The organism is Kitasatospora sp. NPDC001119 (genome assembly GCF_053598475.1).
The window spans coordinates 57,672-115,342 of record NZ_JBSFKI010000015.1; the positions used below are offsets into that span (position 1 = coordinate 57,672).

Consider the following 57,671-nt stretch of genomic DNA (forward strand, 5'->3'; position numbering starts at 1 on the left):
ACCAGGAAGTGCGGGTCGCCCGGCCCCATCGCCAGGCCGACCGGCGCCAGGTCGCGCTCGCCGACGCCGATCGGCACCTCGTCCGCGGCGAAGCCGGCCGTCCCCGCGGGGTCGAGGTCCTCGAGCAGCACCCGGTCGGGCAGCATCAGCACCGGCGGGGCGCCGGCGCCCGGCCAGGAGGCGGCGATCTTGCCGAGCGCGTCCTCCTGGGCCTCGGCCAGGCCGTCGGTGCCCTCGCGGCCGTCCAGCCGGGGCAGCACGGCCTGGTACAGCACGCCGGGCGACACGATGCCGCGGCCCTGGATGTTGGGGACCTGCCGGCTCGCCTGGCGGCTGACCTCCGACTCGGTGGGCTCGTTCAGCCGCAGCTCCAGGCGCCCGGAGAAGCTGTCGCGCAGGTTCGGCCGGATGTCGGCCCAGCGGTTGGCGGTGACGATCACGTGCACGCCCACGCCCAGGCCGCGGGAGGCGATGTCCAGCACCGAGGCCTCGGCGCCCTCCAGCTCGGTGCGGATCGCGCCCCAGTTGTCCAGCAGCAGGAAGACGTCGGCGGCCCGGGTCCCGGCCGGCAGCCGGTCGGCCTTGCGCAGCGCCCGGAAGGCCGCCACCGAGTCGACGCCCAGCTCCCCGAAGAGCTGCTCGCGGGCGGCGACCAGGAGGCCGAGCTCGGCCAGCACCCGGCGGGCCCGCTGCTCGTCGCGGCGCCCGGCCACGGCGCCCACGTGCGGGGCGGCCTCCAGCGGGCCGAGGCTGCCGCCGCCGTAGTCCAGTCCGTAGAACTGCACCTCGTCGGGGGTGTGGGTGAGCATCGCGGACAGCACCGTGGTGCGCAGCAGGGTGCTCTTGCCGGTCTGCGGCGCGCCCACCAGGGCGAGGTTGCCGTGGACGCGTTCGAAGTCGAACTGGAGCGGCAACTGCTGCTGCTGGAGCGGCAGGTCGAGCACGCCGACGGGGAAGGCGAGCCGACCGGTGCCGGGCCACAGGCCGGCCTGGCGGCCGCGCCCCGGCTGCTCGGAGACCGGGCCGATCAGGCTGTCCAGCGGGATCGCGGCGGGCAGCGGGGCGAGCCAGACCTGGTGCACGGACTGGCCGAACCGGCAGACCTGGTCGACCGCCACCTCCATCTCGGTGGGGCCGGCGGGCAGGGCCGGCGGCTGGGACTCGGCGGGCTCCTCGGGCTCCTCCTGCGGCGCGGTGCGCAGTTCGAAGGGCACGACCGGGAGGCCGGCCGCGGCGCCGTCCTCGCCCGCGCCGGGCTCCTGGTACGGGCCGGAGATGTGGGCGACCCGGAAGCGCTGGTAGACCGACTCGTCCACCTTGAGGTAGGCGGAGCCGGGGATCGGGGGCAGCTGGTAGGCGTCGGGGGTGCCGATCACCGCGCGGCTCTCGGCGGCGCTGAAGGTGCGCAGGCAGACGCGGTACGACAGGTGCGACTCCAGGCCGCGCAGCCGGCCCTCCTCCAGCCGCTGGGTGGCCAGCAGCAGGTGCATGCCCAGGCTGCGGCCGACCCGGCCGATCTGGACGAACAGGTCGATGAAGTCGGAGCGCTGGGAGAGCAGTTCGCCGAACTCGTCGACCACGATCAGCAGGTAGGGCAGCGGTTCCAGCGGCTTGCCGTCCACGTCGCACTGCCCGGCCGCCTGGCGCAGCTGGTACTCGCGCAGCGAGTCGACGTTCCCGGCCGCGCGCAGCAGCCGCTGCCGGCGCTGCTGTTCGCCCTGGAGGGCGGCGCGGACCCGGTCCACCAGGGAGAGGTCGTCGGCGAGGTTGGTGATCAGGCCGGCCACGTGCGGCAGTCCGGTGACGCCGGCGAAGGTGGCGCCGCCCTTGAAGTCGACCAGCACCAGGCTGAGCAGCTCCGGGGAGTGGGTCATCGCCAGCCCGGTGACCATGGTGCGCAGCAGTTCGCTCTTGCCGGAGCCGGTGGCCCCGACGATCAGGCCGTGCGGGCCCATGCCGCCCTGGGCGGACTCCTTGAGGTCGAGCAGCACCGGGTCGCCCTCGCCGGACAGGCCGATCGGCAGGCGCAGCAGCCGCTCGTCGCCGGCCGGGATCCAGCTGACGGACGGGTCGAAGGCGGCCACGTCGGGGGTGCCGAGCATTTCGGGCAGGGTGATGGTGCGGGCCAGCAGCTGCTCGGGCTCCTCGGACAGGCTCAGCGGGGCCAGCGCCCGCGCGGTGAGCTCGCAGAGCTCCGGGGCGGGGGCGTCCGCGACGGCCCCCTCGACCCGGCTGTACAGCTCGGTGTTGCGGCCCTCCAGGACCAGCGAGCCGTCCTCGCCCACCCGGGCGCGCACCTCGGTGCGGGTGGGCTCGTCGCGCTCGGCGCCGACCAGGCAGATCACGGTGATGCCCAGGTCGGGCCCGGCCGATTCGAGCAGGGAGGTGGCCACCGGGCTGCGGGCCCAGGCGGCGGCCGGGTCGTACGGGTCGAGCAGGACGACGAGCCGTCGCATCACCGGGGTGGGGGCGCCCGCCAGGACGGGTCGGCGGGTGGTCCGCTCGGCCTGGGCGCGGGTGATCGCGCCCTCCAGGGCGTCGGCGAGCGCCTCGAACTCGGCGGCGACCAGCGGGACCACACCGGCCGGGCTCGGGGCGCCGGCCTCGTGGGTGTGCGGGAGCCACTTGGCCCACTCCCAGTCGGGGTCGCCGCCGGTGCAGACCACGACGGTGACGTCGTCGGGGGCGTGCAGCACCGCGAGCTGGCAGAGCAGCGAGCGGGCCAGCGCCCTGGTCCGGTCGGCGGGGCCGAGCAGGCTGAGCACGCCGGTCCTGACCAGGTCGACCAGGGCGGGCTGGCGGCCGACCGTACCGGCCTGGTCGACCACCCGCTGCGCGGCGGCGTGGGTCTGCTCGTCGTACTCCGCGAGCGGGTCGTTGCGGGTGCCGAGCTGGATCGGGGTGGCCAGCGGGCCCTGCCCCTGGCCCAGGCGCAGCTGCAGGAAGTCCTTGTCGGTGGCGCGCCGTTCCCAGACCCGGCGGCGGCGCTCGGCGAGCGCCCAGAGCCGCTCCGGCGAGGGGTGCAGCCAGCCGGCCGCCAGCCGCTGGCTGTCGGCGACCTGGCGGGCCGTCTTCTTGACGTCGGTCAGGTAGCGCAGGTAGCGCTCGCGCTGGCGGTCCTTGGTCTGCCGGGTCGCGCTGCGCATCTGGTGGCGGACGGCGAGGGTGGCGGCGATCGAGATCAGCACGAAGCCCACGCCCAGCGCGATCAGCAGCGGGTTGCGGTACATCACCATGTAGGCGGCCATGCTGATGCTGCTCATCAGCGGCAGCAGCAGGGAGAGCCAGGTGCTGGCCGAGGAGTTGGCGCCCTGCGGGGTCTGCGGCGGGGCGGGCAGCACCACGCGCTGGTCGGGCAGGGCCGGCGGCAGGGCGCGGGTGGGCCGGTGGAAGGGGATCCTGCTCACCTGGTTGTGCCTCTCGGTGCTCGACTGCGGCGGTGGTGCGGCGGGCCCTGGCGCGGGGGCGCGCCGGGGCCGGGGCGGGGGTCGGGCGGGGTCAGAAGATCTCGGCGACCACGGTGTTGCTCTTGTCGTTGACGAGGTCCTTCGGCGGCGGGTTGTAGGCGTTCGGGTCGCCGGTGCCCGTCGAGGGGGCGCCGATGGCGGCGGTGAGCGGCGCGAAGAGCTTGGTGACGATGAAGTCCTCGGCGTGGTCGTAGTTGGCGGCCGCGCTGCCCACGGCGATCATCAGCCGCTGGAAGACCCCGTCCGCGCCGTCGGGCTTGGCCTTGGTCTTGGTCCCGACCAGTTCCGCCATGCAGGCGTTCCACTGGTCGAAGATCGCTTTGGCCTGGTCCGCGGTCTGTCCCGCCCAGCCCAGCTTGAGGTCGGCGAGGGTCTGCTCGATCGTGACCAGGCTGTCCAGGATGTTGTTCAGGGAGGTCTCGACGGTGGTCTTGGCGGCCGCCATCTCGTGCAGCGGGATGGTGAGCTTGACCGTGTCGTAGTCGGGCGTGACCGGAGCGGGGGTGCCGGGGTTGGGTTCGACGCTCATCAGGCGCGCACGTTGTTGTAGTTGGCCAGTTCCATGTCGTGGTACATCCGGTAGGCCGACCGCATCCGCCTGGTCATCTCGTCGAGCAGGTTCTGCAGGTCGACCATGTCGTCCTTGTAGACCTTGGTGATGGCGGCGAAGGAGGTGCCGGCCGGGCCGATCCAGCCGGTCTCCAGGGGTGCCAGGGCCGTCGCGATCGCGTCGATCTCCCCCTTGATGTTCTCGCTCTCGGCGCCCAGCGTGCCGGACGCTTCGAGCAGTTGCTGCAGGTCGACCTTGAATTCCTGCAAGGTGTAGGCCACGGCAGGCGCTCCCCGGGGGCTCGTCGTTCGGCCGGTCCGCACCGGTCCGGCCCGGCCCGATCCGCGTACGGCTGGTCCACGTACGCACGTCGGCCCTGCGGAGTCTAGGCAGCGGCCGGACGGGCGGGACAGACCCGCTTTCTGTCCCCCCGGCGTCCCCGAACGGGGACCTCCCGCCCCGGGCGGGCGGTGGGCGAGGATGGCCCTGTTCACTGCCCGCTCCCTGCTCCGGAGGTCCGCGTGGTCGCCCCGATCAACTCCCCGATCTACGTCCCGTCGCCCGAGGACGGCGGCGGCGGAGACCCCAAGCCGGGCGGGGGCGCGGCCGACCCGACCCTGAAGATGCTGTGGGAGAACGGCTACGTCCCGGGCTTCAACGAGGGCTTCACGAACCCCGCCAACGCCCCGTCCGGGACCGGCCCGTCCGGGACCGCCCCCGCGCCGCCCAGCCACGCGTCCTTCTCGGTGGACCTGTCGACGGTCTACTCCGTCATCGTCAGCGGGGCGTCCACCACCTCCGGGGTGGTGGACGCCTACAACGCCCTGAAGGCCAAGGTGGACGCCGTGGTCGCCAGCGGCACCTTCTGGGGCCAGGAGTTCGCCCCCGTCGGGACCTGGTACGACAACTCGGGGATGGCCGGCGGGATGGGCCCGATCGCGCGGACGGGGCCCATCCCGGACAAGGGCGTCCAGAAGGCCGCCCAGAAGTTCGCGCCGATCATCAACCCCGAGCTGCAGACGGCGCTGCGCCAGGTGGCCGACGCCGTCGAGATCTACGGCGTCTACCTGGCCCGGCTGGACCTGGCGGGCCAGGCCTACGCGTCCGCCGACCACGGGTCGATCCTCCCGGAGGTCGCGCCGAGGCCGACGGCCTGACCGGTCGCCGGCGCCGTGCCCCGGGGCGGGGAGCCCCGGGGCGCCGTGCGTCGGACCGCCGTGCCCCGGACCGCCGTACGTCAGACCGCCGCGCTCAACTCCGGCAGGTCCTCCGGCAGGACGGTGGTCAGGTCCTCGGCCGTCGGGGCGTCGAGGTCGGCGATCCGCTGGGCGTGCCGCTCCGTGATCCACTGGAAGACCTGGCGGGCGGTGCGGCCGTTGCCGAAGCCCTCGTCGCGCGGCAGCTCCGTGAAGTACCCGGCCAGCGCGGCCAGGGTCGGCTCCGGCAGGTCGTAGCGGTGCTGCTCGGCCTGGTGGGCGACGATGTCGACCAGCTCCGGGCCGAGGTAGTCGTCGAAGGTCAGCGTACGGGTGAACCGGGAGGCCAGGCCCGGGTTGGCGTCGATGAAGCGCTGCATGTCCCCGGGGTAGCCGGCCACGATCACCACGACCTCGTCGCGGTGGTCCTCCATCAGCTTGACCAGCGTCGAGATGGCCTCCTGGCCGAAGTCGCCGCCCTGGCCGTGCGGCACCAGCGCGTAGGCCTCGTCGATGAAGAGCACCCCGCCCAGCGCCCGGCGGAACACCGCCGTGGTCTTGGGCGCGGTGTGCCCGACGTACTCGCCGACCAGGTCGCCGCGGTCCGCCTCGACCAGGTGGCCGCTGGAGAGCATGCCCAGCGCGTGCAGGATCCGCCCGTACAGCCGGGCCACGGTGGTCTTGCCGGTGCCCGGGTTGCCCGCGAAGACCACGTGGCGGCTGGTGGGCGGCGGCGGCAGGCCCATCTCCTTGCGGCGCCGGACCAGCTGCATCAGCTTGACCATGGTCTCGACGTCGCGCTTGACCCGCTCCAGGCCGACCAACCGGTGCAACTCCGCGAGCAGGGCCGCCAGTTCGGCCTCGGCGCGGTCCCGCTCCTCCGTCCCGTCCGCCTCGCCGTCGCCCGCCGGCGCGCCGGCCCCCGCCGTCGCCCCGGCCGTCGCTCCGGCCGTCGTTCCCGGCAGCGACCAGGGCCGGGCGATCCCGGCCGGGGTGCCCGGGGCGACCGGCTCGCCGACGGCCGGCAGGGTGGCCTGCTCGACCCGCTCCGTCCGGCAGTCCTCCAGCACGGCGGCGGCCCGCTCGGCCAGCGCGACGTCCTCGGCGGTGTCGTGGACGAGGCAGCGGCGCAGCACCGGATCGGCGCCCGCGCCGACGTACAGGGCCGGGTAGCCGGTCTCGGACAGCGCGCAGTCCTCCAGCAGGCCGTGCGCGCCCTCGTCCAGGTACAGGCCGTTCTTGGCGGTGCGCGCGATCGTGCTCGCCCGCACCCGCGGGTCGGCGCCCGCCCGCACCACGATGCCGCTGCCCGCCGTGTCGGTGATCTCGCAGCCGTCCAGCACGGGGGTGCTCCGCTCGGCGGCGAGCAGGCCGGAGCCGCCGGTGTCGTGGATCCTGGTGCGGTTCAGCAGCACGCCGGTGCGCTCGCCGACCTCCACGCCCGCGCCCGCCGTGGCGGCGATCTCGCAGTCCTCCAGCAGCGGGCGGTGGCGGGTGTCCAGGCGTACGCCGACGCCGGTGGCCCGTACGGTGCAGCCGCGCAGCACCGCGTCGGCCCGCTCCTCCACCGAGACCCCGGCCATCCGGGCCTGCTCGACGGTGGTGCCCTCGGCGCTCAGCAGGGAGTTGCCGGTGACCCTGATGCCGTGCTCCGGCGTGCCGTGCAGGCGGCAGTCGGCCAGGTCGGCGGAGCCGCCCTCGCCCAGGTGCAGGCAACTGAAGCCCGCGTCCGCCACCTCGCTGCCGCTCAGCGCCAGTTCGGCCTCGCCCGCCACGTACACGCCGTTGCCGGTGGCGCGCAGGAAGCCGCCGCCCTCAACCCGCGCCGAGGCGCTCTGGCCCAGGGCCAGCCCGGTGTCGCCGGTGTCGGTGGTGACGGTGTCGTACAGGCGCAGGCGGCTGCGGTCCACGGCCACGATCCCGGCCCCGCCGGTCCGCGCGACCCGGCAGTCCCGCAGCAGCACCCGGGCGTCCTCGTCGGCGAGGACGCCCACGGTGGCGGCGCCCGTGATCTCGCAGTCCGTCAGCACGGTGCCGCCCTCGGCCAGCCCGGCCGACCCGGCCGCGAGCGGCTCGGGGGTGTCGGCCGAGACGTGCAGGCCCGCCGCGTGGTTGCCGTGCAGACGGCAGGCGCGCAGCACCGGGGCCGCCGCGTCGGCCACCCGGACGGCCGCGCCACCGCTGCCGGTCACCTCGCAGCCCTCGAACGAGCCGCCGCCGGTGCCGCCGACGTACAGGCCCTGGGCGCTGCTCGGGCCGATCCTGGTGCTCCGCACCTCGGGGACGGCGCCCTCGGCGACCAGCAGCCCGACGCCCTCGGTGTCGGCCACCGCGCAGCCCTCGACCACGGCCCGGCTGTCCCCACCCAGGCGCAGGCCGACGCCGACCGCCCCGCGGACGGCGCAGTCGCGCAGCACCGGCGCGGCCCGCCCGGCCACCTCGACCCGGCCGCCGACCACCTCGCAGTGCTCCAGCACGGGTGCGCCGCCGCCGATCAGCACGGCCGGCTCCCGCGGGTCGGCGCCGCGCAGCAGCAGCCCCCGCACGGTGGGGCTGCCGCCGGCCACGGTGAGCGCGGGCCCGCGCGCCGGGGCGATCGTGACCGTCCCCGGCCCCTCGGCCGCCTCCAGGCTGACCCCGCGCTCCAGCAGCACGCTCTCCGCGTACTCGCCCGGCATCACCGAGACGACCCCGCCGTCGGCGGCCGTGCGCACCGCCGCGCCGATGCTGCGCTGGACGCCCCAGCCCCGCTGGGCGACCTTGACCCACGTCTTGCTCATGCGCGCACCCCTTCGGGGCCTGGTACCGCACCCACAGGGCTCAATTGCAGGTCGCCCGCATCTGGGCGACCGCCAGGTGGGCGTTGGTCTTCGTCTTCCCGTGCCAGTCCAGGCCCCGGCTGTCCAGCTTGATCATCAGCACCCCGGTCGTGGTCCTGAAGGTGCCGACGTCCTTCCACTCGCCGAGGTGGCCCCGCTGGTCGACGTCGAAGGCGTTCAGCATCCCGGAGGAGAGGCTGGACGACCCGTAGGCCTCGAAGTGCGCCGGCTCCCCGCCGACGTGCGTGATGTCACCGTCCTTGGGCGTGTACACCTGGACCTGGCAGGTGGCCGTGCGCAGGCCCGCCGCGCCCGGGGAGAAGGTCCACAGGGCGTAGTTGCTCCGGTCGTCCTCCTTCGCGTCGCCCGACATCGGCATCGCGTCGAACTGGCCCTTGCAGCCGTCCTGCGCCCAGCCGGCGCTGCCCACGCTGACCCAGCCGGCGCTGCCGTTGGAGTACCGGCCGGCCTCGGAGAAGCCCTGGAGGCTGTTGGACGGGCAGCCGTAGCCGGCCACCGCCGTGTAGGCGGCGGACTTGGCCGCCGCCAGGTTGGGCGCCGGGACCGCCGGGGCCGGGGCCGCGGGGGCGGGAGCGGCCGGGGCGGGAGCCGCCGGCGCCGGGGCCGCCTGGTTGTTCCGGGGCGCGAGCGGCGCGCCGCCGGCCGGGGCGGGCGCGTTGTCGCCCGAGGGCGCGGGCGCGTTGTCGCCGGGCGCGGGGGCCGGCCGGCCCTGCGGGTTGCCGCCCGAACCGCCGGCACCGGTGTCGGTGTTCGCCAGGGGCGGGGCCGCGTTGCCCGGGGTGCCGGGCGCCGGCTGGCCGGAGCCGGTCGAGGCGCTCGGCGAGGGGGTGGCCGTCACCGGGTGCTCGGCCGCTGCCTTCGCCGGCCCGTGCTGACCGCTCTTGGCCAGCATGCCGACGCCGACCGCGCCCGCACCGACGACGAGCACGGTGAGGCCCACCGCCCAGGCACGCGGCACCACCTTCGAAGGGCCGCCGTCCCCGCCCCGGACCTCCTTGACGAAGGCCGCCACCATGTTCCGCCGGTCCGTACCGTCCTGCTCGGCCTCAGCCATGATCAACCTCCACGGGCGCGGGCGGGCGCGCGGCCCCCCGACCGAATACGACATGTTCCGGTGCGGGCGCCCGGACGAACAGCCCGTGCCGCTCCGCACACTGATGGTTCGACGGAGCGTGCGCGAGCGGGCGCCGTCGCCGTCTCGCAACCGATCCGAACATCTCAGGCCCCGGCTGCGTAGAACGGAGTGACGGCACGTGACGCAGACCTCCCGACGCGGCTCAGCTGGCGCGACCGCACGGGAGACGGAGAGAGGGAAGGCCGGTTATGCCGACCATAGGCATCGTCGAGGACCACCGCATGACACGCATGGGGATCGAGCAGGTCCTGGCCCGCAGCCCCCGGCTGGAAGTGATCGCCTCGGTGGACACCGTGCACGACCTGGCCGAGAGCGGGCTCCGCCCCGACGTGGTGGTGCTGGACCCCACTCCCTACTCCGGCACGTCCGTCCTGCACGTGATCGGCGCCCTGAGCGCCAGCAGCGCGGTCCTGGTCCTCTCGCCGTCGGCCGAGCCCAGGGACCTGCTGACCGCGCTCAAGGCCGGCGCGTACGGCTTCGTCACCAAGCACGCCGACGACACCGAGTTCCTGTCCGCCGTCGAGGCGGTCGCCCGCGGCAGCTTCTACCTGGCGGCGGGCCTGGGCGGCCACCTCCACTCCGAGCTGAGCCGTCGCAGCCCCGGCGAGAGCCAGGGCCTGGCCCGCCGCGAGGTGGAGACGCTGCGGCTGATCGCCCAGGGCTACACCCACGGCCAGATCGCCCGGCTGATGGCGCTCAGCGAAGCCACCGTCAACACCTACGTGAAGCGGATCCGGGCCAAGCTCAACGCCGGCAACAAGGCGGAGCTGACCCGCAAGGCGATCGAACTGGGCTACGTCGACGAGACCGGCCCCGAGCCGGCGGCCTCCCCCGGCCCGACGGCTCCCGCCGCGGTGGCGGACCCCCTCCGGTTCGGCGTCCCGGAGCAGCTGAGGGTCCACCAGCTCAGCGGGCGCTAGGCCGTCCGACCGGCCGTCCGACCGGCCGCCCGGGACCGGACGGGGCAGGACCGGGCGGCGGTCCGCCCGGCAGGCCGTCCGGCTCACAGGTGGTGTCCGAACGCGGCGAGGTTCTGGAACACGCCGAACACCCCGAGCGCCAGCGGCACCGCGGCCACCCCGCAGAGCGTGCCCAGCACGTTCAGCGCCGGCGGCCGCGCGGCCTCGCGGGCCGCCGTACGGCGGAAGGACAGCGCCACCCCGGTGCCCGCCATCAGCACCCCGACCACGCAGAGCGCCACCGGGCCGACCCAGCCGGGAGCCGCCATCGCCTCGGGCGCGAACAGCAGGGTGGTGGCCAGGCCGACCGCGCCGGCCACCACCACGGGGGCCGCCTCGGCCAGCAGCCGGAAGGTTCCCGCCCGCAGCAGCGCGGCGACCGCCAGGCAGCCCGCCAGCGCCGGCGGGTAGCCGCCGTGCGCCGAGCCGAGCACGGCCAGCGCGACGGCCAGCAGCAGGGAGACCGCGGCGGTCCAGCAGAGCAGCAGGGTCCGCGCCCGGTGCACCATCACGCGGACCGCGCCGTCCTCCGACCCGCGCTCGGTGGGCCACAGCGCGGCCAGCTGGCCGGCCAGCCATGGCGCGATCAGCAGCATCCCGTAGCCGACCACGGCCACCGCGGCCGCGCCCTGGGCGAGGTCCGCGTGCACCGCCTCCAGCAGCCCCACCACGGCCGCCCCGGCGACGCCGAACAGCAGCACGGCGGCGGCGACCACCGAGGGCGCCGCCCAGAGCGCGGCCCCGGCGCCGACCATCGCCCCCAGCGCCGCCGCGGTGGCGTTGCCGTCCACGGGGTCGGGCAGGAACCAGCCGGCCACCGCCGCGCAGGGCACGGCGGCCAGCGCGATCGGCAGGCCCAGCCGGGACGGCAGGTCCAGGGTGGAACGGCCCAGCAGCCAGCCGGTGATGACCAGGACGAACGCGGCGCCGACCGCCACCGGGCCGGCCACCGCCCCGGACCAGCCGCCGCGCGAGGCGGCCGTCACGCAGGCGGCGGCCAGGCCGAGCGCGCCCAGGACCGTCGCGCAGACCGCGCGGGCGCGCGAGGTCCAGCGCAGGTCGCCGAAGGAGTCGGCGACGTCCGCGACCAGCTCGTCGACGTCGCGGACCAGCGGTTCCTCGAACTCGCCCTCGGCGGCGTCCCGCAGGTACAGCAGCTGACCGTCCTGCACCCCGGCCTCGCGCAGCGAGGAGACGGGGTGGAGCGTCGGCCCGCCCGGCACCGCCAGCGACCACGCCGCCGGCAGCGCCTCCAGCTCCTCCTGGCCGACCAGCCGGGCCAGCATCGTGACGTATTCCGCGATCGGGGCGGCGGCGGGGACCGCGAGGTCCACCCGCTTGTGTTCGCCGACCACTGTCACTCGGCAGTGCCCGTCAGCCATGCGTAGCTCTCTTGCCCTCGTTCATGCGGAATGTCGTACGGATGGCGGCCGACCGCGACGGCGGCGGCGGCCCCGGCCTCAGCGCCGGCCGGCGGTGTTGTTCCAGGTCTGCGAGTTGGCCCACTCGGCGCTGCTGTAGTTCGCCCAGTTGACGTTCATGGCGTGCGCGATCTGGCCGAGCACGCCGTCGGGGCCGAACAGCCCCTCGGCCGCGATGTTCCACTCGGCCTGGAGCCCCTGGTAGTAGCCGGAGGCCGCGCCCTGCCAGAGCTCCGGCAGCTGGTTCAGGTACATGGCCAGCTCGTGCAGCTGCTGGGCGATGTCGGCCGCCTGCGCGTTGAGGTAGGGGCCGGCGTGCTCCAGGTCCTGCTGGACGCTGATCGGGACGGCGTCGGAGAAACTCATCGCGGTGCTCCTGGGAGGGGGTGGGGAGGGACGCGGCGTCAGAACTTGGCGGCGGGCAGCGTCACCTTGCGGAGGTTGGCGAGGTTCGCCTGCTCCGACTCGACGTAGTTGACGTAGTTGCCGCGCAGCCCGGAGGCGATGTCGGTGAGCGCGTCGTGCATCATGCGCGCGTAGATGTCGTAGTCGGCCATCAGCACCTCGAAGGCGCCGTGCGCCGAGCCCTGCCAGCAGCCGCTCAGCCCCGCGACGTACGTCCGGAGCGTGGCGATCTTGGTGTCGATCTCGCCGGCCTGGTTGGTCACGTAGACGGACGCCGCGGAGACGTCGTCGGGCGTGACCTTGTAGCCGCCCATCGACGGACCGCCACTGCCCGTGGTGTTGCCCGGCGTCGTCATCCCTGGCCCCTTCGACGTCTGCTGACGGAGAGCGAGCGGCGGCCGGCCGCCACCCGTCGGGGCGCGGCCGCGAGCACCACGCCCGGATTGTCGCCGCCAGCCTCCCCCACCACCCCGGGACGCCTCCAGTCACCGTTTCGGATGTCCCTCGCCCCCGCCCCGCCCCCGCCCCGCCGCGGTCCCGGCCGGGAGCCCGGTCCCGGCCGGGGCGGGTCCCGGGAGCCCGCTCCCGGGTGCGCTCTCGTCCTGGGAACCGATGAACTCCCGTGCCCCTGAATGGTCTTCTTGCCGCAGGCCGGGAATCCCCGGCGCCAACCACCAGAGGGGACCCCCGTGTACGAGCACGCACCGCACCACCGCCTTCCGCTCCGCCGCCGCAACGGCCGGCACCGGGTGGCGGTAGCCGTGGCGGCGGCCGCCGCCGTGGCCGCCGGCGTCCTGGCACCGACCGCGGCGTTCGCGGGCGGCAGGCCCGACAGCGTCCAGTCGAGCCTGGACACCCTGGCCAAGGACGACGGCGTGCCCGCCGCGCTGGCCGCCGTCAAGGGCCGCGACGGCCGCACCCGCACCTACACCGCCGGCGTCGGCGACCTCGCCACCGGGGCCAAGGTCCCCACGGACGGCCAGATACGGATCGGCAGCAACACCAAGCCCTTCACCGCGGTCGTCGTCCTCCAACTCGTCGCCGAAGGAAAGGTGGGCCTGGACTCGCCCGTCGAGACCTACCTGCCGGGCCTGCTGCGCGGCGACGGCATCGACGGACGCGGCATCACCGTCCGCCAGCTGCTCCAGCACACCAGCGGCCTGCCCGAGTACGTGGACAAGGGCGCCATCCTCGCCAACCCGAACCGGTACTACGAACCGCGCGAGCTCCTCGACGCGGCCCTGGCCCAGAAGGCCCACTTCGCCCCGGGTACGCGGTGGGAGTACAACAACACCAACTACCTGGTGGCCGGCCTGATCATCCAGAAGGTCACCGGGCGGCCGCTCGGCGAGGAGATCAACCGGCGCGTCGTCGACCGCATCGGCCTGCGCCACACCTACTTCCCCACCCCCGGCGACACCACCGTCCGCGAGGCCCACCCCAAGGGCTACCACCAGGAAGCCGACGGCTCGTTCCGCGAATACACGGACCTGGACCCGTCCTGGGGCTGGGCGGCGGGCGCCGTCGTCTCCACCACGAGCGACCTCAGCCGCTTCTACGCCGCGCTCCTCGGCGGCCGGCTCCTGCCCGCGGCGCAGCTCGCCGAGATGCGCACCACCGTCCCCGCCGACTCGGTGGGTCCCGGCGTCCGCTACGGGCTGGGCCTGATGAGCAACCCGCTGTCCTGCGGCGGCCTGTACTGGGGCCACCTCGGGACCATCCCGGGCTACTTCAGCTCCGGGGGCGCCACCGACGACGGCCGCGCCGCCGGCGTCGCGGTGACCATGATCCCGGGCGACGCGGCCGAGCAGCACGTCAAGGCCGCGGTGGACACGGCCCTCTGCCGCTGACCCGGTCCGAGCGTCCGCACCGGCACGACCACGACCAGCGGGTTCCGCGCGCCCCGGCGCGCGGAACCCGCCCGCCCCGCCAATTCCCGCCTCCAGCAGAGGAGTTCCTCCATGAACGAGCGCGTACAGCACACCCGAACCCATCGCGGACGCCGTGGCCGGCACCGGATGGTGGCGGCCGTGGCGACCGTCACCGCCGTGGCCGCCGGCGTCCTGGCGCCGACCACGGCGTTCGCCGGCGGCAAGCCCGACATCGTCCAACAGAGCCTGGACGCCCTGGTCAAGGACGACGGCCTGCCCGCCGCACTGGCCGCCGTCAAGGGCCGCGACGGCCGCACCCGCAACTACACCGCCGGCGTCGGCGACCTCGCCACCGGGGCCAAGGTCCCCGTGGACGGCCAGATCCGCGCCGGCAGCAATACCAAGACCTTCACCGCCGTCGTCGTCCTCCAACTCGTCGCCGAAGGAAAGGTGGGCCTGGACTCCCCCATCGAGACCTACCTGCCGGGCCTGCTGCGCGGCGACGGCATCGACGGGCGCGGCATCACCGTCCGCCAACTGCTCCAGCACACCAGCGGCCTGCCCGACTACATGGACTCCCCCGAACTCTCGGACTTCACCACGGTGCAGTACCGCTACTTCGAGCCCCGCGACCTTCTCGACGGTGCCCTCGCCCAGAAGGCCCTCTTCCCCGCGGGTACCGGCTGGGCGTACAGCAACACCAACTACATCGTCGCCGGTCTCCTCGTCCAGAAGATCACCGGACGGCCCGTCGGCGAGGAGATCACCAAGCGCGTCATCGACCGCATCGGCCTGCGCCACACCTACTTCCCCGCCGTCGGTGACACCACCGTCCACGAGGCCCACCCCCACGGCTACCTCCCCAGCACACCGGGCGCGCCCCGGTTCGACTACACCGAGATGGACTCCTCGATGGCCTGGGCGACGGGGGCGATCGTCTCGACCAACACCGACCTCAACACGTTCTTCACCGCGCTCCTCGGCGGCCGGCTCCTGCCCGCGGCGCAGCTCGCCGAGATGCGCACCACCGTCCCCGCCGATCTGATCGGCCAGGGGATCCGCTACGGACTGGGCCTGCAGAGCAGGCCGCTCTCCTGCGGCGGCCTCGTCTGGGGCCACGGCGGCACCGCCCCCGGCTACCGGTCCCGCGGCGGCGTCACCGAGGACGGTCGCGCCGCCACCATCACCGTCACCACCGTTCCGGGCGAGGCCGGCGCGCAGCACATGACGGACGCCCTGGACGCGGCCCTCTGCCGCTGACCCGGGCCTCGGGCCGGCCCCCTGCCCACGCCGGGGGCCGGCCCGACCCTGCTCGCTTCCGCCTGGTCCGACCCGCTTCAGCCCGCCGGGTTCGCGGACCGGGCCTCGACCAGACCGGACTCGTAGGCCGCGATCACCGCCTGGGCACGGTCGCGGACACTCAGCTTGGCGAAGACGCTGGTGATGTAGTTCTTGACCGTGGAGACGCTGATGCCCATCGCCGAGGCGATCTCGGCGTTGTCGAGGCCGGTGGCCAGCAGGTGCCACACCTCGATCTCACGGGGCGTCAGTTCACCCGGAGCGGACACCGGCACCGGCGCCGACACCGGCGGCCGCGGCAGCCGGGGCGAGGTGACGTAGGTGGAGATCAGCCGGGTGAGCAGGCGCGGCGCCACCACCGCCTCCCCGCCGTGCACCGTCCGCACGGCCGCCGAAAGCTCCTCCGGGGAGACGTCCTTGGGCAGGAACCCGGAGGCTCCGGCGCGCAGGGCGGCGACCACGTACTCGTCCATGTCGAAGGTGCTCAACGCCAGGACCCGGCACGCGGGCAGCTCCTGGGAGAGCCGCTCGGTCGCCTGGACCCCGTCGAGGACCGGCATCCGGATGTCCATCACCACGACGTCGGGCCGGTGCTGGTGCGCGAGGTCCACCGCCCGCTGCCCGTTGTCCGCCTCGGCCACCACCTCGAACGCCGGGTCGGGGGCCAGGATCAGCGCCAGGCCTCGCCGCACCAGCGGCTGGTCGTCCGCGATCAGCACCCTGATCCGTTCCGCGGTTCCCGTCATCCGAGCCGTTCCTCTCCGTCCGCCGGCGCCACCGGCAGACTGGCCACCACCCGGAAGCCACCACCGTCGATGCCCCCGGCCACCATGCTGCCGCCCTGCAGCGCGACGCGCTCGCGCATGCCCATCAGACCGTACCCGGTGCGGCCCGCCCGCGGTCCGGGCGCACCGCCCGCGCCCACCGGGGCGTCCGCCGGGGAGTCGGGCGGGGAGTCGGGCGGCGCGGCGGTGCCGTTGTCGGACACCTCGACGGTGACCCGGTCCGGGTGGTAGGTCAGCCGGACCCTCGCCCGGGCGGCCCGGCCGGCGTGCTTGCGGGTGTTGGTGAGGGCCTCCTGGACGATCCGGAACACCGCCAGGCCGGCGCTCGGCGGCAGCGGGCGCTCCTCCCCCAGGACGGCGAAGTCGGTGGGCAGGCCGGCCCTGCGGGACTCCTCGACGAGCTGTCCGAGCTGCCCGACCCCGGGTTGCGGCGCGGACGGCGCCCCGCCCGACGCCCCGCCCGGAGCCTTGCCCAGCGCCCGGTCCGCCCCGTCCGGCTCGTCGTCGGCCCGCAGCACGTCGAGCAGGTGGCGCATCTCGCGCAGCGCCATCCGGCCGGAGCCCTCCAGGGTGACCAGGGCCTCGCGCACCACCTCGGTGTCACCGCCGAGGTTGGCCCTGGCACCGGCGGCCATCAGCTGCATGGTGGTGATGTGGTGGGCGACGATGTCGTGCAGCTCCCGCGCGATGCGGCGCCGTTCCTGCGCCACCGCGCGGTCGGCCAGCAGCCTGCGCCTGACCTCCACCTCGCGCTGCCACCACGTCAGCCCCTCGGCCGTGACGACGACCAGCGCCGCGGCGACCACGTTGCCCGCCACGTCCCCCACCGCGGGCGGCAGCGGATACCCCCGGCCCACCAGCGGTACGGCGGCCGCCACGAGGCCGGCCGGCACGGCCACCGCGACGCCGCGGGACCGGGCCACGGCGAACAGCGCGACGCAGAGCGTGCCGGTGAAGTGCGGCGGCATCGACACACTCAGGTTCAGCGCCAGGCCGAGGACCAGCACCCCCGCCAGCGACGCCAGCGGGTGGCGGCGCCTGGTGAGCAGCGGCACGGCCGCCAGTACCAGCAGGACCAGCGCGGTCGCGGCGATCGGCGGTCTTCCGTCCGAGCCGCCGATCGTGTAGCCGAGGAGGTCCAGGACGGCCACCCCGACGGCCACCAGCGCGTCGCCGGCCGTCCAGGGCAGGCCGGCGCCGCTCTGCTCCGGCGACGGCCGCAGTGGCAGTGGCAGTGGCAGCAGTGGCCCGTGGTGCGTCGACATGCTGTGGCGCTCCTCTCTACGGCCGGTCGGCCGCCCCGGGCCTCGCCGGTCCACCGAGACCGCCGCCCGTGAGCCGTCCCCTCGCGGCGGCCCGCGGCCCGGGGAGCGCTCCGGCGTCCCCGGTCGATCCTCCCAGCGGCCCCCGGCCCCGGGCAGGCTCCCGGGACCGATCCCGGACCGGGCCCCTGGTCCTGGCCGGGGCCGTACCCCGGGGCCCCGGTCCTGATCGCGTTCCCGCCCCGTTCCCGGCGCCGCCCCGCCGTCGCCATCGTCGCCGTTACTGCCGGGCCGGGGCCTGCTCCCAGGCCTGCCCGCCCGCCGGGTAGGCGTACAGCGGCCGGTCCTTCACCGCGCTGGTGCGGAACGGGGTGCCGCGGCCGAGGTCGACGGGCAGCATCCCCTTCCGGTTGCCGCTGGTCCACTCCAGTTCCAGGTACCAGCTGACGTCGTGGGTGGTGGTCTCGGCGGTGACCTCGATGACCGCCGGTTCGCTCTGGGTCACGACCACCGGCAGGCTGCCGCTGCCGTCGGCCACGACCGGGACGGGGCGGGCCGCGTCCAGGTCGATGCGGTAGGAGCGGGCACCGACTCCACCGGCGCAGCCCTCGCCCATGGAGTAGGCGTTCCAGGCGAGCGGGGCCGCGACCCGGGTGACCCGGACGTTGAGACCCGTCAGCAGCACGGTGTCCCAGCCGGTGCCCTGCACGGTGAGCTTGACCGACCGGGAGTGGCCCGGCACCGCGCCGACCTGGGAGGCCCAGCCCGCCGCCTCCGGCACGGCGGGCGGTCGGGGGACCTCGGACGGCGGGCGGTTGACGACGTACTGGTCGCACTTGGCGTCCCAGCCGGACGGGTGGACGGCGACGCTGATCGGTGCGCTGGTGCTCGGGTCCGCCCCGCCGATCGCCCCGGGTGGGCTCGCCCCGGCAGCGGCGACGGCGGCGGCCGCGGACAGCTGCGGGGACAGGGACGGGGGCACGGACGGGGCCGGGGATCCGGTGGACGACCCGGCGTCGGCGGCCCGGGCCGGGTCGGTCTCCCCGTCCGGACGGAGCCTCAGGCCGGTGACGACGACCCCGACGGCGACCAGCAGCGCGATGGCCGTCACCGCGGCGAGGACGCCCCGGCGGCGGGTGCGCCGCCGGGGCGGCACCGCGGGGGCGCGGTCCGGGACGGGCTCCGGTGCCGGGGCCGCCTCCGGTACCGGGGCCGCCGCCGGTGCCGGGGCCGCGGGCGGTGCGGGTGCCACCGGCTCAGGGGCGGCGGTCGGCCTGTTCCCACGCGTCGCACGGACGACGACCCACAGCCGGTACAGCTCGACACGTTCCTGCGGCGTCGCCTCGCACACCCGCGAGAAGTGGTCCAGCGGGGCGAACTCCGTCGGCATCACATCGCCGTTGCAGTAGCGGTGCAGGGCCGACGTGCTCAGGTGCAGCCGCTTCGCCAGCGCTCCGTAACTGAGCCCCGACCGGCTCTTCAGCTCCTGCAGCAGCCGGGCGACCTCGTCCGTCTCCCTCAACTTCCCGATTCCCTTCGGCACTGTTCCTTCACCCGCCCCCGGCAGTCGGGCTCGGCACCGTCACGTCCCCCGCCCCCGCCCCCGCCGGCTGTGGCGCGGGCTCCGGCAGACAAGCACGCGGCACGCCGTCCCACGGTTCCGCCATCCCGCGAACGCGTCCCAGGAAGCTTACGTCTTCCCAGCTCAGAGCAGGTACGGGCGTCCCCGGGTCCCTGATCGCCGGCTCACCGTTGTGGCCGGGACGAGCGGGCGGACAAGCTGGCGACCAACACCGAGAAGGAGCACCTGTGAGCACTGTTCGGGCGGCCCGTTCCGCCATACGCACCACCGACCGTTTCAACCGCGGCGCGGTGGCACTGACGATGGGCGGGGTCCTGCTGATGACCGCGGCCTGCGGTGACGAGCAGGGCAAGGGCGGTGAAGCGGCCGGCCCGGCGGGCGCCTCCGCCACCGCCGCCCCCGGCGCCACCGGGGACGGGAACGCGAACACGACCACCTCGAAGACATCCGCCGCCGTGCTGGACGTCGAGCCGAAGGACGGCGCCCGCGGCGTCGCGCCGAACGCCCTGCGGGTGTCCGTCTCCAAGGGCAGGCTCACCACCGTCGACGTGACCGACAAGGACGGCAAGCCCGTCCAGGGCTCGATCACCCCGGACGGCACCGGCTGGAAGCCCGCCGCCGCGCTCACCCCCGGCACGGCGTACACGGTGAACGCCCAGGCCGCGGACGCCGACGGCCTGGTGGCCGCGTCCACCTCCGCCTTCACCACGCTCACGCCCGAGAAGCAGGTGTCCACCAACGACAACATCGGCGACGGCCAGACGTACGGCGTGGGCATGATCGTCAAGGTGGACTTCAGCACGAAGGTCGTGAACAAGGACGCCGTCGCCAAGGCGATCACCTTCGAGACGGACAACGGCACCGAGGTGAAGGGCCACTGGTTCGACGACAACCGGCTGGACTTCCGCCCGGCCGACTACTGGAAGCCGGGCACCAGGGTGACCATCCACTACCGGCTGAAGAACGTCGAGGTCGCCCCGGGCGTGTGGGGCGACGTCGACAAGGACGAGCCGTTCAGCATCGGCCGCTCCCAGGTCTCCACCGCCGACGCCGCCACGCACCAGATGACGGTCGTCCGGGACGGCAAGAGCACCACCGTGCCCGCCACGCTCGGCGACGCGAAGCACCCGTCGTGGGGCGGCACCATGGTGATCATGTCCAAGGAGAAGGTCACCCACATGAACTCCCAGACCGTCGGCCTCGGCAACGAGTACGACATCCCCGCCGTCCCGCACGCGATGCGGCTGACCAGGAGCGGCACCTACCTCCACGGCAACTACTGGTACGAGGGCGACCCCTTCGGCAAGGCGAACACCAGCCACGGCTGCGTCGCGCTCAAGGACACCGAGGGCGGCAGCGACACCTCCAGCGCGGGGGCGTTCTTCAACAGCTCGCTGATCGGCGACGTCGTCACGATCGTGAACACCAAGGAGAAGACCGTCGCCCCCGACAACGGCCTGGGCGGCTGGAACCTCCCCTGGGCGAACTGGTAACCCCCACCCGCCCCGGCGGCACCGACCGGCTCCGGAAGCCGACGGACTGCCACCGACCGCGACAGCGACAGCGGAGCCGCCGTGGAAGAGGCCCCCGGGCCCCTCCTCACCACGGCGGCTCCGCCACGCCCGGGCGCGGCCTCGGGCAGGCGTCAGGCGTCAGGCGTCAGGCGGGCATGCCCGGCTCGGCGAGACCGCTCTCGTAGGCGATGATGACCAGTTGGGCCCGGTCCCGGACGTTCAGCTTGGCCAGAAGGCTGCTCACATGCGTCTTCACGGTGGGCAGGCTGATCACCAGCCGCTGGGCGATCTCGGCGTTCGACAGCCCGTTCGCGATCAGCACGAGCACCTCCTGCTCCCGCCTGGTGAGCCCGACGAGCCGCGGGGCCGGCCGCGCCGTCGGCCGGGTGCGGGAGACGGTCTCGATGAGGCGGCGTGTGACCGTGGGCGCCAGGACGGCCTCGCCGGTGGCGATGACGCGGATGCCGGCGACCAGGTCCGAGGGCGAGGCGTCCTTCAGCATGAATCCGCTCGCACCCGCCTGGAGGGCCGGGTAGACGTACTCGTCCATGTCGAACATCGTCAGGGCCAGCACCCGTACGCCGGCCATGGTCTCGTCGGAGCAGATCTCCCGGGTGGCCGCGATGCCGTCCATGACGGGCATCCGCAGGTCCATCAGGACGACGTCGGGCCTGAGCTCCCGGGCGAGTTCCACCGCCCGGGCGCCGTCACCGGCCTCGCCGACGGTCTCCATCCCCGGTGTCGAGTCGACGAGGACGCGGAAGCTCCCGCGCAACAGCGCCTGATCGTCCGCGATCAGCACCCGGACCGCCTCGGCCATCCCGCATTCCCCGCAAACTGCTCATCGAGCCCTCGAAGTCCGCGATTCTAGCAGCAGCGCCTGTTCCGTCTCCTCAACTGCCTTTGGACATAAGCCCTGTTGAGGGCGGTCGGCCGGGGCCGGAGCACGCCGGCCGGCCGCGCCCGTCACGCGACGTCGAGTCCCTCCCCGCCCGTCCCGTCAACCGTCCCAACGCCGGTGGCGCAGCCAGCCGGCCGCCAGTGCCACGACGGTCCACGCGAGGAGGACGGCGAACCCGGTGAGCGCGTCGTCCGAGCCGACCGTGAGCATCCGCATGCCGGCCCGGTCGGGGAGGTACCGGACCATCTCCTTGGTCGCGCCGATGGTGGACAGGATCTGGGAGCCGGCGAGCACCATCGGGAGCAGGACGGCCAGCGGGACGACGGCGCCGCGGGCCGTCGAGGCCACGCCCGCCGCGAACAGGCTCATCATCGTCAGATAGACCACGGCGCCGGCGAGGGCGCGGGGGACACCACTCGTGTCGATGCCGGCGCCGTGGGGACCGAGGGCGAACTGCGTGAGCAGGTAGCCGAGGACGGTGACGGGGATCGCGACGGCCACCGCGGCGGCGGCGGTGACGGCCGCCTTCGCCAGGTAGAGCCGCCCGCGCCGGGGCACGGCGAGCAGCGAGACCCGCATCATGCCGGACGAGTACTCGCTCGAGACGAGGAGCACGGCGAACACGATCAGCGCCAGCTGGCCGTAGAGGACGCCGTCCATGCCGGTCTGCTCGGGGGTGAAGTCGGAGCGGAGCAGGGGGTTGTCCGACTCGATCGCCTTCCTCGCGGACCAGCCGCCCAGGGCGGAGAGGAAGAGGCTGGCGGGGGCGAACAGCAGCAGCGCGACGAACGTGCCGCGGACGCCGCGCAGTTTGGTGAACTCGGCCCGCATGGCCGCGGCCGTCTCAGACACGGGTGCTGCTCCCTTCGGGGCCGGTGAGCTTGAGGAAGGTGTCCTCGAGCGATCCCGTGTGGGTGCTCAGCTCTTCGAGCGGGAGGTCGCCCGCCGCGGCCAGCCGGTTGATCTCGGCCGCCGTCATGCCGTCGACCTCCAGGCTGCCGTCGTGCGCGAGGCTCAGCGAGGCGCCGTTCCGTTCCAGTTCCCGGTGCAGGCGCAGGGGTTCGGAGGTCCGCACCCGCACGTAGGTCCGTGCGTGGCGCCGGATGAACTCCTCCGTGCCGGTCTGGGTAAGCAGTCGTCCGCGGCCGATGACGACCAGGTCGTCCGCGACCACGGACATCTCGGCCATCAAGTGGCTGGAGACGAGGACGGTCCGGCCCTCGGCGGCCATCGAGCGCAGCAGGTCGCGCAGCCATCGGATGCCCTCGGCGTCCAGGCCGTTGACCGGCTCGTCGAGCACCAGGACGGGCGGGTCGCCGAGCAGGGCCGCGGCCAGGCCGAGCCGCTGTCCCATGCCGAGGGAGAACGTGCCGACCCGCCGCCGGGCCGCTCCGGTCAGGCCGACCGCCTCCAGGACCTCCGCGACCCGTCGCCGGTCGATCCGGTTGCTCTGCGCGATCCAGCGCAGATGGTCGGCGGCGGTCAGGCTGCGGTGCGCGACCGCCGTCTCCAGCAGGGCGCCGACCTGCCGGGCGGGGTACGTCAGTTCGTGATAGGGGCGGCCGCCGATGAGGGCGGTTCCGGCATCCGGGCGGGTGAGGCCGAGGATCATGCGCATCGTCGTGGACTTCCCGGCCCCGTTGGGGCCCAGGAATCCGGTGACGGCGCCCGGCCGCACCGTGAAGGTGAGGCCTGCCACGACGGTGGTCTCCCCGTACCGCTTGGTCAGGTTCTGGACTTCGATCACGGGACGAGTCTCGTCGGGCGGGCCGGCCGGCCGCATCGGTCCGGGGTCGGGATTCCGCGGCGGCCCGCGCGGGCCGAACCCATACCTGCGGATGAGTCCGGCACCCGGGAACGGGTCGGGCTCAGTACGGCAGTGTCACCACGATCCGGAAGCCGCCGCCCGGCCGCGGCCCGGCGCCGAAGGTGCCGCTGTGCGCGGCGACCCGCTCCTTCATCCCGACCAGGCCCATCCCCCCGCCGGGCACGGTGGGCCGGTGCCCGGGCCCGGGGCCCTCGTCGGTGATGTCGATCGTCAACGTGCCCTGGACGGCCGCGATCCGGACCCGGCAGCGGGTGGGCGCGGCATGCTTGACGACGTTGGTCAGGGCCTCCTGGACGATCCGGAACACGGACAGCGCGACACCGTTCGGGGGCTCCTCCTCGTACTCGCTCCGCAGGTCGACGCGGACTCCGGCGGCCTCGGCCGTGCGCACCAGGGCCGGCAGGTCCGTCAGCCCCTGGACCGGCCGCAGGTCGCCGGCGCCGCCGTCCTGCTCGCGGCGCAGCACCTTGAGGGTGGCCCGCATGTCACGCAGCGCCCGGCGGCTGATGTCCTCGATCACCGCCAGGGCTTCCCGCGCCTCCTCGGGGCGGGTGGTGGCCACGTGGTTGGCGACGCTCGCCTTGATCGCGATCACGCCCACGCTGTGGGTGACGACGTCGTGGATGTCACGGGCGATGCGCAGGCGTTCCTCGGCCTTCGCCTGCTCGGCCGCGTGCTCGATGGCGCGCCGCAGGCTCTCCCGCCGTTCCCTGACCGCGGCCCCCGTCGCCCAGGTGGCGCCGAGGACGAGCACTCCGAGCACGACCTGTACGGCCCTGCTCCCGCCCTGGTACCCCTGCCCTCCCGACACCGTCATCAGGACCGCGCCGGCCGTGCACAGCCCGGCGACGAGGGCCACGGAAAGCCCCGGTCGCCCCCTCCTGGTGGTGGCCACCAGGTACAGGGCGTAGGCGGCGGCGAGGAAGGGGGTCGGCCCGACCCCGGCGACCAGCGCCACCCAGGCGGCGGTGAACGCGACCGCGAACACCGGGACCGGCCACAGCCTCCGTACGACCAGCGGCAGCGCGGTGCCCAGGGACAGCAGCCACACGGCGGTGGCGCTCACCTCGCCGCCGTCGGCCGGACGCAGCACCGACACCTGCGGGAGGATCACGAACCCGAGCGCGGCCAGCACGTCCAGTGTGATCAGGCGCCGACGAGGAGCATTACCCATGTGCCGAACGTAGGGGGCCGGTTCGAGGCGCGTCCAGTACGGGTGTGGATCAAGGTCGGCGTGTACCGCAATTCGCCCTGCGGGTGTACTGTCGCCCGCCGGCGACCAGGCCCATTGGTCCACACCATATGCCTGTCGACAATGCCCCCCCTGTCTCTGGATAAACATCCGTTCCTCGGGAAACAGTCGTCACCTCCCCGTTTCGGCCACCGTCCGCCGCGCCCGCACGGTGCCCGGCGCGGAGGGAGGGCAACCGGTGACGGGGCCGCGCCGGGCCCGTGGCCCCAGGGACTCCGGGCTCACCCGCGAGCCCAGGGGACCGCCGGCGTCCCCGCGCCACACCCGTCCGGCGAAGACATACCGGATGACCGGATAGTCACTCATCAAGCGGAACGATCCCTTGCAGTTAAGAGCGGAACTTGCGTTTCGATCATTCGTCTACCCATACTCGCTGGAGCACCGGACCGGCCTTTCTCCTGCAAAGAATGACGCACCGAAGAAAAACGAGCCGTACGACGTGCCAAACGGGGGACGTACAAATGGAGATCAACCTGTTCATCATCAGCGACAATCCGGTTTCACTCGCCGGACTGGAGACAATCATCGAACAGGATGGCAGATTCACACTCGTCGGCCGGGCCGTGGGCGTCCTCGACGGCATGCGATGTCTCGAGAACACCGAATTACAGCCGCACGTGGTCATCCTGGGCGAGCCGTCCTCGAAGAGGTCCATCTACGAGAACGCCCAGCAGATCGTCTCGACATACCGCCGCCACAAGACCAGGCCCAAAATGATGGTGGTGTCGCAGAACGACGACGACGACGCCGTCTTCACCGCCCTGCGCGTCGGGGTCAGCGGATACCTCTCGCACATGAGGTCCTCCGAGGAACTCCTCCACTCCATCGAGATCGTGGCCAAGGGGGGCGCCGTCTTCAGCCGGACCATCGCCTCCCGGCTCAGCCTGCATTTCTCCACCGTGCGGATCCTGCCGGAGACGACCGGGCTGTCCGAACTGACCAGCAGGGAACTCGAGATCCTGGAACTGGTCGCCGGCGGACTGAGCAACCACCAGATCGCGCGTCGGATCTTCCTGGCGGAAAAGACCGTACGCAATTACGTCTCGCGGATCTTCGCGAAACTGGAGGTGCACGACCGGGCCTCCGCCGCCGTGCTGGCCCGCGACGCCGGTCTCGGAAAGGAGACACGGGAAGTCCGCACCGCGTAGCACGAGTTCACCTCAGGCGTGGCATGACATAGCTCTGCCGAACGCGCCTGACCCGCAGGAAGAAGCTCCGGTTGGAGCGGGTGGCCGACGTCGGCCCCGCCGAGCCGGGGCTTCGGCGTGCCATGCCCGAAATGAGCATTCCGGCCCCATCGGAACACAAGGAGTGAACGAGTCGTGTCCCCCACCGAGTTGCCCCTCGTCTGCCTTCCCTTCGCGGGCAGCGGAGCCGGGTTCTACCGCGCCTGGAACGTCGCACCGCCCGGCCTCAAGGTCGTCCCCCTCCAACTTCCCGGCCGCGAGGAGCTGTTCCTGGAGGAGCCGTTCACCGACGCGTCGGAGGCCGCCGCCGTCCTCGCCCCGCGAATACTGGAACTCGTGGGCGGCGAGGCACCGTTCGCGCTCTTCGGCCACAGCCTGGGTGCCGTCCTCGCGTACGAGCTGGCCCGCGAGCTGGGCGGACGCTCCGGACTCCGCCACCTCTTCGTGAGCGGGTCCCCCGGCCCCGGCAGCGGGCGCGAGCGGCGGGCGACCGGGCTGGACGACGAGGAGTTCCTGGCCCGCGTCGGCGAGTTCGCCGGCTACCGGCACGCGGCCTTCGACGACCCCGACCTGCGGGAGCTGCTCCTGCCCCTGCTGCGCGCCGACGTGGCGATGCACGAGGACTACGTCCCCGCCTCCGACACCCCGCTGCCGCTCCCGGTCACCTCGCTGCGCGGCGCCGACGACGGGCTCGTCTCCCGGACGCAGGCGGAGGAGTGGCGGAGCGCCACCGGGGCGTCCTTCGACTACCGGGAACTGCCCGGCAGCCACATGTACCTGGTCGACTCCCCGGAGGTGCTGCTGACCACGGTCGCGCAGGTACTCTCCGACGGCGGCGCCGCCCCGGCCGACCCCGACCGCGGAGGGTCGCCGTGCAGCTGAAGGGCAAGACGGCCGTGATCACGGGGGCGGCGCGCGGGCTCGGCCGCGCCTGTGCCGTCCGCTTCGCGGCGGAGGGCGCCGACCTGCTGCTGCTCGACATCGCCGACGACCTCCCCGGCGTGGGCTACCCCATGGGCTCGGCCGCCCAGCTCGCGCACACGGCCGACCTGTGCGCGCGGCACGGCGTCACGGTGCTCCCGGCCCACTGCGACGTGCGCGACCTCCGAAGGGTCACCTCGGTCGTGGCGGAGTGCCTCGACCGGTTCGGACGGCTGGACGTCCTGGTCAACGGCGCGGGGATCGCCGCGCCCTCCGGCCGCAGGGTCCACGAGATCACCGAGGACGAGTGGTCGCTCATGCTGGACGTCGACCTGTCGGGCGCCTGGCGGATGACCAAGGCCGTGGTCCCGGCGATGATCGAGCAGCGCTCGGGCAGCATCATCAACATCGCCTCGACGGCCGGTCTCGTGGGCTACCGGCACTTCGCCGGCTACGTCGCCGCCAAGCACGGCATGATCGGCCTGACCAAGGCGGCGGCACTGGACTACGCGCCGCACCGCGTCCGGGTGAACGCGCTCTGCCCCGGCTCCGTCCGGGACGACCCGCTGGTCGAGGGCCGGATGCTCTCCGAGATAGCGCGCTCGCTCGACGTCCGCGTCGACGAACACGAGGAGGTGTTCGTCCAGGCCCAGCCGATGAACGCCCTCATCGAGCCCCCGGACGTCGCCGGTGCGGCCCTCTGGCTGGCGGGCGACGACTCGCGCCAGGTGACCGGCAGTGTGCTCACGGTCGACGGCGGCTTCAGCGCCCGGTGACCGTGCCCGCCCGCCCCCCTTCGGAGACGGAGATCTGATGACCGTACGCACTCCTGCCTGCCACAGCCTGGTGGTACGCGCCCGGTACCCGGTCGACCGGGAACAGAGCCGGACGTTGTTGGAACAAGAGAGCAGGGAACGGCCGGAGCCGGCGGGGTCGAGGCTGTGGACCCTGCCGCTCGCGGTGGACTCCTCGACCGGCCCCGGGCACGCCCGCGTCCGCCAGGAGGCCGAGCGGCCCCTGCACCCCTGCGGACCCCCGTTGCGCGCCGTGCTCGTGGAGTACGCCGACGGGGTCGTCGACGCGGTCCTGGTGGCGCGGCGTTCGGTGCCCTACGGCGCCCTCGTGCGGCTGGCGGCGCTCCTCCTGGACGGTGAGCCCCTCGACGGCGACCCGCCGCCCTCCCTCGACACACCGGACGCGCAGGACGCGCAAGACGGGTCGGACGGGGACACCACGCCGCTCACGGTGCCCTGGGGCCTGGGGGACCGCCAGGCGCCGGACCTCACCGCCGCCGGGACGGTCCCGCTGACGGACCGTCCGGAGTGGCCCGGGGAGGAGCCGCTGGTGGCCGCGGCGGCGCTGGCGCTGGCGCGCTACCAGGGCGGGCCGGAGGCGCGCATCGCGGTGTTCGACCGCGCGTTCCGGGCGGGCGGTCCCGCGGTGCGCTCCGTCCGGGTCGACGCGGACGGCACGGTCGCGGACCTCCTCGCGGCCGGCACCGGCACTCCGCTGCCCGGCGCTGCGGTCGCGAGCGTGGGCGTGGTCCTCGGTGACGCCGCCTCCGGCACGTCCTACACCCCGTTCCCGGGGTCGGGGCTCTCCCTGGTCCTCCATCTGGAGCGGCAGCCCGACGGCACCTGCGCCGCCCGCCTCCACCACGATCCGCGCACGGTGGCGCCGCCGACCGCGGAGTGGTTCGGACGGAGCGTCCTGCACCTGGCCCAGCGGCTGCGCACCCTGCCCGGGACGACTCCGACGGCGCGGCTGGGCCTGCTGGACCACGCCGCGGCCGAGGCCGTGACCCGGCTGGGCGGCTTCCGTCCCGCGGCCGACCCCGGCGAGCCCGCGCCCGCCGGGCCCGGGCCGGAGCGGCGGACGCCGCCGGAGACCATCGACGGGCGGATCGCGGAGCTGGCCCGGCAACGGCCGGACGCCGTCGCGGTGACCGACGACGAGAGCAGCCTGACGTACGGCCAGCTGGACGACCGGGCGGAGCGGGTGGCCGCCGGGCTGCGCGCCCTCGGGGTGGGCGGCGCACGGGTGGGGGTGTGCCTGGAGCGGGACACCACGCTCGTCGCCACCCTGCTGGGCGTGCTGAAGGCGGGCTGCGCCTACGTCCCGATGGACGCCCGGTACCCCGAGGAGCGGCTGCGCTACACCGCGACCGACGCTCAGGTGCCGGTCGTCATCGGGGACCCGGCGCGCTTCCCCCGGATCGAGGGGGTGACCGTGGTCTCGCCCCAGGAACTGACGGACGCGCAGGAACCCCTGGAGACCGGGAAGACCGGCAACACCGACACGGCCGCCTACGTCATCTACACCTCGGGATCCACCGGCCGCCCCAAGGGGGTCGTGGTCCCCCACCGCAACGTGCTGGCCCTGGTCGGTGCCACGTCCGCGGACCTCGGGCTCGGACCGGACGACGTGTGGACGTTCTTCCACTCCAGCGCCTTCGACTTCTCCGTGTGGGAGATCTGGGGCTGCCTGCTCACCGGGGGCCGGCTGGTCGTCGTACCGCACTGGGCGGCCCGTGACCCGGACGAGTTCCACGAGCTGCTGGCCCGGCGGCGGGTGACCGTCCTCAGCCAGACCCCGTCCGCGTTCTCCCAGCTCATCGAGGCCGACACCCGGTCGGCCCCGGGCACCGCACCGCTCGCCCTGCGGCTGGTCGTCTTCGGCGGTGAACCGCTGAACACGGCGATGCTGGGGCGGTGGTTCGCCCGTCACTCCCCCAGCCGGTGCCGGCTGGTCAACATGTACGGCATCACGGAGACGACCGTCCACGTCACCGCGCAGGAGGTGACCCCGCGCGAGGTCCTGGAGCGGTCCCGGTCCGTGGGCCGGGCGCTGCCCGGCTGGTGGGTGTCGGTCCGGGACGAGCACGGCCACGTCCTGCCGCCGGGGCCCGCCGGTGAGATCTACGTGGGTGGTGCCGGGGTGGCCGACGGCTATCTCGGCCGTCCCGAGCTGACGGCGGAACGATTCGTCGACGACCCGGTGACCGGGGAGCGGGTGTACCGCAGCGGCGACCGGGGCCGGCTGAGGCCGGACGGCCGGCTCGACCACCTCGGCCGGCTGGACAACCAGGTGAAGGTGCGGGGCCACCGGATCGAGCTGGACGAGATCACCTCCGTCCTGGCCTCGGACCCCGGGGTCGCCGACGCGGCGGTCGTCTTCCGGGAGGGCGAGGCGGGGGACCCGGCCGGCGCCCGCATCGACGCCTACGTGGTGCTCCGGGACGGCGGCTCGGTGGACCAGGTCTGGCGGACGGCCCGGCGCGTGCTGCCGGACCACATGCTGCCGGCCGGCCTCACCGGGGTGTCCGGCATCCCGCTGACCCTCAACGGCAAGCCGGACCTCTCCCGGCTCCCGGCCCCGTCCACCGGCCCCGCCCCGGCCCCGGCTCCGACCGCGGCACCGGCACCGGCACCGGTCACGGACCGGGACGGCGCCGCGGCGGATCCGGAGGCGAAGGGCGACCTCGGGACCGAGATCCTCGCCGTGTGGTCCGGTCTGCTGGGTGTCGACGTGGAACCCGACGGCAACTTCTTCGAACTCGGCGGCAACTCCCTCCTGGTGGTCCGCATGCTGTCGGACCTGCGGCAACGGGGGCTGCCCAAGGTGACGCCGCGCGAGTTCTACGGGAACTCGACGGCGCGGTCCTTCGTGGAGCTGGTCCTCGGCCGCGTCGGGGAGACCCCGTAGCCGTCCTCGCACTCAGACCAGCGGTGTTCACACCAAGGGGGCGAAGAAGTACGTGACGCGGTGGGCGAAGAGGCCGGTGCCGTCCGTCCGGAAGAAGTCGGCGAACCGCAGGCTCACCGCGTCACCCCCCTTGAGCGTTCCGGTGAAACTGCCGCGCACCGCGGCCTCCCGCCCGGACAGCAGCAGCTGGTCGACCGTGTGCCGGCCGTCGGCGATGACCCGCTCCCCCTGGTAGAAGGCGGTCAGTTCGCCCCGGCCGACCAGGGGTTGGTAGCCCGGCCGTTCGTAGGTCGCGTCGGCGGTGAAGAGTTCCACCAGTTCGTCGAAGCGGTTGGCGTCGACCAGTGAGTAGTAGCGGCGGACCGCGTCCTGGATCGGGGAGGCTCCGGTCATGACTGCATGCTCCCCGCCAGGCCGCGCGGCCGCATGTCGGTCCACTGCCGGTCGATGTACTCCAGGCAGGTGTCGCGGGTGTCCTCGGCGTGGGCGACCGCCCAGCCGTCGGGCACCGCGAGGGAGGCCGGCCACAGGGAGTGCTGCCCCTCGTCGTTGACGAGCACGAGGTAGCCGGCGTCCGGGTCCTCGAACGGGTTCGTCATGGGATGTCCTCATCTCTGCGTCTACGGAATCTCTGCGTCTACGGATCTACGGACTTCTGGAGCTGGTCTCCGGTCTCTCCCCGCGGGCCCGGGGAACCGTGGCCGCGGTTGCCCGGGCCCACGGTTCCCCGGCACTCGGGTCCCCGGCCCACGGTTCCCCGGCACGCCGCTCAGGAGAGCCGGCGCATCCTCTCGGCGAGGATCGGCCCGATCACCCGCAGCGCCTCCGGGCCGGCCATCGCGGCGTGGCCGCAGTCGACCGTGCGGTGGTCGAGCGGCCCGTCGATGTACGGGGCCCACATCTCCGGGGTGACCAGGTCGGACGGGTCCTTCCGGGTGGCCGCGAACACGACGGCCTCCGTCGCCACCGGCGTGTGCCGGTGGGCGGGGGTGATCCGGAGGTCGTTGGCCATGACCCGCAGGACGTCGGCGATCCGGTCCTCGGTGAAGTCGGCCACGGCCGCGTGGTGCTCACGGGCCAGCTCCGTGAACCGCGCGTGCGTGAGCGGTTCCCCGTCGCCGACGGGCACCCCGAACGCCGTCAGCAGCGTCCGGTACACCATGGACGTGTCGAGGGTCGCCTCCTCGGCGAGTTCCTCGGCGGTCCTGGGCCGCGCGGGCTGCGCGTCGAGGAGGACCAGGAACGGGACGTCGAACCCGCGCTCCCGCAGCCGGGCCGCCATGGCGTGGGCGACCACCCCGCCGAACGACCAGCCCAGCAACGGGAAGGGGCCCTCGGGACGCAGCCGGAGGAGCTCGGCGATGTAGTCGTCGGCGATCTCCTCAACGCTGCCCGGGAGGTCGTCCGGCTCGGACAGTCCGCGGGCCTGGATGCCGTAGACGGGCACCTCCGCGGGCAGGTGCCGCAGCAGTCCGGCGTACGACCAGCTCAGGCCGCCGCCCGGGTGGACGCAGAACAGCGGCACGCCCTCGGCGCGGGGCCGCAGGGGCAGGACGACACCGAAGGCGTCGGCCGAGCCGTCGTGGTCCGCGTCGAGGCGGCGGGCGAGCCCGGCCACGTCGGAGGTCTCGAACAGGGCGCGCAGCGGCAGCTCCACGCCCAGCACGTCCCGGACACGGTCGATCAGCCGGGTGGCGAGCAGGGAGTGGCCGCCCAGGTCGAAGAACCCGTCGTCCACGCCGACCCGCTCCACCCCGAGGACCTCGGCGAACAGCCCGGCCAGCACCGCCTCCTGGGGGGAGGCGGGCCCGCGGCCGGCGGCGCCCCGGTCCGGGGCCGGAAGGGCTCGGCGGTCGAGCTTGCCGTTCGGGGTCAGCGGCAGGGCGGGCAGGGTGAGCACAACCGACGGCACCATGTACTCGGGCAGCCGCAGGCGCAGGGCGTCCCGGAGGTCGCGGCGTTCGGCGAGGTGCGGCGCGTCGGCCGGCTCGTCGGGCACCACGTAGGCGACCAGCCGCTGGTCTCCCGGCCGGTCCTCCCGCACCACCGCCACGGCGTGCGCCACGCCGGGCTGTTCCCGGAGCAGGACCTCGATCTCGCCCGGTTCGATCCGGAAGCCCCGGATCTTGACCTGCTGGTCGGCCCGGCCGGCGAACTCCAGCAGGCCGTCCCGGTTCCGGCGCACCAGGTCGCCGGTGCGGTACATGCGGGTGCCGGCCGGACCGTACGGGTCCGCCACGAAGCGCTGGGCGGTCAGCCCCGGCTGCCCCAGGTACCCGCGCGCCACGCCGGCGCCGGCGATGTACAGCTCGCCCACCACGCCGGGCGGCACCAGGCCGAGGCGCTCGTCGAGGACGTGCACCCGCGTGTTGGCGATCGGCGTTCCGATGGGCGTGCGCTCCGGTGCCGCCCCGGGGGCGATGCCGGCCGCCGTGGACCAGATGGTGGTCTCGGTCGGTCCGTACAGGTTGACGACCTCGGCGGCGCGGGCGGCGAGGGTCCGCGCGAGGTCGGGCGGGAGCGCCTCGCCGCCCACCAGGACCCGGAGCCCGTCGAGGCACCCGGGCTGCTCCTCGGCGAGGGCCCGCCACAGCGTGGGGGTCGCCTGCATGACGGTGGCTCCGGTGGCCCGGAGCAGACCGGCGAGCGCGGCGGGCGTGCGGGCCGTGTCACGGTCGGCGAGCACCAGCGTGGCGCCGCTGGTCAGCGGCAGGCAGAGCTCCAGCACGGAGATGTCGAACCCGACGGTCGTCACACCCAGCCAGCGGTCCCCGGTGGTCAGCGGGAAGCGCGCGGCCATGTCGGCGAGGAAGTTCGACAGCGCCCCGTGCTCCACGACCACGCCCTTGGGCGCGCCCGTGGATCCGGAGGTGTAGAGGACGTACGCCGGGTCCGCGGCACCGGCGACCGGCGCCGGGTCGGTGTCCGGGCACAGCGCCAGGGCGGCCGCGGTGCCGGGGGCGTCGGTGACGACCGTCGCCGAGGAGGGGCGCTGCGCGAGGGCGCCCGCTCCGGCGCCCGTGGCGACGGCGTCGCTGGTGAGCAGGAGGGCGGGAGCGGCCTCGGTGAGGATGTGCGCCACCCGGGCGCTCGGGAACTCCGGGTCGACCGGCAGGTAGGCCGCACCCGTCTTGAGGACGCCGAGGAGCGCGGCCACCAGGTCCGCCGACCGCTCGTACATCAGCGCCACCGTGTCGCCCGGTCGGATGCCCCGGGCGAGCAGCCAGTGGGCGATCCGGTTGGCCCGGGCGTTGAGCTGGGCGTAGCTGAGCCGCGCGGCCCCGGCGACCAGGGCCTCGGCCTCGGGCGTCCGGGCCGCCTGCGCGGCGAACAGCTCCGGCACGGTCGTCGCCGGCACGTCCCGGCCGGTGTCGTTCCAGCCCGACAGCAGCTGGTGCCGCTCCTCGGGGGTGAGGATGTCGACCTGAGCCACCGGCAGCTCCGGCCGCGCGGCCAGCCCCTCCAGCAGCCGCACCCACCGGCCCAGGAACCCCTCGACGGTGGACCGGTCGAACAGATCGGTCGCGAACTCCGCGACCCCGCGCACCCCGCCACCCGGCTCCTCGACCAGGCTGAGGGTGAGGTCGACCCGGGACACACCCGTGCCCACCGGCTCCTCCGCCACCTCCAGGCCCGGCAGCTCGAAGCGGGCCTGCTCGGTGTTCTGCAACGCCAGCATCACCTGGAACAACGGATGCCGCGCCGCCGACCGCCGGGGATTCAACTCCTCCACCAGGTACTCGAACGGCACATCCTGATGCGCGAACGCGCCCAGACCGGCCTCACGCACCCGGCCGACCAGCTCGGCGAACGACGGATCACCCGACACGTCCGTCCGCAGCACCAGCGTGTTCACGAAGAACCCGACCAGGTCGTCCAGGGACCCGTCGGAGCGACCAGCCACCGGAGAACCGATGGGGACGTCCTCCCCCGCACCCAGGCGGGACAGCAACACGGCGAGACCCGCCTGCAACACCATGAACAACGTCGCGTTCGACGACCGCGCGAGCTCGCCCAGTGCGCGGTGCAGGTCCGGGCCCAGCTCGAACGACGCCGTCCCTCCCGCGTACGAGGCCACCGCCGGCCGAGCACGGTCGGCCGGCAGGCTCACCTCCTCCGGAAGTTCCGCCAACTGGCCGCGCCAGTAGGCGATCTGGCCGTCGCGCACCTCGTCCAGGACCTCGCGCTGCCACAGCGTGTAGTCCGCGTACTGCACTGGCAGCGGCTCCCACCCGGGCGCCGCACCCTCCAACCGGGCCGTGTACGCCTCCGCCAGATCACGCGCCAGCGGCGCCAACGACCAACCGTCGCCCGCGATGTGGTGCAGCACGACGAGCAGGACGTGCTCCGACGGGCCCGAGGCGAACAACCACGCCCGGAGCGGGATCTCCGCCGCCAGGTCGAAGGCGTACCGGGCGGCCTCGGCCATCGCGTCGCGCAGTCCGTCGGCGTCGACCTCCACCGTCACCAGCGGGACCGGCGCCTCGGCCAGCACCCGCTGGCACGGCTCGCCGTCCACCTCCGCGAACACCGTCCGCAGCGACTCGTGCCGGCCCACCACGTCGTCCAACGCGGCCGCCAGCGCACCCCGGTCCAACGCGCCCGACAACCGCAGCCCCAAGGGCATGTTGTACGTCGCCGACGGACCCTCCAGCCGGTGCAGGAACCACAGCCGCTGCTGAGCGAACGACAGCGGCAACCGCTCCGGCCGCACCCCCGCCGCCAACTCCGGGCGCACCACACCACCGGAAGACAACCGCTCCGCCAGCCCGGCCACCGTCGACGACTCGAACACCGCACGCAACGGCAGCTCCACACCCAGCACCGACCGCACACGACTCACCAGCCGTGCCGCCATCAACGAGTGACCGCCCAGACCGAAGAACCCGTCGTCGATCCCGACCCGGTCGACCCCCAGCACCTCCGCGAACAGACCGCAGAGGATCTCCTCCTGCGGCGAGCGCGTCGTCCGCACCGCCCGCGGCGCGTGGTCGGGGTCGGGGTCGGGCAGGGCGGCCCGGTCGAGCGCACCGTCCGCCGTCAGCGGGAGGGCGGGGACGGGCATGACCACCGCGGGCAGCCGGTGGTCCGGCAGCCGGTGCTTCAGGTCCTCGTGCAGGCGCGACACGGAGAACTGGTTCATGACGAGCGGCACCACATAGGCCACCGACCGCGTCGCCTCGCCGTCCACCACCACGGCGGCCTCGGCGACGCCGGGCAGTGTCCGCAGGACGGCTTCGATCTCCAGGGCGGCGGCCAACGGGTCGGCGGGGCCGACGAGTTCCAGGTGCCCGTCGTCGGTCCGGCGGCGGGCCAGGTCACCCGTGCGGTACATCCGCGCGTCCGGCGTACCGAACGGGTCCGGCACCCAGCGCTCCGGGTCGCTGCCGGCCAGGTCGCTCTCCGCGCCCCTGGCGTACAGCTCGCCCACGACACCCCGCGGCACGAGTCGAAGGTTCCGGTCCAGGACGTAGTCCAGCCGCGACAGTTCGCGGTGTTCGTCGGGGGTGAGGATGTCGGCCTGGCCGACCGGCAGCTCCGGCCGCGCGGTCAACGCCTCCAGCAGGCGCACCCACCTGTCGAGGAACCCCTCGACGGTGGACCGGTCGAAGAGGTCCGTCGCGAACTCGGCGACGCCCCGCATGCCGCCGCCGGGCTCCTCGGCGAGGCTGAGCGTGAGGTCGACCCGGGACACGCCCGTGCCCACCGGCTCCTCCGCCACCTCCAGGCCGGGCAGTTCGAACCGGGCCTGCTCGGTGTTCTGCAAGGCCAGCATCACCTGGAACAACGGGTGCCGAGCCGCCGACCGCCGGGGATTCAACTCCTCCACCAGGTACTCGAACGGCACATCCTGATGCGCCAACGCACCCAGACCGGCCTCACGCACCCGACCGACCAGCTCGGCGAACGACGGATCACCCGACACATCCGTCCGCAGCACCAACGTGTTCACGAAGAACCCGACGAGATCGTCCAGCGCCTCGTCCGAACGCCCCGCGACGGGAGAACCGATGGGGACGTCCTCCCCCGCACCCAGGCGGGACAGCAACACCGCCAAGGCCGCCTGGAGCACCATGAACACCGTGGCGCCATGGGCACGCGCCACCTCGCCGACGGCACGGTGCAGAGCCGGATCGAGGACGAAGGACGTCATGTCACCGGCGTACGAGGCCACGGCCGGCCGGGCCCGGTCGGCAGGCGGGCTCACCTCCTCGGGAAGATCCGCCAACTGACCACTCCAGTAGGCGATCTGGCCGTCGAGAACGTCGTCCAGGACCTCGCGCTGCCACAGCGTGTAGTCCGCGTACTGCACCGGCAGCGGCTCCCACCCCGGCGCCGCACCCTCCAGCCGGGCCGCATAGGCCTCGGCCAGGTCACGCGCCAGCGGCGCCATGGACCACCCGTCACCCGCGATGTGGTGCAGCACCACGAGCAGGACGCGCTCCGACGGACCGGTGCTGAACAGCCAGGAACGGATGGGCAGTTCAGTCGAAAGGTCGAAGGCGTACCGCGCGGCCTCATCCAACTCCCGGCGCAGAACTTCCGGTTCGACCTCGGACACCTCGAACGGCACCCGCACTCCGGCCAGCACCCGCTGGCACGGCTCGCCGTCCACCTCCGCGAACACCGTCCGCAGCGACTCGTGCCGGCCCACCACGTCATCCAACGCGGCCGCCAACGCACCCCGGTCCAACGCGCCCGACAACCGCATCGCCAACGGCATGTTGTACGTCGCCGACGGACCCTCCAACCGGTGCAGGAACCACAACCGCTGCTGCGCGAACGACAACGGCAACCGCTCCGGCCGCACCCCCGCCACCAACTCCGGCCGCACCGCACCACCGGCACCCAACCGCTCGACCAGCCCGGCCACCGTCGGCGCCTCGAACACCGCACGCAACGGCAGCTCCACGCCCAGCACCGAGCGCACACGACTCACCAGCCGCGTCGCCAGCAGCGAATGCCCGCCCAGGTCGAAGAAATCGTCGTCGATCCCGGCCCGGTCGACCCCCAGCACCTCCGCGAACACCTCGCACAGCGCCGCCTCACGCGCCGAACGGGGCCCCCGGCCACCCTCCGACACCGACCCGCCGAAGTCGGGCACCGGCAACGCGGCCCGGTCCACCTTCCCGCTCGGGGTCAGGGGAAGCCGGTCCAGGGGGACGACGGCCGCCGGGACCATGTGGTCCGGCAAGGCGGCCCGCAGGTGTTCCCGGAGCTGCCGGGTGTCGATCCCGGCGCCCTCCTCCGGCACCGCGTAGGCCACCAGGGTGTTCTCCCGAGCGACGACCAGGACCTGGCGAACCGCCGGATGGGTGGAGAGAGCCGCCTCGATCTCGGCCGGCTCGATCCGGAAGCCCCGGATCTTGACCTGCTGGTCGGCCCGGCCGAGGAACTGGAGGACGCCGTCGGCCGTCCAGCGGGCCAGGTCTCCCGTGCGGTACATGCGGTCGCCGGGTGCGCCGAAGGGGTTCGCCACGAACCGCTCGGCCGTCACTCCCGGCCGCCGCAGGTAGCCGTCGGCCAACTGGACTCCGGCGATGTACAACTCGCCGGGGGCGCCGGGAGCCACCGGTCGCAGCGCCGCGTCGAGCACGTACAGGCGGGTGTTCCAGACCGGCCGGCCGATGGGTACGACCCCGGGGTCGGCGACGCTGTGCCAGGAGGTGACGTCCACCGCGGCCTCGGTCGGGCCGTAGAGGTTGTGCAGTTCCGCCTGGGGCAGCGTGTCGTGGAACCGCGCGGCCAGGTCCGCCGGGAGCGCCTCCCCGCTGCACATCACCCGGGTCAGGCCGGTGCAGCGGGCGGTGGACTCGTCGGCGAGGAACGCTTCCAGCATGGACGGCACGAAGTGGACGGTGGTGACGGCCTCCGTCTGGATCAGCCGGCTCAGGTACGCCGGGTCCCGGTGGCCTCCGGGTTCCGCGACCACGAGCGTGGCGCCGGTGACGAGCGGCCAGAAGAACTCCCAGACGGAGACGTCGAAGCTCGACGGGGTCTTCTGGAGCACCCGGTCGTCGGGGCCGAGCCCGTACTCGTCCTGCATCCACAGGAGCCGGTTGACGATGGCCCGCTGCGGGACGACAACGCCCTTGGGGCGCCCGGTGGAACCCGAGGTGTAGATCACGTAGGCGGGCAGGCCGGGGTGCTGGGCGACGGCCGGCCCGGTGGCGTCACCGCCGTCCCCGTCGAGCAGCCCGCTGATCAGGTCGAGGTCGTCGACCACGTACACGGGCTCCGCGTCACGGCACATGAACGCGGTGCGCTCCGCCGGGTAGTCCAGGTCCAGCGGCAGGTACGCGGCACCGGCCTTGTGCGTGGCCAGGAGCACGGCGACCAGTTCGACCGACCTGGGCAGTGCCACGGCCACCGTGTCGCCCGGTCGGACGCCCTGGGCGAGGAGCCAGTGGGCGATCCGGTTGGCCCGGGCGTTCAGCTGGGCGTAGGTGAGCCTTTCGGCCCCGGCGACCAGGGCCGTGGCCTCGGGCGTCCGGGCCGCCTGTGCGGCGAACAGCTCCGGCACGGTCGTCGCCGGCACGTCCCGGCCGGTGTCGTTCCAGCCCGACAGCAGCTGTCGCCGCTCCTCGGGCGTGAGGATGTCGACCTGGCCGACCGGCAGTTCCGGCCGCGCGGCCAACCCCTGCAACAGGCGCACCCACCGGTCGAGGAACAGCTCGACGGTGGAGCGGTCGAAGAGGTCCGTCGCGAACTCGGCGATTCCCCGCATCCCGCCGCCGGGCTCCTCGGCGAGGCTGAGCGTCAGGTCCATCCGGGACACGCCCGTGCCCACCGGTTCCTCCGCCACCTCCAGGCCCGGCAGTTCGAACCGGGCCTGCTCGGTGTTCTGCAAGGCCAGCATCACCTGGAACAACGGATGCCGAGCCGCCGACCTGCGGGGGTTCAACTCCTCCACCAGGTACTCGAACGGCACATCCTGGTGCGCCAGGGCACCCAGACCGGCCTCGCGCACCCGGCCCACCAGCTCGGCGAACGACGGATCACCCGACACGTCCGTCCGCAGCACCAGCGTGTTCACGAAGAACCCGACCAGGTCGTCCAGCGCCTCGTCCGAACGCCCCGCCACCGGCGAACCGATGGGAACGTCCTCCCCCGCACCCAGACGGGACAGCAACACGGCCAAGGCCGCCTGCAACACCATGAACAACGTCGCGTTCGACGACCGCGCGAACTCGCCCAGTGCACGGTGCAGGTCCGGATCGAGGGCGAAGGTGGTCACGTCACCCGTGTACGAGGCGACTGCCGGCCGCACGCGGTCGGCGGCCAGGCTCACCTCCTGCGGGAGCTCCGCCAACTGGCCGCGCCAGTACGCGATCTGGCCGTCGCGCACCTCGTCCAGGACCTCGCGCTGCCACAGCGTGTAGTCCGCGTACTGCACCGGCAGCGGCTCCCACCCCGGCGCCGCACCCTCCAGCCGGGCCGTGTACGCCTCCGCCAGATCACGCGCCAACGGCGCCATGGACCAGCCGTCGCCCGCGATGTGGTGCAGCACGATGAGCAGGACGTGTTCGGACGGTCCGGTACTGAACAGCCAGGAACGGATGGGCAGTTCAGTCGAAAGGTCGAAGGCGTACCGCGCGGCCTCGTCCAACTCCCGGCGCAAGACTGCCGGTTCGACCTCGCACACCTCGAACGCCGCCCGGACCCCGGTCAACACCCGCTGGCACGGCTCGCCGTCCACCTCCGCGAACACCGTCCGCAGCGACTCGTGCCGGCCCACCACGTCATCCAACGCGGCCGCCAACGCACCCCGATCCAGCACACCGGACAGCCGCATGGACAACGGCATGTTGTACGTCGCCGACGGACCCTCCAACCGGTGCAGGAACCACAACCGCTGCTGCGCGAACGACAACGGCAACCGCTCCGGCCGCACCCCCGCCACCAGCTCCGGCCGCGCCACAGCACCCGAAGCCAGCCGCTCGACCAGCCCGGCCACCGTCGGCGACTCGAACACCGCACGCAACGGCAGCTCCGCAGCCAACCGTTCACGGACACGGCTCATCAACCGCATCACCAGCAGCGAATGCCCGCCCAGGTCGAAGAAGTCGTCGTCGATCCCGACCCGTTCGACTCCCAGCACCTCCGCGAACACCTCGCACAGCGCCGCCTCACGCGCCGAACGGGGCCCCCGGCCGCCCTCCGACACCAGGGCGCCGAAGTCGGGCGCCGGCAACGCGGCCCGGTCCACCTTCCCGTTCGGCGTCAGGGGTATGGCGGGGACGGCCGTGATCAGGGAGGGGACCATGTACTCCGGGAGCCGCCCGCGCAGTTCCCCGGCGATCGCGGACGGGTCGAACCCGGTGCCGGGCTCGGTCACCACGTAGGCGACCAGACGGACATCGCCCTCCCGGACGGTGTGGACGACGACGGTGGCGTGCGCCACTCCGGCGCAGCGCCGCAGCCCCGACTCGATCTCGCCCGGCTCGATCCGGAAGCCCCGGATCTTGACCTGGTGGTCGGCCCGGCCGGCGAACTCCAGCAGGCCGTCCCGGTTCCAGCGGGCGAGGTCGCCCGTGCGGTACATGCGGGTGCCCGCCGGGCCGTACGGGTCCGCCACGAAGCGCTGGGCGCTCAGCCCCGGCTGCCCCAGGTACCCGCGCGCCATACCGGCGCCGGCGACGTACAGCTCGCCCACCACGCCGGGCGGCACCAGGCCGAGGCGCTCGTCGAGGACGTACACCTGCTTGCCGGTGACCGGCCGGCCGATCGGCAGGGACGGCTCGGGGTCGTGGCCGGGCGCCATCGCGTGCAGGGTGGCGAAGGTGGTGGTCTCACCCGGTCCGTAGCCGTTGACCACGGTGAGGTCCGGGCAGGCCGCCATGACGCGCCGCACCGGGCCCTGCGGGACGACCTCGCCTCCAGTGAAGACCTGGCTCATGGACGCGAAGCAGTCGGGGTGGTCCTCGGCCATCGCCTTGAACAGTCCCGCGGTGATCCACATGGAGGTGATGCCGTGGTCGCGGACGATGTCGCGCAGATGCGGTCCGTCGAGCGGCACGTCGGGGGCGATGACGACCCGGCCGCCGAGCAGGAGGGGCATCCACAGCTCGAACGGCAGGGCGTCCCAGGCGGTCGGCGAGTGGAGGAGCACCCGTGCGGGGTACCCGCCGACCACGGGGTCGTCGGCCAGGGACGTGATGTCGGCGTGGGTGAGCCCGATGCCCTTCGGGGTGCCGGTGGATCCGGACGTGTAGATGACGCAGGCCAGCTGGTCGGGTTCGGGGGACGCTCCGCGGTCGCCGGCGGGCGGGGTGGACGGGGCGGACGGGGACGTGGACGGGACGTGTGCGGCGTCGTCCTGGACGAGCAGCACCTGGTCCCCGGGCACGAAGGCCGGGACGCGGGTCGGCGAGTCGGTCAGCAGCAGGTTGACGTCGTTGTCCGCCCACATCCTGCGGACCTGGCTCTCCGGGTAGCGCGCGTCGAGCGACAGGTACATTCCGCCGGCCTTGACCACGGCCAGCACCGCGACCACGAAGCCGATCGACCGCGGCATGGCGATGGCCACCAGGCGTTCCGCGCCGACACCACGGCCGATCAGCTCGTGGGCGAGGCGGTCGGCCCGCTCGTCGAGCTGGGCGTACGTGAGCCGGGTGCCGTCGGCGACGACCGCGACGGCGTCGGGGACCCGCTCGACCTGCGCCCGGAACGCCGTGACCAGGCTGCGCGCGGGCAGGTCCGTGTCGTTCCGGCCCGGCAGCAGCTGCCGGCGCTCCTCGGGCGTGAGGATGTCGACCTGGGCCACCGGCAGTTCCGGCCGCGCGGTCAGCCCCTCCAGCAGCCGCACCCACCGGTCGAGCAGCACCTCGACGGTGGACCGGTCGAAGAGATCCGTCGCGAACTCGGCGACCCCGCGCATCCCGCCGTCAGGGTCCTCGGCGAGGCTGAGGGTGAGGTCGACCCGGGACACGCCCGTGCCCACCGGCTCCGCCACCACCTCCAGGCCGGGCAGTTCGAACCGCGCCTGCTCGGTGTTCTGCAAGGCCAGCATCACCTGGAACAGCGGATGCCGAGCCGCCGACCGCCGGGGGTTCAACTCCTCCACCAGGTACTCGAACGGCACGTCCTGGTGCGCCAGGGCGCCCAGACCGGCCTCGCGCACCCGACCGACCAGCTCGGCGAACGAGGGATCACCCGACACATCCGTCCGCAACACCAGCGTGTTCACGAAGAACCCGACGAGGTCGTCCAGCGCCTCGTCCGAACGCCCCGCCACCGGCGAACCGATGGGAACGTCCTCCCCCGCCCCCAGACGGGACAACAGCACGGCCAACGCCGCCTGCAACACCATGAACACCGTGGCGTCATGGGCCCGCGCCACCTCGCCGACGGCACGGTACAGAGCCGGACTCAGCCCGAACGACGCCGTCTCCCCCGCGTACGAGGCCACCGCCGGCCGAGCCCGGTCGGCGGGCGGGCTCACCTCCTCCGGCAGACCAGCCAACTGGCCGTGCCAATAGGCGAGTTCATCCTCCCGTACACCGTCCAGCAGCTCGCGCTGCCACAGCGTGTAGTCCGCGTACTGCACCGGCAGCGGCTCCCACCCCGGCGCCGCACCCTCCAGCCGGGCCGCATAGGCCTCGGCCAGATCACGCGCCAACGGCGCCATGGACCACCCGTCGCCCGCGATGTGGTGCAGCACCACGAGCAGGACGTGCTCCGACGGGCCGGTGCTGAACAGCCATGACCGGATGGGCACTTCGGCCGCCAGGTCGAAGGCGTACCGCGCCGCGCCCGCCAACACCGCGTCCAGACCGCCGGGTTCGACCTCGCACACCTCGAACGGCACCCGCACGCCGGCCAGCACCCGCTGGTACGACGCGCCGTCCACCTCCGCGAACACCGTCCGCAGCGACTCGTGCCGGCCCACCACGTCGTCCAGCGCGGCGGCCAACGCACCCCGGTCCAGCACACCCGACAACCGCAAGGCCAACGGCATGTTGTACGTCGCCGACGGACCCTCCAGCCGGTGCAGGAACCACAACCGCTGCTGCGCGAACGACAGCGGCAACCGCTCCGGCCGTTCCCCCGCCACCAGCTCCGGGCGCACCGCACCGCCGGAGGACAACCGCTCGACCAGCCCGGCCACCGTCGGAGTCTCGAACACCGCACGCAACGGCAGTTCCACGCCCAGCACCGAGCGCACCCGGCTCACCAGCCGCGTCGCCAGCAGCGAATGCCCGCCCAGGTCGAAGAAGTCGTCGTCGATCCCGGCCCGGTCGACTCCCAGCACCTCCGCGAACAGGCCGCAGAGGATCTCCTCCCGCGGTGTACGGGGCCCGCGCGCCGACCGCGACGCGTAGTCGGGAGCCGGGAGGGCCCGCCGGTCGAGCTTGCCGCTGGAGGTGAGCGGCAGCGCGTCGAGGGCGATGACGGCGGACGGCACCATGTACTCGGGCAGCCGTTGCCGCAGGGCGTCCCGCAGCCCAGCCAGGACGCGTCCGGTCGTCCGGGAGCCCAGGGGGTTGTTCACCAGGGCCGACAGGGGCTTGTCCTGGGTGTACGCCGGTCGGTGCACGTCCGTGTAGACGGCGTCCGCGCGCCCGCCGGGAACGAGTACGGCGTCGAGGGCGTCCGGCGCGCCGGGCGCCCAGGTGGTCAGCACCTGGCAGCCGTGCCGCTCGCCCCACTCGTGCAGGGCCTCCGGGTCGACGGCCCCGGGTGCGGTCCCGTCGGCCCGCCCCGTGCTCAGCCGGGCGCGGAGCCGCTGCGGCGACGCCTCGTGCGCGAGTTCCTCCGCCGCCGCGACCTCTCCGGTCAGCCGGCTGTTGACGAGGCCGGTGACCCGGACCGGCCCGGCCCCGGAGGTGAGGGCGTCCAGGCCCGCCAGGTCCTGGAGGCTCGTGAGATCGCGGCCCCAGACGAGTTCCGGCACGTTCGCGAGGGACTCGGCCCGGGCGGTCCCGTCCGCCTTGTGCAGGACGACCTCGTAGCGGTGCCTGGTCAGCTCGTTGTGGTGGGCGCCGCGCTTGAGCCGGATGTCGACGCCGGCCACCGCCTCGGGGTGGCGCCGCGCCCAGACGGTGAAGAAGTCCGGGTCGATGACCAGTTCCTTCTCCATGATCACCGCGTGTTCCACGGCCGCCCTGAGCTGCTCGCCGGTGCTGTCCTCCGCCGCGTGGCCGAGGTGGATCCCGGTCTGGAAGGCGCGCAGCGAGCCGCGGTGGCGGACGTCGCCCACGACGATGCGCCCGCCGGGGGCGAGCCGGCCGAGCGCGCCGTCCAGGACCCGGGCCAGGTAGTCGGCGTCGGGGAAGTACTGGATGATCGAGTTGAGGACGACGGTGTCGAAGTACTCGGCCGGGATGTCGTCCACGACGTCGGCGGGCCGGCACAGCAGCCGTACCCGGTCGGCGAGTCCGGCGGTCTCGCACTGGGCGGTGAGGCGTTCGATCACGGGCGCGGAGAAGTCCGTCGCCCAGTAGGTCTCGGCCCGGGGGGCCAGCGGGCCGAAGAGCAGGCCGGAGCCCACGCCGATCTCCAGGACGCGCCGGGGCGGGCGTTCCGTGATGCGCCGCACCGCGGCGTCGCGCCAGTCGCGCATCTCGTCGAGCGGGATCGGCTCACCGGTGTAGGAGCTGTTCCAGCCGGTGAAGTCCTGGCCGAACCCGGGTGTCTCCGTCCCGGCGCCGCCGTAGACGTCGTCGTAGATCTCGCGCCACTCGTCCACCTGGTCGTCCTCGGCGCCCTCGCCCTCGGGCACGATGTACGCGACGAGCCGCGGGTCGCCCTCGCGGTCCTCGCGGACCACCACCACGGCCTGGGCGACACCGGACTGCTCGCGCAGGACGGCCTCGATCTCGCCGGGTTCGATCCGGAAGCCGCGGACCTTGACCTGCTGGTCGGCCCGGCCCAGGTACTCGAGTTGCCCCTGTGCCGTCCAGCGCACGACGTCGCCCGTGCGGTACATGCGGGTGCCGGCCGGGCCGAACGGATCGGCCACGAAGCGCTGGGCGCTGAGCCCGGGCCGGTCGAGGTAGCCGCGGGCCAGGCCCGCGCCCGCCAGGTACAGCTCGCCGGGGACGCCCGGCGGCACCGGCCGCAGGCGTTCGTCCAGGACCCGGACCCGGGTGTTGTCGACGGGGCGTCCGATCGGTACGTCACCGCCGGTGAGCGGCTCGCTGATGGCCGCGACGACCGTGGACTCGGTCGGGCCGTAGGCGTTGACCATGCGGCGTCCCGGCGACCAGGTCCGCACCAGGTCGGCGCCGCACGCCTCGGCTCCCACGATCAGGGTGCGGAACCCGGTGAGCGCCTCGGCGGATCCGGCCGGCAGGGTGCCGAGCACGGACGGCGGGATGAGCGCGTGGGTGATCCGGCGGTCGGCCAGGACGTCGGCCAGTTCGGCGCCGACGAGGCGGTCCCGGCCGCCCAGGACGAGGGCGGCGCCGGCCGCGAAGGCCATGGTCAGTTCGAGGACGGCCGCGTCGAAGCCGGGCGACGAAAGCTGGAGCACCCGGGAGTCGGGGGTGACCGCGCACTGTCGCAGCAGGGTGCTCGCCAGGCTCCCGAGGCCCTGGTGGGTGACGACGACGCCCTTGGGCACGCCGGTGGAGCCGGAGGTGTGGATGACGTAGGCCGGGTGGCCGGGGTGCGGCGGTGCGGCGGGCTCCGGGTCGTGGTCGGGGCAGCCGGCCAGGGCGGCGGCCGTCCCTGGGTCGTCGGTGGCCACGGTCTCGGTGCCGTCGTGCAGGGTGCCGACCGTGTCGGCGAGCGCCCGGGTGGTCAGGATCAGCTCCGGGGCGGCGTCGGCCAGGATGTGGCCGACCCGCTCGGCGAGGTACTCGGGGTCGAGGGGGACGTAGGCGGCGCCCGCCTTGAGGACACCGAGGACGGCCGCGATCTGCTCGGGCGAGCGCTCGTAGAGGACGGCCACGTGCTGCTCGGCGCCGATGCCTCGGGCGCGCAGCCAGTGGGCGATCCGGTTGGCGCGGGCGTCCAGTTCCCGGTAGGTCAGTTCGACGTCCTCGCAGACCAGGGCCGTCGCGTCAGGGGTGCGGGCGGCCTGGGCGGCGAACAGCGCCGGCAGGCTCGACCCGGTGGTGTCGCGGGTGGGGCCGGTGTTCCACCCGGTGATCCGCGCGTGCTCCCGCGGGGTGAGGATGTCCGCCGCGCCGATGGGGGCCGCGGGGTCGTGGAGCAGGGCGCGCATGAACGCGGTCCACCGGTGGATCAGGGCGTCGACGGTGGAGGCGTCGAAGAGCTCCGTGGCGTACTCGACGTACGCGTCGATGCCGGCGGGTTCGCCGTTCGCGCCGTGGCTCTCCGTCAGGCTGAAGAAGAGGTCGAAGCGGGAGGTCCCGGTGCCGACGAGTTCCGGGCGGACGTCGAGTCCGGGCATGCGGAACCGGGCCTGCTCGTTGTTCTGCAGGGTCAGGGCCACCTGGAACAGCGGGTGGTGGGCGGTCGAACGGTGCGGGTTGATCTCCTCCACCAGGGACTCGAAGGGGACGTCCTGGTGGGCGTAGGCGGCGAGGCTGGTCTCCCGTACCCGGGTGACGAGTTCGGCGAACGACGGGTCGCCCGAGGTGTCCGTGCGCAGGACCAGCATGTTGACGAAGAAGCCCACCAGCCGGTCGAGCGCCTCGTCGGTCCGGCCGGCGATGCCGCTGCCGAGCGGGATGTCGGTGCCGGCGCCGAGCCGGGTCAGCAGGGCGGCGAGAGCGGCTTGCAGGACCATGAAGACGGTGGCGTCGTGGGCGCGGGCCAGTTCGCTCAGCGCGCGGTGCAGGTCCGGGTCGAGCGCGAAGGGGGTCACGTCTCCGGCGTACGAGGCCACGGCGGGCCGCGCCCGGTCGGCGGGGGCGCTCACCTCCGTCGGGAGGTCGGCCAACTCCTGTCGCCAGTAGTCCACTTGGCGACCGAAGAGGCTGTCGGGGTCGTCCGGCCCACCCAGGAGGTCGCGCTGCCAGAGGGTGTAGTCCGCGTACTGCACCGGCAGCGACTCCCACCCCGGCGCCGCACCCTCCAGCCGGGCCGCGTAGGCCTCGGCCAGGTCGCGGGCCAGCGGCACCATGGACCACCCGTCGCCCGCGATGTGGTGCAGCACGACGAGCAGGACGTGTTCGGTCGGGCCGGTACTGAACAGCCAGGACCGGATGGGCACTTCGGTCGCCAGGTCGAAGGCGTACCGGGCGGCCTCGTCCAACTCCTCGCGCAGGTCGGCGGTTTCGAGCCGCCGCGTCTCCAACGGCACCTCGAACTCGGCCAGCACCCGCTGGCACGGCTCGCCGTCCACCTCCTCGAACACCGTCCGCAGCGACTCGTGCCGGCCCACCACGTCGTTCAGCGCGGCCGCCAGCGCCGCCGGGTCCGGCTCCCCCGACATCCACAGCGCGAGCGGCACGTTGTACGTCGCCGACGGGCCCTCCAACTTGTGCTGGAACCAGAGGCGTTGCTGCGCGAAGGAGAGGGGAAGGACGTCCGGTCGGGAGACGGGCGCGAGGCGGGTGCGCCGCTCCCCGGTTCCGTGACCGAGACGGAGTGCCAGGGCGCCCGGGCTCGGGTGCTCGAACAGCTCGCCGGGCTGGATCTCGGCGTCGAGGACACCGCGGACGCGGCTGATCAGGCGGGTGGCGAGCAGGGACTGGCCGCCGATGTCGAAGAAGCTGTCGCCGGGTGCCACCCGGGTGAGGCCGAGCAGTTCGGCGAAGAGCCCGCAGAGGACCGCCTCCCGGGCGTGCGGCTCGTCGGCGCCGAGGATCTCGACGGGGGCGAGGTGGGCCGGCAGGCGGTCGCGGAGCTCCTGGAGCACCTTCGGGGACGGGCCGGGCAGGACGTAGGCCACGAGCCTGGTCTCGGCCCGGGCCGTCGTCCGCTCCTGTTCCTGTTCCTGCTCCTGCTCCTGCTCCTGCTCCTGCTCCGCGGGATCTTCAGCCCGCACCAGGACGGGGATCGCGTGGGAGACCTCGGGGTGTTCGAGCAGCTGGTCGCGCAGTCGGTCGAGCAGACGGCGGCCCCGCTCGTCCTCCCGGCCGCCGGACAGCAGGCCGGCCAGGGAGAACGACTCGGCACCGGTGGCCGCGATCCGGCGCGGGCGGCGTACCAGTCGGCGCAGGACGGAGGGCACCGGCCCGGTGGAGCGCTCGCGCAGGCCGACGGAGTCCAGGCGGACGGGAGCCATCACGGGTCGGCGGGCGCGGATCGCGAGGTCGAGGAGGGCGAGGGCCCGCGGCGTGGGCAGCGGCAGGACGCCGGAGCGCCGGATGCGGCCGAGGTCGCCCTCGTCGAGGCCGGCGGTCATGCCGGACTCCTGCTCCCACAAGCCCCACGCGAGCGAGAGGCCCGGCAGCCCCCGGGCCGACCGCTCCTGCGCCAGCGCGTCCAGGAACGTGTTCGCCGCCGCGTAGTTCGCCTGACCGGCACCGCCGATCAGGCCCGACACCGAGGAGTACACGACGAACGCTGCCAGCCCGGGGCACCGCTCCCGTGTCACCTCGTGCAACGCCCACGCGCCGTCCACCTTCGACCGCAGCACCTCCCCAAGCGCCTCCGCACCCAGCGACACCAGCACCCCGTCGCGCAGCACACCCGCCAGGTGGAACACGCCCGTCAGCGGCCGCTGGGCCACCACCTCGTCGACCAGCACCCCCAACGCCACCCGGTCGGCCGCGTCACACGCCCGCACCTCCACAGTGCGCGCGCCCAACTCCAACAGCTCGTCCCGCAGTGTCGCCGCCCCGGGCGCCTCCACGCCCCGACGGCCCACCAGCACCAGGTGCCGCACCCCGCACGCCACCACCAGATGACGCGCCAGCAACGCCCCCAACACCCCCGTACCGCCCACCAGCAGCACCGCCCCCTCCGGGTCCAACGGCACCGGGGCCCGGAGCTCGGCCGGTGCCGTCCGGGTGAGTCGGGGGGCGAGCAGGGTGCCGTCGCGCAGGGCGAGTTGCGGCTCGCCGGTCGCGAGGGCCGCGGCCAGGACGCCGCGGTCCGGGTCGGTGTCGACGTCCAGGAGGACGAAGCGGTCCGGGTGTTCGGTCTGGGCGGAGCGCAGCAGACCCCACAGGACCGAGGCCGGCAGCGCGCTCACGCCCTCGTCGGGGGCGGTGGCGACGGCCCCGCGGGTGAGGACGACGAGGCGTGAGCGGGCCAACCGCCCCTCGGCCAGCCAGTCCTGCAGCACCTCCAGTACGCGCTGGGCGACGGCGCGGGCCGCGCCGGGCACGTCCCGCCCGTCGCCCTCCGCGTCCAGGCAGGGGAGGATCACCGTGCCGGGCACCTCGGCGGCCCGGGCCAGGGCGGCCGGGTCGGGGTACGCCACGGCACCGGGGAGAGCGAGCCCGTCGGCGGAGCCGAGCACGCCCAAGGAGTCCTCGGCGGAGGGCCGGACGGCGTGGCCGCCGAGTGCGGTCCAGTCCAGGTGGAACAGGTCGTCGTGGACCTCGGACTCGACCTCGGCCGTGTCCTCGGTGTTCTGACTTATCGTCACTTCGGCGATGCTCAGCACCGGTTCGCCCATCGCGTCCACCGCCGACACCCGCGCGGTGCCGGCTCCCGTGGGCGTCAGCGACACGTGCAGCGCGGTGGCCCCGGTGGCGTACAGCTCGACGCCGGACCAGGTGCGGGGCGCACCGGTTCCGGCGAACGGTCGCAGTGCGGCGGCCAGCAGCACCGGGTGCACGCCGTACCCCACGGGGTCGGTGTGGGACGGGAGTTCCACATCCGCCCGGAGGACCTCGTGGTCCGGGCCCGTGGCGGCCGGCGCCGGCCCGGCGTCGACCGGGGTCTCGGTCAGTTCCCCGGTGGCGTGCCGGATCCAGGTTCCGGAAGCCCGCGAGAAGACGGCGAGGGAGCAGCGGCCGCGGCCCAGCGCCTCGACCACGACCTGCACGTCGGTCGCGGTCCGTCCGAGGCTCAGGGGCGTCTCGACGGTCAGCCGCTCCAGCCGGTCGCACCCGGCCCGGTCGGCCGCGGCCAGCGCCAGTTCGAGCAGTACGGCGTGCGGAACGTCCGCGGCCCAGGGGTGGGTCGTGGGCGAGAGCCGGCCCGTGAGCACCCAGCCGTTCCCGTCGGGCCGCTCGACCGCCGCGCCCAGCAGCGGGTGCCCCACCGTCTCCAGACCCGCCGAGGCGACGTCCGCGACGGCGGTGTCCTCCTTCAGCCAGTAGGAGCGGCGCTGGAAGGCGTACGTCGGCAGCTCCACCGGCCGCGCCCCGGCGAAGAGCTGGGACCAGTCGACGGGCAGTCCGCCGGTGTGGAGGCGGGCCGCGTTCGTGAGGATCTGCCGGACGGCCCCGTGGTCACGGCGCAGGGAGCCCACGACGACCCGCTCGCCGCCGAGGGTCTCCTCGATGCCGGCGGTCAGGACGGGGTGCGGGCTGGATTCCACGACGAACCCGTGGCCGCCGTCGGCCGCGGCCTGGACGGCCTCCTGGAACCGGATCGGCCGCCGGAGGTTCTCGTACCAGTAGTCGGCGTCCAGCCGCGTGGTGTCGAGGGCGGTCGCGGTGACGCTGGAGTAGAAGGCGGTGTCGCAGGTCGTGGGGGTGATGCCGGCCAGCTCCGCCAGGAGCTGCTCACGCAGCGGCTCGACGCTCGCGGAGTGGGAGGCGTAGTCGACGTCGATGCGGCGGCTCACGATCCCGCCCGCCTCGCAGCGGGCCGTGACCTGGTCGAGGGCCTCGGAGCCGCCCGAGACCACGGTCGACGAGGGGCCGTTGACCGCGGCGATCTCGGCATGGCCGTCGATGGTGGCCAGCAGTGCGCGCACGTCCTCGACCGGGGCGGCGACGGAGACCATGCCGCCGGTGCCCGCCAGGCGTAGCAGGGCCCGGCTGCGGATGGCGACGATCTTGGCCGAGTCGTCCAGGGACAGCGCTCCCGCGACATGGGCGGCGGCGATCTCGCCCTGGGAGTGGCCCACCACCGCGTCGGGGCGCACGCCCAGGGAGCGCCAGACCGCGGCCAGTCCGATCATCACGGCCCAGAGGGCCGGCTGGACGACGTCGACCCGGTGCAGCGGGGGTGCGCCGTCACGGCCGTTCAGCACGTCGAGCAGGGACCAGTCGACGTACGGGGTCAGGGCCTGGTCGCAGGCGCGGAGCTGTTCCTCGAACGCCGGTGACCCGGCGAGCAGTTCCCGTGCCATGCCGGCCCACTGGGAGCCCTGGCCGGGGAAGACGAAGACGGTGCCGCGCCGACCGTCGGGGGGCGTGGTGGGGGGCGTGACGGTGACGTTGTCCGCCGTGCCGCCCTCGGCCAGGACGCGCAGTCCCGCGAGCAGTTCTTCACGGTCGGCACCCGTCACGACGGCGCGCTGCTCGAACAGTGAGCGCTGCGCGACCAGCGACCAGCCGGCATCGCTCGCTCCGACCTCCGGGTGCTCCGTCAGGTGCTCCGCCAGCCGGCCCGCCTGCGCCCGCAACGCCTCCACCGACCGGCCGGACACCACCCACGGCACCACATCATCAACAGGGCCATCGGGAGAGGTAGTTGACTCCTCGGTGACCCCTTCCACGATCACATGCGCGTTCGTCCCACTGATCCCGAACGACGACACACCCGCCCGCCGCGGCCGACCCACCTCAGGCCACTCCCGCGCCTCGCTCAGCAGCTCCACCCCGCCCGAGGACCAGTCCACATGCGACGACGGCACCTCCGCGTGCAACGTCCGCGGCAACACCCCGTGCCGCATCGCCAGCACCATCTTCATCACACCCGCCACACCCGCGGCGGCCTGCGTATGACCGATGTTCGACTTCACCGACCCCAGCCACAAGGGCACTTCGCGCCCCGCCCCGTACGCGGACAGCAAGGCCTGCGCCTCGATCGGGTCCCCCAACCGCGTGCCCGTCCCGTGCGCCTCCACCGCGTCGACGTCACCCGCCGACAACCCGGCGTCCTCCAAGGCCCCGCGCACCACCCGCACCTGCGCCCGACCACTCGGCGCCGTCAACCCGTTCGACGCACCGTCCTGGTTCACCGCCGAACCCCGCACCACCCCCAACACCCGATGCCCAGCCCGCCGCGCGTCCGACAACCGCTCCAAAACCAGCACGCCACAGCCCTCGCCGAACCCCGTCCCGTCGGCCTCCTCGCCGAAGGCCCGGCACCGGCCGTCCGGGGAAAGACCGCCCTGTTTGCCGAGTTCGACGAGCGTGGACGGGCCCGCCATGACGGTGACACCGCCGGCCAGCGCCATCGCGCACTCGCCCCGCCGCAGCGACTGCACCGCCAGGTGCAGCGCCACCAGCGACGACGAGCACGCCGTGTCCACCGACACGGCCGGGCCCTCCAGCCCCAGCACATAGGCCACCCGGCCGGACGCGACACTGGCCGTGTTCCCCGTACCGGCGTAGCCCTCGGCCTCGGCGGGGACGGAGGACAGCCGGGAGACGTACTCCCCGGAGATCAGCCCGGTGAAGACACCGGTCGCACTGCCCTTCAGGGTGTCGGGACGGATCCCCGCCCGCTCCAGCGCCTCCCAGGACACCTCCAGCAGCAGCCGCTGCTGCGGGTCCATCGCCTCGGCCTCGAGCGGCGAGACGCCGAAGAACCCCGCGTCGAACAGGTCCGCGTCGTGCAGGAATCCGCCGCTCCGGGTGGGGATCGAGCCGGGTCCCCGCGCGTCCTGGTCCCGGGCCGGGGCGCCGGAGCCGTCCAGGTTCCATCCCCGTCCCTCGGGGAAGCCGGAGATCGCGTCGCGCCCCTCCGACAGCAGCTGCCACAGGTCCTCCGGCGAGCTCACCCCGCCCGGGTAGCGGCACCCCATGCCCACGATCGCGATGGGTTCGTGGGCCTTCTCCTCCAGTTCCCTGGCCTGCTGTCGTGCCTCGCGCAGGTCCGCCGTGGCGCGCTTGAGGTAGTCGCGGAGCTTGGCTTCGTTGGACATGGGGCTCACCTTTCCCTTACCTCAGCGCGACAGTTCGTTGTCGAGCGCGTCGAAGAGTTCGTCGTCGGTCACGTGGTCGAGGTCGTCGGCGGATTCGGCGGGTTCGTCCTGCTCCCGCTGCCAGGCGCGAAGGATCTGCGTCAGTCGGGTGGTGACCCTGGTGCGGTCCTCGCGCTCGCCGGCGAAGAGCTTCAACGCCTCCTCCATCCGGTCGGCGTCGGCGAGGATGCGCGAGACCGGGTCCGGTTGCCCGGGTTCGAGGGCCGCCAGGAGGTGGGCGGCCAGTTCGTCCGGTGTGGGCTGGTCGAACAGCACGTTGACGGGGAGCCTGAGCCCGGTGGCCGCGTTGAGCCGGTTGCGCAGTTCGACGAGGGTGAGGGAGTCGAGGCCGAGCCCCCGGAACTCCGCGCCGGTGTCGATGGCTCCGGGCCCCGAGTGGCCGAGGACGTCGGCGATCTCCTGGCACAGGAGCTCCGTCACGACGTCGAGGCCGCGCCCTCCGGCCGCCCCCGCGATCCGGTCGGTCCAGGTGGAGGCGCCCGCCGTCCTCGGTGTCGCGGCCGGGGCCGCCGTACGCCGGGCCGGGGCGGAGACGAGGCCGCGCAGCAGCGGTGGCAAGTCGGCCACGGCGGCCCTCGCGTGCAGTCGCGCCGGGTCGAGCACCAGCGGTGCCACCGCCGGCTCGCTTCCCTGCCGTGCCTCGTCGAACAGCGCCATGCCCTGCTCGGAGGGGATCTTTCCGATGCCGTACCGCTCGAAGCGCTGGAAGGCCGTGTCGTCGAGGCCGGCGGTCATGCCGGACTCCTGCTCCCACAGCCCCCACGCCAGCGAGAGGCCCGGCAGCCCCCGGGCCGACCGCTCCTGCGCCAGCGCGTCCAGGAAGGTGTTCGCCGCCGCGTAGTTCGCCTGACCCGCGGTGCCCACCAGGCCCGACACCGAGGAGTACAGCACGAAGGCCGCCAGCCCGGGGCACCGCTCCCGCGTCACCTCGTGCAACGCCCACGCGCCGTCCACCTTCGACCGCAACACCTCCCCCAGCGCCTCCGCACCCAGCGACACCAGCACCCCGTCGCGCAGCACCCCCGCCACGTGGAACACACCCGTCAACGGCCGCTGCGCCACCACCTCGTCGACCAGCACCCCCAACGCCACCCGGTCGGCCGCGTCACACGCCCGCACCACCACACTGCGCGCGCCCAACTCCAACAGCTCGTCCCGCAGTGTCGCCGCCCCGGGCGCCTCCACACCCCGACGACTCACCAGCACCAGGTGCCGCACCCCGCACGCCACCACCAGATGACGCGCCAGCAACGCCCCCAACACCCCCGTCCCACCGACCACCAGCACCGCCCCCTCCGGATCCAACGACGCCGGAAGGGTGAGCACGTTCTTGCCGGTGTGGCGGCCCTGGCTGATGTGGCGGAAGGCCTCCCTGCCCCGGCGGACGTCCCGGGCGGTGAGCGGGAGGTGGGTGAGCGCGCCGGCCTCGAAGAGGCGCACGAGCTCGGTGAGCATCTCCTGGATGCGGTCCGCGTCGACCACCATGAGGTCGAACGCCTGGTAGGAGACGTCGGGGAGGGACGCGGGGTCCCTGACGTCGGTCTTGCCCATCTCCAGGAACCGGCCGCCAGGGCGCAGCAGGCGCAGCGAGGCGTCCACGTACTCGTGGGCCAGCGCGTTGAGGACGACGTCGAAGCCGCCGTCCTCGCCGAGCACCCGGCGGAAGCCCTGCTCGAAGAGGAGGTCCCGGGACGAGGCGATGCGCTCGTCCGGCAGGCCCATGGAGCGCAGCGCGTCCCACTTGCCGGGGCTCGCGGTGCCGAAGACCCGCGCGCCGAGGTGGTGGGCGAGCTGGACCGCGGCCATGCCGACGCCGCCCGCCGCCGCGTGGACCAGCAGTGACTGGCCCGGGGCCAGGGCGGCCAGGTCGGTCAGCGCGTAGTAGGCGGTCAGGAAGACGACGGGAACGGCCGCCGCCTGGGCGAAGGTCCAGCCGTCCGGAACGGTGACGAGCATCCTGCTGTCGGTGGCCACCACCGGTCCGAACGCGCCGGGCAGCAGGCCCATGACCCGGTCGCCGGGCGCGAACCCGGTCACTCCGGGACCGACCTCGGTGACCACGCCGGCCCCCTCGATGCCGAGCGGGCCCGCGTCGCCGGGGTAGAGCCCCAGGGCGTTCAGCGCGTCACGGAAGTTGAGGCCCGCGGCGCGGACGGCGACGCGCACCTCGCCCGGCAGCAGGGGCGCGAGCGCCTCGGGGCGGGGCCGGAGGGACAGCGCGTCGAGGGAGCCGCTGGCGCCCGGTTCCATCCGCCAGGCCGGCGCGCCCTCCGGGGGTGCGAGCAGCTCTCGTGGTGTCTGCCGGGTCAGCCGGGCGGCCTTCAAGGTGCCCTTGCGCAGCGCCAGTTGGGGCTCGCCGGTGGCGAGCGCGGCGGCCACCAGCCCGGGGGTCGGGTCGGCGTCGGCGTCGAGCAGGACGAAGCGGCCCGGGTGTTCGGTCTGGGCGGTGCGCAGCAGGCCCCACAGCACGGATGCGGCGAGGTCCGCCACGCCTTCGGCCGCTTCGACGGCCACCGCGTTCCGGGTGAGGACCACCAGGGGCGCGGAGGTCCGGTGCTCCTCGGCCAGCCAGCTCTTCAGCAGGCCCAGGACCTCCCGGGCGGCGTCATGGGCCGCGGACGGCACCGCGTGCTCCGGCGCGCTCGCCGTCCACGGGAGGACGGCCACCTCCAGGTCCTCGACCGCACCGGCCAGCGTGGTGAGGTCGGCGTGGCGGGTCACGCCCGGCAGGTCGGGGCCGCGCGTGCCGAGGACGGCCCAGCGGTCCGTCGGCGGGTCCGTCGGCAGGTCCGGGGCGGGAGTGGCCGGAGCGGTGCCGGCGGCCGGGTCCGGCACGGGCACCCAGTGCACGGCGAACAGCGGCGTACGGCCCCCGCCCGCCGCCGAGTAGGGGCGCAGGGTCAGCGCCTCGACGGTGGCGACCGGCGCCCCGGCGGCGTCGCAGACGGCCAGGGCCACGGTGTCGGTGCCGGTGGGCGTCAGCCGTACCCGCAGCGCGGTGGCACCGGTGGCGTGCAGTTCGGCACCGGACCAGGCGAACGGCAGCCGGAGCCCGGCCGCCTGGTCGCCCTCCAGGACGAGCAGGTGCAGCGCCGCGTCCAGCACGGCCGGGTGCACCCCGAAACCGGAGGGCTCCACGCCGGCCGGGAGCCCGACCTCCGCATACAGCACGTCGCCGTCGCGCCAGGCGGCGCGCAGGCCCTGGAAGGTCGGCCCGTAGTCGTAGCCGCGGGCGGCCAGGGCCTGGTACGCGTCGGCCACGTCGAGGGGGGTCGCGTCCTTCGGCGGCCAGTCCGTCAGCGCGCTCCCGGTGCCTTCGGCCCCGGCGGCCAGCACGCCGGTGGCGTGGCGCCGCCAGGTGTCGTCGGAGCGCGAGAACACGGCCAGTGACCAGCGTCCTTCCTCCTCGGGGTCCAGCACCACGCGCAGGTCGGCCGGGGCGTCGGGGTGGAGGGACAGCGGGGCTTCCAGGGTGAGTTCGTCCAGCCGCCGGCAGCCGGCCCGGGCGCCCGCCGCGAGGGCGACGTCGAGCAGCGCCACACCGGGCAGCAGCACCTCCTCGCCGATGACGTGGTCCTCCGTCCAGGGGTGGGTCGTGGGCGACAGGCGGCCGGTGAACACCCAGCCCCTCCCGTCGGGCCGCTCGACCGCCGCGCCCAGCAGCGGATGCCCCACCGTCTCCAGACCCGCCGAGGCGACGTCCGCGACGACGGTGTCCTGCGTCAGCCAGTAGGACCGGTGCTGGAAGGCGTACGTCGGCAGCTCCACCGGCCGCGCGCCCGGGAAGAGCGGGGACCAGTCGGGCAGGTGGCCGGCGAACGCGGCCTGGGCGACCGCGGTGAGCAGGGAGCCGCTCTCCGGGCGCCGGGCCCGCAGCAGCGGCAGGGTGACCGCGTCGGTCCCGGCCGGCAGGCAGTCCGGGACCAGACCGGTCAGGACACCGTCGGGGCCGAGTTCGAGGTAGGTCCCCACGCCGAGCCCGGCGAGGTGCTCGACCCCGTCGCCGAACCGGACGGCGCGGCGGATGTGGGACACCCAGTAGTCAGGGGAGCAGAGCTGCTCGGCGGTGGCCTCCCGCCCGGTCACGTTGGACACGACGGAGAGGACGGGGGCGCGGAAGGTCAGGCCTTCGAGGACGGTGCGGAACTCCTCCAGCGCGCTGTCCATGTGGGGAGAGTGGAAGGCGTGGCTGACCCGCAGCCGCCTGGTCCGGCGCCCCAGCGCCGCGAAGTGGTCCGCGACCTCGGTGGCGACCGCGGCATCACCCGAGACCACCACGGACCGCGGGCCGTTGACGGCGGCGATCCCCGCCAGGTCCTCGCGCTCTCCGAGGACCGTCAGGACCTCCTGCTCGGTGGCCTCCACGGCGATCATGGCGCCGTCGCCGCGGGCGGCCTGCATCAGCCGTCCCCGCGTCGCCACCATGAGCGCGGCGTCCGGCAGGTCGAGCACGCCCGCGACATGGGCGGCGGCCACCTCGCCGACCGAGTGTCCGAGCAGGTGGTCGGGCCTGATGCCGTAGTGCTCCAGGAGCCTGAACTGCGCGGTCTCCAGGGCGAACAGGGCCGACTGGGCGTACAGGGTGCGGTCCAGGAGGTCGGCGTCCGTACCGAAGACGACGTCCTTCAGGGGGACGGGCAGGTGCGCGTCCAACTGCGCGCACGCCTCGTCGA

General features: G+C 73.9%; 28 protein-coding genes (2 of these 28 cut by a window edge). 9 read left to right on the top strand and 19 right to left on the bottom strand.

Going from position 1 to position 57,671, the window contains the following annotated elements; translation table 11 throughout:
* The 3 genes from eccCa to ACWDD9_RS19895 form a co-directional block, all read right to left on the bottom strand.
* A protein-coding gene (gene eccCa, locus ACWDD9_RS19885) for a type VII secretion protein EccCa (protein WP_449812174.1) crosses the window boundary here: on the bottom strand, window positions 1–3,407 show its 5' portion. 622 nt of this gene lie to the left of the window's left edge; 3,407 of the gene's 4,029 nt are visible here — the first part of the coding sequence; the start codon lies at window positions 3,405–3,407; its stop codon lies off the left edge, out of view.
* A 91-nt stretch (window positions 3,408–3,498) separates the two neighbouring features.
* Window positions 3,499–3,996 carry a WXG100 family type VII secretion target gene (locus ACWDD9_RS19890; RefSeq protein WP_449812175.1) on the bottom strand — a complete coding sequence of 166 codons (498 nt, stop codon included), beginning with the start codon at window positions 3,994–3,996 and terminating at the stop codon, window positions 3,499–3,501.
* Window positions 3,996–4,298 carry a WXG100 family type VII secretion target gene (locus tag ACWDD9_RS19895; RefSeq protein ID WP_049655551.1) on the bottom strand — a complete coding sequence of 101 codons (303 nt, stop codon included), beginning with the start codon at window positions 4,296–4,298 and terminating at the stop codon, window positions 3,996–3,998. Before ACWDD9_RS19895 ends, ACWDD9_RS19890 begins: the two co-directional genes overlap by 1 nt.
* A gap of 240 nt (window positions 4,299–4,538) precedes the next feature.
* Here ACWDD9_RS19895 and ACWDD9_RS19900 point away from each other — a divergent pair, with 240 nt between their 5' ends.
* The gene (locus ACWDD9_RS19900) at window positions 4,539–5,174 is read left to right on the top strand and encodes a hypothetical protein (protein WP_049655550.1); all 636 of its coding nucleotides are present in this window, start codon (window positions 4,539–4,541) and stop codon (window positions 5,172–5,174) included.
* 80 nt (window positions 5,175–5,254) lie between these two features.
* Here the strand turns inward: ACWDD9_RS19900 and ACWDD9_RS19905 are convergent, their stop codons facing one another.
* Window positions 5,255–7,993, bottom strand: a complete 2,739-nt coding sequence (locus tag ACWDD9_RS19905; RefSeq protein ID WP_449812176.1) for a right-handed parallel beta-helix repeat-containing protein — start codon at window positions 7,991–7,993, stop codon at window positions 5,255–5,257.
* A gap of 40 nt (window positions 7,994–8,033) precedes the next feature.
* Window positions 8,034–9,107, bottom strand: a complete 1,074-nt coding sequence (locus ACWDD9_RS19910) for a hypothetical protein (protein ID WP_449812177.1) — start codon at window positions 9,105–9,107, stop codon at window positions 8,034–8,036.
* A gap of 269 nt (window positions 9,108–9,376) precedes the next feature.
* Here ACWDD9_RS19910 and ACWDD9_RS19915 point away from each other — a divergent pair, with 269 nt between their 5' ends.
* Entirely contained in the window at window positions 9,377–10,108 is a 732-nt protein-coding gene (locus ACWDD9_RS19915; RefSeq protein WP_375874422.1) for a LuxR C-terminal-related transcriptional regulator, read from the top strand.
* Window positions 10,109–10,191: 83 nt separating this feature from the next.
* Here the strand turns inward: ACWDD9_RS19915 and ACWDD9_RS19920 are convergent, their stop codons facing one another.
* From ACWDD9_RS19920 to ACWDD9_RS19930, 3 genes are all read right to left on the bottom strand, one after another.
* Window positions 10,192–11,529, bottom strand: coding sequence for an EsaB/YukD family protein (locus tag ACWDD9_RS19920; RefSeq protein ID WP_449812178.1), 1,338 nt, complete (start codon window positions 11,527–11,529; stop codon window positions 10,192–10,194).
* A 78-nt stretch (window positions 11,530–11,607) separates the two neighbouring features.
* Window positions 11,608–11,934, bottom strand: a complete 327-nt coding sequence (locus ACWDD9_RS19925; RefSeq protein ID WP_049657206.1) for a WXG100 family type VII secretion target — start codon at window positions 11,932–11,934, stop codon at window positions 11,608–11,610.
* A 38-nt stretch (window positions 11,935–11,972) separates the two neighbouring features.
* Window positions 11,973–12,329, bottom strand: coding sequence for a WXG100 family type VII secretion target (locus ACWDD9_RS19930; RefSeq protein ID WP_049657205.1), 357 nt, complete (start codon window positions 12,327–12,329; stop codon window positions 11,973–11,975).
* A 333-nt stretch (window positions 12,330–12,662) separates the two neighbouring features.
* Here ACWDD9_RS19930 and ACWDD9_RS19935 point away from each other — a divergent pair, with 333 nt between their 5' ends.
* Window positions 12,663–13,823, top strand: a complete 1,161-nt coding sequence (locus ACWDD9_RS19935; RefSeq protein WP_387967018.1) for a serine hydrolase domain-containing protein — start codon at window positions 12,663–12,665, stop codon at window positions 13,821–13,823.
* Window positions 13,824–13,934: 111 nt separating this feature from the next.
* Window positions 13,935–15,104 (top strand): serine hydrolase domain-containing protein, encoded by a 1,170-nt coding sequence (locus ACWDD9_RS19940; RefSeq protein WP_449812179.1) that lies wholly within the window; start codon window positions 13,935–13,937, stop codon window positions 15,102–15,104.
* 77 nt (window positions 15,105–15,181) lie between these two features.
* Here ACWDD9_RS19940 and ACWDD9_RS19945 read toward each other — a convergent pair whose 3' ends face one another.
* From ACWDD9_RS19945 to ACWDD9_RS19955, 3 genes are all read right to left on the bottom strand, one after another.
* Window positions 15,182–15,889, bottom strand: a complete 708-nt coding sequence (locus tag ACWDD9_RS19945) for a response regulator transcription factor (RefSeq protein ID WP_117490385.1) — start codon at window positions 15,887–15,889, stop codon at window positions 15,182–15,184.
* Complete coding sequence (locus ACWDD9_RS19950; protein WP_449812180.1) at window positions 15,886–17,193, bottom strand: sensor histidine kinase; 1,308 nt, start codon at window positions 17,191–17,193, stop codon at window positions 15,886–15,888. The genes ACWDD9_RS19945 and ACWDD9_RS19950 overlap by 4 nt, the downstream gene beginning before the upstream one ends.
* A gap of 277 nt (window positions 17,194–17,470) precedes the next feature.
* A complete protein-coding gene (locus ACWDD9_RS19955) occupies window positions 17,471–18,712 on the bottom strand; it encodes a helix-turn-helix domain-containing protein (protein ID WP_449812181.1) in 1,242 nt (413 codons plus the stop codon).
* Between the two features lie 287 nt (window positions 18,713–18,999).
* Between ACWDD9_RS19955 and ACWDD9_RS19960 the strand changes: the two genes are divergently transcribed.
* Window positions 19,000–20,265 (top strand): L,D-transpeptidase, encoded by a 1,266-nt coding sequence (locus ACWDD9_RS19960; RefSeq protein ID WP_234348159.1) that lies wholly within the window; start codon window positions 19,000–19,002, stop codon window positions 20,263–20,265.
* A gap of 166 nt (window positions 20,266–20,431) precedes the next feature.
* Here ACWDD9_RS19960 and ACWDD9_RS19965 read toward each other — a convergent pair whose 3' ends face one another.
* The 4 genes from ACWDD9_RS19965 to ACWDD9_RS19980 form a co-directional block, all read right to left on the bottom strand.
* The gene (locus tag ACWDD9_RS19965; protein WP_049649020.1) at window positions 20,432–21,106 is read right to left on the bottom strand and encodes a response regulator; all 675 of its coding nucleotides are present in this window, start codon (window positions 21,104–21,106) and stop codon (window positions 20,432–20,434) included.
* 180 nt (window positions 21,107–21,286) lie between these two features.
* Entirely contained in the window at window positions 21,287–22,039 is a 753-nt protein-coding gene (locus ACWDD9_RS19970; protein ID WP_063780012.1) for an ABC transporter permease, read from the bottom strand.
* Window positions 22,032–22,934 (bottom strand): ABC transporter ATP-binding protein, encoded by a 903-nt coding sequence (locus ACWDD9_RS19975; RefSeq protein WP_049649023.1) that lies wholly within the window; start codon window positions 22,932–22,934, stop codon window positions 22,032–22,034. Before ACWDD9_RS19975 ends, ACWDD9_RS19970 begins: the two co-directional genes overlap by 8 nt.
* A gap of 121 nt (window positions 22,935–23,055) precedes the next feature.
* Window positions 23,056–24,189 (bottom strand): sensor histidine kinase, encoded by a 1,134-nt coding sequence (locus ACWDD9_RS19980; RefSeq protein ID WP_117490369.1) that lies wholly within the window; start codon window positions 24,187–24,189, stop codon window positions 23,056–23,058.
* A gap of 539 nt (window positions 24,190–24,728) precedes the next feature.
* Between ACWDD9_RS19980 and ACWDD9_RS19985 the strand changes: the two genes are divergently transcribed.
* From ACWDD9_RS19985 to ACWDD9_RS20000, 4 genes are all read left to right on the top strand, one after another.
* A complete protein-coding gene (locus tag ACWDD9_RS19985) occupies window positions 24,729–25,415 on the top strand; it encodes a response regulator transcription factor (protein ID WP_181970731.1) in 687 nt (228 codons plus the stop codon).
* Window positions 25,416–25,589: 174 nt separating this feature from the next.
* Window positions 25,590–26,336, top strand: a complete 747-nt coding sequence (locus ACWDD9_RS19990; RefSeq protein ID WP_449812182.1) for a thioesterase II family protein — start codon at window positions 25,590–25,592, stop codon at window positions 26,334–26,336.
* Entirely contained in the window at window positions 26,327–27,151 is an 825-nt protein-coding gene (locus tag ACWDD9_RS19995) for an SDR family oxidoreductase (RefSeq protein WP_049649015.1), read from the top strand. Before ACWDD9_RS19990 ends, ACWDD9_RS19995 begins: the two co-directional genes overlap by 10 nt.
* Before the next feature lie 37 nt (window positions 27,152–27,188).
* On the top strand, window positions 27,189–30,080 hold the full coding sequence (locus ACWDD9_RS20000; RefSeq protein WP_449812183.1) for an amino acid adenylation domain-containing protein: 2,892 nt from the start codon (window positions 27,189–27,191) through the stop codon (window positions 30,078–30,080).
* Window positions 30,081–30,107: 27 nt separating this feature from the next.
* Here ACWDD9_RS20000 and ACWDD9_RS20005 read toward each other — a convergent pair whose 3' ends face one another.
* The 4 genes from ACWDD9_RS20005 to ACWDD9_RS20020 all read right to left on the bottom strand — a co-directional run.
* Entirely contained in the window at window positions 30,108–30,473 is a 366-nt protein-coding gene (locus ACWDD9_RS20005) for a nuclear transport factor 2 family protein (protein WP_380742496.1), read from the bottom strand.
* Window positions 30,470–30,679: an MbtH family protein gene (locus ACWDD9_RS20010; RefSeq protein ID WP_449812184.1), complete on the bottom strand. Its 210-nt coding sequence runs from the start codon at window positions 30,677–30,679 to the stop codon at window positions 30,470–30,472. The genes ACWDD9_RS20005 and ACWDD9_RS20010 overlap by 4 nt, the downstream gene beginning before the upstream one ends.
* A gap of 170 nt (window positions 30,680–30,849) precedes the next feature.
* Complete coding sequence (locus ACWDD9_RS20015; protein WP_449812185.1) at window positions 30,850–52,938, bottom strand: amino acid adenylation domain-containing protein; 22,089 nt, start codon at window positions 52,936–52,938, stop codon at window positions 30,850–30,852.
* A 21-nt stretch (window positions 52,939–52,959) separates the two neighbouring features.
* Window positions 52,960–57,671 carry the 3' end of a beta-ketoacyl synthase N-terminal-like domain-containing protein gene (locus ACWDD9_RS20020; protein WP_449812186.1) on the bottom strand. It continues 4,720 nt past the right edge of the window, so the window shows 4,712 of its 9,432 coding nt (coding positions 4,721–9,432); the start codon falls outside the window, past its right edge — the gene reads right to left on this strand; its stop codon occupies window positions 52,960–52,962.

Bases quoted from the DNA above. Each gene is read 5' to 3' on its own strand.
- ACWDD9_RS19980 (WP_117490369.1), bottom strand. From the start codon at position 24,189: ATGGGTAATGCTCCTCGTCGGCGCCTGATCACACTGGACGTGCTGGCC.
- ACWDD9_RS19930 (WP_049657205.1), bottom strand. From the start codon at position 12,329: ATGACGACGCCGGGCAACACCACGGGCAGTGGCGGTCCGTCGATGGGC.
- ACWDD9_RS19920 (WP_449812178.1), bottom strand. From the start codon at position 11,529: ATGGCTGACGGGCACTGCCGAGTGACAGTGGTCGGCGAACACAAGCGG.
- ACWDD9_RS19950 (WP_449812180.1), bottom strand. From the start codon at position 17,193: ATGTCGACGCACCACGGGCCACTGCTGCCACTGCCACTGCCACTGCGG.
- ACWDD9_RS19925 (WP_049657206.1), bottom strand. From the start codon at position 11,934: ATGAGTTTCTCCGACGCCGTCCCGATCAGCGTCCAGCAGGACCTGGAG.
- ACWDD9_RS19890 (WP_449812175.1), bottom strand. From the start codon at position 3,996: ATGAGCGTCGAACCCAACCCCGGCACCCCCGCTCCGGTCACGCCCGAC.
- ACWDD9_RS20015 (WP_449812185.1), bottom strand. From the start codon at position 52,938: ATGTCCAACGAAGCCAAGCTCCGCGACTACCTCAAGCGCGCCACGGCG.
- ACWDD9_RS19940 (WP_449812179.1), top strand. From the start codon at position 13,935: ATGAACGAGCGCGTACAGCACACCCGAACCCATCGCGGACGCCGTGGC.
- ACWDD9_RS19915 (WP_375874422.1), top strand. From the start codon at position 9,377: ATGCCGACCATAGGCATCGTCGAGGACCACCGCATGACACGCATGGGG.
- ACWDD9_RS20000 (WP_449812183.1), top strand. From the start codon at position 27,189: ATGACCGTACGCACTCCTGCCTGCCACAGCCTGGTGGTACGCGCCCGG.
- ACWDD9_RS19965 (WP_049649020.1), bottom strand. From the start codon at position 21,106: ATGGCCGAGGCGGTCCGGGTGCTGATCGCGGACGATCAGGCGCTGTTG.
- ACWDD9_RS20005 (WP_380742496.1), bottom strand. From the start codon at position 30,473: ATGACCGGAGCCTCCCCGATCCAGGACGCGGTCCGCCGCTACTACTCA.
- ACWDD9_RS19985 (WP_181970731.1), top strand. From the start codon at position 24,729: ATGGAGATCAACCTGTTCATCATCAGCGACAATCCGGTTTCACTCGCC.
- ACWDD9_RS19945 (WP_117490385.1), bottom strand. From the start codon at position 15,889: ATGACGGGAACCGCGGAACGGATCAGGGTGCTGATCGCGGACGACCAG.
- ACWDD9_RS19910 (WP_449812177.1), bottom strand. From the start codon at position 9,107: ATGGCTGAGGCCGAGCAGGACGGTACGGACCGGCGGAACATGGTGGCG.
- ACWDD9_RS20010 (WP_449812184.1), bottom strand. From the start codon at position 30,679: ATGACGAACCCGTTCGAGGACCCGGACGCCGGCTACCTCGTGCTCGTC.
- ACWDD9_RS19905 (WP_449812176.1), bottom strand. From the start codon at position 7,993: ATGAGCAAGACGTGGGTCAAGGTCGCCCAGCGGGGCTGGGGCGTCCAG.